Consider the following 57,671-nt stretch of genomic DNA (forward strand, 5'->3'; position numbering starts at 1 on the left):
CGCCAACAAATTGCGTCAACCGTGTCATTCTGAATGGCATAAACAGTTTTCATTTAAACCACTTTCCCCAGAAGCTAGTTCTGTTTTTTGAGCGTTTATCAATTTTGATTGGTCCAGGCACAGATCAGAACAACTGCAAATAGTCGAAACGAACATTTTTGCAGGTGCAAACGATCAAAACATAAAATACGGAATGCACATGCCACATAGCACAGCACGGCAACGATGGAAAAAATTGTTTGTGCCAATGGCGACAACATGAGTTGCATCATTTTTTATTCTCCTTTCCAAAAGTGTTGGACAGGGCAGAAAAGAACTTTGAAGTGGTGTTGAAGATTTCAGTCAATGTCGACTTGTTCACCCATTTCATGACCTTCACCAAAACAGGCAAGGCAAACATGCTGGTAAAGCAAGCAATGACAGTGTGACTGTTCACACCAGTTCGGTTTGAAATTTCAGGGGCTAAGGCATAGCCCAAAGCGACGGACAACATGAGCGAAAAAATACGTTTTCCGTAGCTCAGTGACACTTGGGTGTATGCCAAAAATGCTGCACCAATTACTGCACCAAACAGTGCATCACCATTCACGAATGGAAGGAGTGATACCAAGCCGGCAGAAGCGGTAATTGCGACAGTCGTTGATGTGGTTGGTTCAGCCATATTTTTTGTTCTCAGTCCCAAAGCTGAATGCTTTGCGTTTTATTTTGTTGTGTTTGAAGTTCTGGTAACTGAACCTTTGTCCCCATCGGGAGAAATGGACCAAATTCAGACAAGTGTGGATTGGCTTCAAGTACTGCTTCGACCACACCAGATGAGCGTCCATAGTTGCGCCAACAAATTGCGTCAACCGTGTCATTCTGAATGGCATAAACAGTTTTCATTTAAACCACTTTCCCCAGAAGCTAGTTCTGTTTTTTGAGCGTGTATCAATTTTGATTGGTCCAGGCACAGGAACAAATTCAGGTTTTTTGAGGCATGAACAAGGCTGATAGCCATTTCCATTGCGTCCATCAAAACCTTTGAAACATGAATTACATTTCTGAGTCATACCAGCTCCACATTCAAACGACGAATTTTTTTTAAATCACGAATGGCAAAGCGCAGATCTCGACGGTAATCATCAATCGTTGGTGTCAGATCATCTGCTTTTTGGCCACCATTGTTGTTGGTGTCATAAGCACGATACTTTTCAGTCAGTTCAGCACCAACAGCTGCTGCAACGGCACGAAAATACAGAACTTCAGTGATGGGTTTTTCCACACCTTTTGTGGTGATGGTTTTTGGACTGATTTCAGCAAGTGATGCTGCTTTTGATGTCAGGGATTCGAGCTGATCATTGACTTCAATGATGGCTGATTCAATTGCAGGAATTAAACGCTGATCAGTGATACTTCCATCAAAGCGCAATGCTTCACGAATCGCTTTGCTCGATATGCCAGGGAAAAATGAATCACTGGTGATGACAACTTCTTCATTGTTGCGGTTGCCGTTTGCAATTAGTCCGGTCATTGTCATTCTCTAATAGTTGAGGGGTGGAGAATTGAGTTTGTAATTACGCATAAAAATTTCATTACAGCGTCAATTCTGCCCCTCGGTTGGTGCGGGGCACTCGTTACGTCGGATGAAACATCAAGTTGCCTTGATCATCGACGACCTGTGAACCATCAGCATTCAGCATCGGTTCAGGTGAATTTTTTAATTGTTCTTTGTAAAGCTTTTCAGCCTTTTTCAGATCAGTTTTACCGCCACAGTTTTCATTTTTTGCAATCGCCATTTTGAGGAATGCAACGGCTTCAGATCCACGATCTAACTGCAGGAAAGTACGACCAATACCTAAATATAATTTGGCGCGAATCTGGTCATGCATATCGTAATCAGCAGTTAATTGAGTGGCTTTTTCAAGAACATCAAGTTTAAAGACTTGGCCATCTTGATAAGCTTTGTGTGCAGCATTACCAATTTCTTCAGCAACAATACTTGCAGTACTGCGACTAAACGAATCAGGCATTTTTAGGTTTTGCTCTAAAGCATATTCAGCAAGACTTAAACCTTGATTGAATAGACCACAGTCAAAGCACCACAGCATGATGGTGGTAATGACTTCATCCTGTTCAACTTTTGCGCCTGACTGAACAATACCCAACACATAAGGCATGTGCTTTGGAATAAGTTCTTTTTTCGCTTCAGCACGTTTTTCTTGCGACTGAATTGAACGTAAAACATGAATATCGTTTTTGAGTTCGGTCAGTTGTAATTGGTAGACGCTTGCGTCTGGACGTACACCACCAAATTCATCAGCCTTGGCAGCTTCAATCGCTGCCTTGGCTTTCAGTAGGTGTCGTCGAGCTGGACTCAACATAATTCACCTATTTATAGAATTTCGATATTTTCCACGAAACCTACTTTTTCGTAGTTTTCGATGACATACGCATCATTTGAAGATTGATATTCTTCAACTTGATCCAGTGATGAGTTATCAACAATTTGACGACGCTTGCCAGTTTCTTGGAAGTAAATTGACAAGTTGTCTAGTGATGTCACCAGTAGTGCATCATCTGGGAAGAATGGAACACGAACTGCTGGTAAACCACCAATTTGTTTTTGGCTTAATAGCACTTGACCTGCCAATACATTGGTATTGTCAGATGCATCATTCACCAATGGGAAGTTTTTATCATTCAGCAATTGACGACCACAGATCACCACCAGATCGGTATCATCTTGATGGATCTCACCAATCAAGTTGCTGACAACATCGACAACCAGTGCATCTAAGTTTTTATAATCACCTGCTGCACCGATTTGTACTTTTCCTGATGCTTCAACCACTTCAGGCATATAGCGTTCAGGTGCATTGGTACGGATTTTTTGCAACCAGCCAATATTCACATCTTGAAGCAGTGGATTCGCTTGGCGGTCAGTCTGTGCAGCAGCACTTGTACCATTCCAGCCGATCATGATCATGTCTAGAGCAATCGCACGGTCAACAAATTTTTTCCAGCGCGCATAGAAATCTGGGAATTTTGCCCACGCATCTAATTTTTCGTAACGAATAGCCACGTCAAAATCGGTTTTATGGCATTTGTATGGATTAGACTTTAATCCAGTTGGATCTACTGGTGTACGTTTAGTTCCACCTTTAGTGTTTGAACGACCTGCGATGGTTGAACCTTGAGTCAAGCCAATTGCTTCACCTTCCAGATCATCAACTGGCTGCATATTAATTTGTTGAAGAAAGGCTGAAGACTCTTGAAGTGCATCTACCATCTTCTGAGCAATAGAAGGATCGACATTAAATTTGTCAGACGCAACAGCAACACCGTTGGCAGTTGCGATACTTAGCATAAGTGCTGAGTACTTTAAACGAGTTGTATTTTTCATCTTTAATTTCCAGTTATTTTAAGTATTTGACTTAAAAGTTTTGAATTTTAGTAATCAACTTTTTCAGAGAAGTTGCCAGTGTTTTCAGGTGCAGGTGGTGTACCTGGATTTTCTTCGCCTTCTAATTTAGCTTTAAGATCAGTGAAGTCTTTTTCCAATTTAGAATGCTTGGTTTTAAGTTCCGAAAACTCAGTTTCGACCTTTTGCAACTTGGTCTGACTTTCACCAAAGGTTTTTGCAATCGCTTCTAGCGAGTCAGATACTTCTTTGAATTGGTCTTTATTTTTATTGTCTTGTTGTTCTTGTTGTGGCTTCAACCAATCCAAAACTTTAGAAAACAGACCCTTTGCTGGGGCTTCTTGGCCGTCTTCAAATTCGATTGATGCTTCTTCAGCTGCAGTAAATAAATTGGCTGCATCTTGTTTACGCCCCACAAATGGGTTCGCTTCAGGCTGTTTAGCAGCAAATTCCATGATTTGCGTACCTAATGAAGCTGGGGTGTCAGTAAATGCTAAACCGACCAAATATGCCTTGCCGGTATCTGCAAAATTTGGATTGACTTCAATGGACGTAAATAATTTCTGACCAGCATTGTGAAGTTCGATTAATTGATCGAAAGCATCAACTTGGGCAAATAAAGCAAGTTTTTTGGTACCGTTGATTTCTACTTCTTCAGCTTTTAGGGCAGTGACCTTTGCATACGTGCCAAATTCAGAACTTGGTGAAAAGCCACGGTAGTGCTCAAGATTGCCTAAGGCTGTGTATGTATTTGGATCGTAGCTGTCAGCCATTTGTTGAATCCATGTCGCTTCGATCACGCGACCGTCAGTCGTGGATCCAGCAACAGCAACACGGAAAAATTTGGATTTCTTCATTTCTGAATCCTGTGTCTATGTCGATAGATAAAATCTATTTAAAGTAGTTAGCAGAATCGGAAGAACGGCATAAACATTCAATGCAAAAGGCTTGTATTAAGTGGGTTTTACAAAGTAGCCACAATGAATAAATGTTATAGCGTTGGCTTAATGAGCCAATGGATAAAGCACTTGATACACCGAAAAATCTAAACTTCGACAAACGCCTTCTAGCAAAATTTTTGTATTGGATGGGGTGGCGAATCAGCTCGATTGCAGATTACATCGACGAGCCTGATAAAAATGTTCACGCTTGGAAAACACGCGATGAATGGGACAAAGATGCACCTGCAGGTCGAGTCGGTGAAGCTTTAACTGCTCAATTGATCAAACTGATTATTCTTGAGAAAAAAACACCTGGTGATTACAAGGAAATTGATTTGCTCATGCGCCAGCTGGAACGCATGGCACGCATTGATAAATATTCTGATGGTGGCAATGAAACCGACCTGAATCCAAAATTAAAAAATAGAAATGCCGGTCCGCGTAAGCCAAAACAGCCAAATGCACTGACTGAAGAACAAGTCGAAAAACTTCTTGAAGACTTTGATGAAGGTTTATTTGAGTATCAAAAGGTGTGGTACCGTGCGCGTGAACAGCGAAATCGTGCCTTATTAAAATCACGTCAGGTTGGTGCGACTTTCTATTTTGCACGTGAAGCATTGATCAAAGCTGTAACCACAGGTCGAAATCAAATTTTCTTGTCTGCATCCAAAGCCCAGGCACATGGTTTTAAAACTTATATTAAAAACTTTGTCATGCAGTCTATTGAAGTGGATCTGCAAGGCGATCCGATTTCAATCACATTGCCATGCGGCAATACTGTTCAGCTGATTTTCTTGGGTACCAATGCCAAAACAGCACAGTCATACCATGGCGACTTATATTTTGATGAATTCTTTTGGGTACATGGCTTTGCCACACTGAAAAAAGTGGCATCGGCAATGGCTGCCCAAAAGCAGTATAAAAAAACTTATTTTTCTACACCTTCAAGTAAAACGCATGAAGCGTATGCCTTTTGGACAGGGGATGCTTTCAATAAAGGTCGTACCAAAGAAAATCGAGTTGAGATTGACACCAGTCATGCAAATTTAAGAGACGGTGCTTTATGTGGCGACAAAATGTGGCGACATATTGTCAATATTCAAGATGCTGAACGCCAAGGCTGTGATCTATTCGATATTGATGAATTGATTGCCGAAAACAGTCCTGAAGAATTCGCAAATTTATATATGTGTGAATTCGTTGATGATGGTCACAGTGTATTTCCACTGTCCATCATTCAGCCATGTATGGTCGACTCTTGGGAAGTATGGTCCAAAGATTTTAAGCCATTGGCACTTCGTCCATTTGGTAATAAACCAGTTTGGATTGGATACGATCCAGCAGAAAGTGGCGACAGTGCAGGGCTTGTGGTCATTGCACCACCTGAACCTGATTATCCAAAATTCCGTTTACTTGAACATCATCAGTTCAAAGGCATGGACTTTGCCAGCCAAGCGCAATACATCAAAAAATTAACAACCAAATACAACGTCAAATATATCGGCTTAGACAAGTCAGGTATGGGTACTGGTGTGGCGCAATTGGTCCTTGAATTCTTCCCAAATTTAACGACCTTCAATTATAGCGTCGATGTCAAAACACAATTGGTCATGAAAGCAATGGATGTGATCAACAAAGGACGTTTTGAATTTGATGCCGGATCCACTGACGTGGCCATGTCAATTATGGCAATTCGAAAAACACTGACTGCTTCCCAAAGACAAATGACATTTGAAGCATCACGTGCAGAAAACATCGGTCATGCAGATTTGGCTTTTGCCATTTTCCATGCGTTCGCAAATGAACCTTTAACCCTTGATGACCAAACAAAATCTAAAAAATCCTCTATGGAGATTTACTAATGTCCGACAGCAAAGTGCAGGCATTTACGTTCGGTGATGCAGAACCGGTGATGAATGGCCGTGATTTATCACAGTTCTATGAAACATGGCTGTGTGGCAATTATTACGAACCCCACATCAGTATGAATGCTTTGGCAAAATCCTTTAAGGCAATGCCTTATTTGTCGACTGCAGTTTTTTATAAAAAGAATCAACTGGTGTCGTCATTCACGCCCAATAAATTGATCAGTTCATCTGAGTTTGAACGCATTGCTTTTGACTATTTGGTTTTTGGTAATGGCTATTTACAGCGGATCGATAATCGATTGAATGAGCCACACCACTATGATGGACTCATGGCCAAGTACACCAGACGCATGAAAGATCCAACGGAATTTTTACAGCTACTGAATGGTTTTGAAGAACATATTTTTAAACCTGGTACCGTTTGCCACATTAAAGGCATTGATGTCGATCAAGAAATCTATGGTACCCCTGAATATATCGCTGCACTTCAATCCGTTTGGCTAAATGAATCAGCAACTTTATTCCGTCGCAAGTACTACAACAACGGATCTCATGCTGGCTTCATCTTATACATGACCGATTCAGGGATTGATGATGATGACGTGGAAGGTCTGAAACAAGCCATGAAAGATTCACGTGGTCCAGGTAACTTCCGCAATTTATTCCTTCATGCACCTGGTGGGAAAAAGGATGGCTTACAACTGATTCCGATCAGTGAATTGGCTGCCAAAGATGAATTCTTAAATATTAAAAACGTCACACGTGATGACGTTCTTGCATCCCAACGTACACCACCGCAATTGCTCGGAATCATTCCATCAAATGCAGGTGGCTTCGGATCAATCAGTGAAGCACGTGAAGCCTATTGGTATTCCGAAATTGTCCCACTTCAAAATTTATTCGCTAACACAGTGAACGAATGGGCAGGTGATCAGATCATCCGCTTCAAAGAGTTTCATCAACTTCAATTCAAACAGGAAAAACAATAATGAATATTGCTTTGGCAATTAAAAATTGGAAACTCATCGTGATGGCTGCCTTGGCCATCGCTTTGGCATTTTCAGTCACCAGCTGCACAAGTAAGTCACATCAAATTGATTTACTCGAATCACAAAAAACTTTAGCTGAAACACAACGTGATTTGCTTGCATCGCAACGTGCCAATGAAGTGCATGAAGTAGAGCAGGCATGGTCGCAAGAACTTTTGGAGTCAGAACGAAATGCAAATAAAAACTTACAAGTTGCGTTGGCTGCTGCCAGTGACAGTGCTTTGGCTGTTGACCGGTTGTCAAAGCAGATCAGTGATACAAACAAACGTTTGTCCTCAGGTACCCATGAAGCCATCGTTGAATATGGAAAGACCTGCAACTTCGTACTCAAAACAATGGCAGACCGTGGTGGAGCAATCGCAGCAGCAGCTGATGGACACGCAATTGATGCAGAACGATTAGACCAGGCATGGCCACAGGTGAAGCCAGATAAACAAAGCTAATCACAGTATTTACACGAAAATAAAAGTCCTCCATGTGTGAGGGCTTTTTTTTGGCCAAAGTTTCCAAAACCACAGAATCCGGTTCAAGCCGGGCGGTTGACCCCCCACCTCACCTGCACAGTAAATATGTCGAATATTCAACAGATTTGTGATCCCAACCGATGACCCTCTAAGCCACAGCAGTACTGGTGCATGACACAGCCGAATGCTCAAATTTCAGTTCTACATAATTCAACAGGGATTCTATGAATGCCTACAACTTGCGATTTATCAAAAGTTCCGTCAACTCAATCAATAGTGCTTAAAAAAAGTTAGAAACAGTAAAATGAAAGGTTTTTAATATTTAAGTATCTGATATTTAATAATTAAATTTCTAACCATATAAAGGTTAGAAGCGGTTAGAAAAAAGTTATAAAAGTCAAAATATGTATATAAAACAATAATATAAAAGGTTAGAACTTCTAACCAAAATTAGAGGTTAGAACTAACCATAATCTAACCATTTTCTAACCTTTTTAAAATTGTAATTAATCTTTATAAATCATATATTTGAATACTATTTTATAAATTTCTAACTTTTCTAACCTCTTTTTTTTCTCACCTGAAATTTTCAAAATCTTTAAAATCACATTAAAAAAGCCTTTTCCAACCTTTGGCCATTGCTGTCATATATATGTGTGTGATCTCTACATCTGTTATATTTTCTATATGTCTAACGGAGCCAATAAAATGAGTAGTAATATTTATAAAGAGGTATATGGCGCTGACTTTTATCTAAATGGTCGTTACTTTAAGAAAATTCACGGAGAAACATATATTTTGGAAGGTTCTAAATGGGAAATTTATAAATGGGTATTTACACATGAAGATATGATTAGTGCTGAATATCTTTAGTTGCTTTGCACCGTATTTGCACCGTGTTTTTTATTATTTAATTAAATGGCTGTGCGGAATAATGTGTGGATTTTAAATCCAGAATTCACTTGGTCGCATTTCAAATGTGACCAAGCAATAGGATACCAGTACCTGAGTTCAAATCCTGAATCGGAAATAGAACTCATATTTGGCGTGAAATTTTTAATTTGTTATACAGATGTTATACATAAGTGATTTTTTTGAATAATTTACCTTTTAAATTATGTATTTGTTTAATTAATTAGGTAGCCGCCACCTCCACCATATACCTTCCAAAACATGGCAAAATATGCCAAGTTTTAAAAGATAAAGGCTTGATTCTAAAAGGATCAAGCCTTTTTTCTTGCCTGAACATACCCAAACATAACTAGCTATAGTGTACATACGCCGTGTACACTGTCATGTACATTGCAATATTTATTGAACTCGCTGGTGTACAAGCTCATGAAAAGAACAGATATCAAACGCCGTCCTTTGTCAGATACCGTACTCGCTAACCTTGAACCTGAATTAAAAGAATATCGGGAGTTAGACGGCGATGACTTATATTTCCGTGTAAAGCCTGATGGTAAGAAAGCATGGTTATTTAGGTATAAAAAGGCTGATGGTAAGTGGTCATGGCTTGGTATCGGTACTTACCCTGAATTGTCAGGTAAAGGTGCAAGAAAGAAAGCATCTGAGATTATTCTAGATATATCCCACGGCGATAATCCAATCATTACTAAGCAGGAACGCAAGCGCCAAGAGCTGGACCATAATAACGCTACCTTTGAGGTGTTGGCGCGTGAGTGGTTAGAAACCAAAGTAAATACTTGGGTGCATGACACTATGACCCGAAATAAAGGCGCATTGGAAAAGCATATATTCCCTATTTTTGGCAAACGCTTGTACACCAGCATTAAACCTATTGAGTGGATGAATCATTTAAAAGGTATTCAGCAGAAGCAGGGTATCTATGAACAGGTAAGCCGAGTTCGGGCTATGTGCCGTGATATTTATGATTATGCAAAGGTAACAGGGCGAATTGATTACAACCTATTAGAGGGCATTCAAAAGTTTCTACAGCAGGGGAAAAAAGAAAATATGGCCCATGTGAGTGAAGCTGAGTTACCAACTTTAATCCGAGCTATTAATAATTACCCGAGGCTTTGTTGCACAAAGGTTTGAAAGGCAATACTACCCTAATTGAGCTAAATTCAAGTGACAACTTGGGTATGAGGTCGACCTAATTCTGTGAATTTATTCAAAACTGCTACACGCGCATGAATCTCATTCACCTGACTAGGAAAACTCCTTGCTGTTAATTTATCGCCTAATAATTTGATGCAATGCATTTTGGTTTCCACTAAACTTCGACGATGATAACCAGACCATTTTTTCCAAAGTGACCGACCTAGCCGTTTGACTGTTTTTAATAATTCATTCCTCTCTAAAGATCTCAATTTCTTATCTTTCCAAAGCTTTGCATTCTTCCTCGGTGGAATGACTGCATGAGCATCTCGATCTAAAATGACTTGTCGGCAGTGCTTTGTGTCATAAGCACCATCTGTATAGACTGAATCAATTCGTTCATCCAACGGAATTTGATCAAGCAAATCACCAAGCACCTGTGAATCACTCACATTGTTTGTTGTGAGCTGAACTGCTCTTATTTGAAGGGTCTTAGCATCTATACCAATATGAAGTTTGCGCCATTGGCGACGATATTCAGGCTGATGTTTCTTACGCTTCCATTCGCCTTCACCTAAAAATTTTAACCCTGTAGAGTCGACGAGTAGGTGTAACCCATCACGACTTTTCTGATAGCTTATCGCAATATCAATATGCTTTTGTCGTCTACAGAGGGTGGAGTAATCTGGTGCTGTCCAATTCAAACCACAGAGTTTAATCAGGCTTTGAGCAAAGCCTGTGACCATACGTAAAGAAAGACGGAATAGAGATTTGATCATTAAACAGCATTGAATCGCTGTATCGGAATAAGTTTGATTTCGTCCATGCTTGCCTTGTGGCTGTGCATACCATTGGGTCTTGGGATCAAACCAAATTGAAATATTTCCTCGCTTGATTAAAGCTTGGTTATACGAGGACCAATTGGTGGTACGGTAGATTTTAGGGACAGGCTTCTTCATCTGGAAATTATATTGCTGAAGAAACCTTCAAGAATAGCTTTGTGCAACAAAGCCAAGCCTAGTTAAGGCTTTTAATCTTTATTTTCTCCATCTAAATCGACACATGACTATTAATATGTTTATACCATCGACACATACCAAAACTCATGTTCGACTTTTTAGTTTTTATCGACATATTTGTCTAGTCATGTTTATTGCATCGACATAATTACAACTTCATGTCGATTTTTATTAAATATATCGACATGAAGGTCGTCTTATGTTTATCCTATCGACATAAACTAAAAATCATGTCGATTTTTCTTATTGTAATCGATACAAAGTGAGATAACAGTAATGAGCCAATGGCAAGCAGATCAACCATATAATGCCTTACCACATTTGCCACCAGCCCAAGATGTAGAGGATAAGGCAGTCTTAAAATTATGTATTGAGGCTAGATCAGCGTTAGCCGAATTAAAGCAGGCTGGTGAGTTGATACCAAATCAAACGATTCTAATAAATATTATTCCACTATTAGAAGCCAAAGACAGCTCAGAAATTGAAAATATTGTCACAACCACAGACAAACTATTTCAGCATGCACAGGGCAATGATGAACATGCGGATCATGCAACTAAAGAAGCTTTAAGGTATAGAACTGCATTGTATAAAGGGGTTCAATCAATTAAAGAAAGACCGCTATGCACAGGCACAACTATTGAGATATGCCAAACTATTAAAGGCGTGGATTTAGGTATCAGAGCAACCACAGGTACAGCATTAAAGAATAGTTATACAGGAGAAATTATTTATACCCCTCCAGCAGGTGAGGATGTAATTCGGACATTATTATCAGATTGGGAAAAATTTATTCATTACGATGAAGAACTAGACCCCTTAGTTAAAATGGCTATAGCTCATTATCAATTCGAGGCAATCCACCCTTTTATTGATGGGAATGGTCGTACAGGAAGAATTTTAAATATTCTCTACCTTATGGATTGCAACTTATTAAGCTTACCTATTCTTTATCTAAGTCGATTCATTATTCAAAATAAATCACAATATTACGAGTTGCTACTCAATGTGACCAAAGAAGGTGATTGGCGCTCTTGGGTAATGTTTATGCTGCAAGCAGTAAAGAACACTAGTGAATGGACTATATCTAAAATTACAGCCATTAAAAGCCTACATGAGCATACAATTGAATATATAAGAACTCATGCAGATAAAATTTATACTCGTGAGCTAGTTGATACTATTTTTGAGCAACCATACAGTCGTATATCGAACCTAGTTGACAAAAATATAGCTAAGCGTCAAGCAGCATCAACATACTTAAAAAAACTTGTAGAAATTGGGGTATTACATGAACTGCAACTAGGCAAAGAAAAGCTTTTTATTCACCCTAAGCTATTACGATTGTTGCAAGATGATAGTAACCAATTCATACCATACGAATAAACGGCAGCCTCCTTCACAGGGGGCTTTTTATTGGCTGACTGAACACAGAAAATTACTTTCTAGTTCGACAGAACCTTTGACATTTAACTGTGCTCATATAGCCATAACACACTAAAAAACAAATCAATTGTTTTGACATTTTGACCGACAAAAACGCCGTGAATTTAGCTATACAAAGTATCTGTAATTTAGGTTGACGAAACGCACTTAAAATAAGCATTAAATCCTATTCAAACCTATATACAGAAAGGCTTTAGCCTTTTTGGTAACCTCCCATTCTGTCAACCTAAATAAATTGATTTCGTAAAACTACGTAAAACAAAATGGATTTAAATCACTGGCCCAGTACGGCGCTTTGGTGAATATCATTTACCCTTACAGCCTGATGTTTAGAAGTGGATTAAATAGGGTTTAAAGTCATACCAATTGGGCTTTACATCACTTTTGACGATAAGGTGTTTTGTAAGACTACGTAAGGGTAAATTCACCCAATACGCCTTATGGGGCAACTTGATAATTTTCCTTGATGGGTTACCAGTAGTAAGACCATTAAAATGACAGCTAACCGATACGGAATAAGGCTTTTAGCTATTTGATGGTTATTTGATTCCATCAAGGTACATCAAGGAAAGGAAGGGGGCTTATCGGATAATCAGAATCGTTTAGGAAGCTTAGACATGCGCCTATGGCTGGTCACCACTCATTTTTGTTTAATGGCTATACGGATTCTATACATTATTCCGTATAGGCGACCTATTAGGCCTTTCCCAATTCTGAATGCATAAGGTTGACATATCCATCATTCCATTAGAGTACATCTAAGTAAAAGTTGAAAAGTACGGCGTTTCATCCAAGTAAAAGAGTAAGACATTGTAAAATAAAGCCCCATCGTTATTGATAGAGCTACTGTGTGGGGTAATGTGTTGCGGTTCGTTGGGTGATTAATTGTCCAGATTTAAATTGTAAGTTATTTTCTTTTTATATAAGGCGTATTCAAGTAATTCTGTTTTAAGATGCTTGTAACTACCCAGTGAAAAAGTCTTAATATCACCTAAATCAAGAAAACTCTTATTGTATCCGGTTAGAGTTCTTTCAAGTTTTTTTACAACATCTAATACCTCATCTAAATATTGAGTTAATTCTTGGTCTTTTAGTGCATGGCTTAATAACATTATTGAATTTTCAAGGGAATCTTTCACTTGCTTAAATTCTTGAAATGCCCTCTCATCTACCACCCCATTATTTAATGTAAACCAAAATAATATATCTTCTTGAATTAAGAATAGTTTCTCTAAATTAATTAAAGTATTCTTAGCCTCCAAGGCAATTACCTCTTTTTCTTTCTGTTGACTCCACCCCTTGAAAACAAGCCAAGCAACTAGTGAAGGTATTCCAGCTCCATTGCTTCTCCATTTTCTAATTTAATTTTTATATCACAACTGATTACCCAGCTGCCCAACAACATCGTCCAACTCATCCTAAAATAAATTCAGTAGCCATATGTGCTACTGATAAGCATGCTCACCTGCAGGTAGGTAACGCCCTATGCCAATCTCAATTTGCCACTTAAAATGGAGAATTGAACAAACAGGGTTGGATTCCTAATCTATATTGTTAAGGTCTTGGTAGGTTCAGCAGGGTGGCATTTGAAATGCGGGCCATGATATTTGGTGGCCAGTTGTACTCCCGATATGACAATCAAACTGAATAAAATAATCCTAGCAACAGATAATTTGTACACTGTGGTGTACACTGGTATTTTAATGTAAAAAATAGTTATTAAATAACATGTGCTTATTAATTTAGTTCAATTGACGCCATCTCCACCAAAATTCTCTATATAAAAAAGCCACTTATCATAAGTGGCTTTTTTATTGCCACATTTTCTTACTTAACCCAATAGGGATGTTCTCGTTTCCCATCTCTGGGTAAAAATTGGGAAAATTTTACTTACGACAGCGGTATTGGTCATTTCAATTTATTGTAGTTGGTCAACAAAGCAAATCTAACCCATCAAAAAAGTTATTTTAAATCCGCAAGAATTCAGATTCATTTAAGCTTAGCTAATTAGTCTATGCATAGGTTAAAGCCGTATCAGTATGAAAAACCCTTCGCCACATTCCTCAGATGTGGCTTTTTTTATGCCCAAACGCAATTTTTATGATTTTATTGTAGTACTTATATATTAATCTTCTTTATTTCTTCTGAAACATAGACAGGGGACATTTGTCTTGCATTAAGTTCTTCACCGCAGCAGTCACATGTAAGTGTGGGCTTGGTGACATTGCCACAGCTTTTATGTAGATAGCGAAGTTCTGGGAATTCTTTATTTTCATTTTGCCAAAGATTTCCCCAACCACTCATGGTGACAAGGATGGGGTAAAGTGCCAGTCCTTTTTCTGTCAGCCTATATTCATACCGTTTTGGTGCTTCATGATAGAGCACTTTCTCAAAAATATTGTTGTCTACCAAACGATTAATTCGTTCAGTTAATAAATGACGAGTGATACCCAACTGCTTTTGAAAGTCATCAAAACGTCGAGTTTTCATAAAGGCATTACGAATAATAAGTAAGGTCCAACGATCCCCAAAGATAGACAACGTCCTTGCAATTGGGCAGTTCATTTCACCGAGTTCATGCCATTTCATTGAATACCCCCATCTATTTATCTTTACAGGAACAAGACTGTCATTTTAGGACAACTTGAGCCATTAAGACATCAGCTTTATTGACAATATATCTTAGCATCGTTATTTTGATTGTGTAAGTACTTTTTTGGAACTTACTATTTTGAGATAAACTTTTTGAGGTGAGTCATGTCTGTATCCGTGTTGAAAGAAAAAACAAAGCAAAAAACACCTGCATCATTCCCAGTACGCCGTATGGATTATGAGTTTGAGGATATGCCAAAGTACTGGTGTAATAATGAGCCTACTTTTACTCATTACTTCACAGGCTTATCCACGTTATTTCCTGAGGGCGAATCCTACTTTGTGCGATCAGTTCGTGCTTTGCGTGGACAGGTAAAAGAGAATGAGCAATTAGACCGTGATATTGGTGCATTTATCGGTCAAGAAGCCATGCATTCCAAAGAGCACCACGCATTTCACCTTAGTGCTCAACAATATGGTTTAGACCCTGAATCATTAGAAAAGATCACAGGCACTATGCTCAAAGCGATTGAAAAAACTTTCCCAAAAAAATGGAATTTATTAGTCACAGTCGGATTAGAACATTACACCGCTGTACTGGTAGTGGAAATGATGAAAAACGTCAATGAATTAATGACAGATGAAACCATTCGTAACCTTTGGTTATGGCATAGTGTTGAGGAGACAGAACATAAAGCTGTTGCTTACGATATGTATCAATATTTGTATGGTAAAGGGCTATCTGCGTATATCCCTAGAGTTGCGATTTTTACGTTTAGCATTGCTTTGATCACGCTTATGTCAAATGTTTATCAAGTGATGTTAATGTCTAGAGATAAACAAATGTTGAATCTGAAATCTTGGGTAAAATTTGCTGGGTTTACGGTACAAGCATATCGAAAGTTAGTACCGCAGTTTTTCTCTTATTATCGTTTTAACTTTCATCCAAATGATACGGATGAATCTGAAATCGTGGCGCAAACCAAAATAAAAATTGGTTTGTCTCCAGAACAATCGACCTTTATTCATTAAAAAAATATTTTTAGTTTTTTCATCAGATAGGTAACAGGTATGAATCCATCAAATATGACTGGTTTAGAACTCATGCAAGCATTTCAGCAAGGCTTAGTACCAGCTCCCGGTATTGCAAAAACCATGGGAATGGAAGGTGTCGGAGAGGTTGAATATGGTCGTATCGTATTTATTGCGGTTGCAGATGAGCGTCATACCAATCCACTAGGCGGCGTGCATGGCGGTTTCGCAGCGACAGTTTTGGACTCAGTGACAGGTTGTGCAACACATACTGTGCTTGCGGCAGGTGAGGGATACGGAACAACCGATTTAGCCATTAAAATGTGTCGTCCAATGCCCTTTAATAAAAAGTTAATTGCTGAAGGCAAGGTCATCAATGTTGGAAAGAATTTGGTGATTTCGGAAGGTTATCTTCGTGATGAAGAAGGCAAATTGTATGCCCATGCCACTGCCACCAATATGATTATTCGTGCTTAGTTGAAGTGTAAGGTGTATAGCCTCTAAGTGATATGCTTCATTGGGAGCATATTACTTTTATTGGTGTCTCCTACAAATCTCATTCAGTACAAGCAACATAATAATTTTATAGGGAAAACAATGAAAAAATCAGCGGTGTTACATCAATGGGAAATTTCACCTTTCTGCCAGAAAGTAGCCAGAATGTTGAGGTTCAAAGAAATTGCATTTGAAACTGTAAACTACAATGGTGTTTTGGGTGCAAAAGTTCCCATGCTCAGTAAGGTCGGTAAAGTACCTGTATTAGATATTAATGATCAACGTCTTCAGGATAGTACGCGAATCGCCCGTTATCTCGATGAAGCATACCCAGATTCCCCAAGACTTTATCCAACTGATCCATTACAAAAGGCTTACGTCGAACTTTGGGAAGACTGGGCAGACGAATTATTGTATTTCTATGAGGTTCATTTTCGAGTCAGTGATGTTGATGCCTTAAACCACGCTGTTGCAATTAGTGCCGAAGGTCGTCCTAAGCATGAAGCATTTTTGATGAAACCTTTGTTGAGATCGGCTTTGAATTTCCAGCTCAAAATGCAGGGCACAGGTCGTATGTCAAAGTCAGATATCGAAGCTGAGTTTATTCGCCATTTAGAACGTATTGAACTGGTGCTAGGTGCTACAGGTTGGTTGGTTGGTGATCGTAAAACAGTTGCAGATATTGCAGTGGGTTCTCAGCTTTTAGAAATTATACGCACCAGTAAAATTTGGGGACCGAAAATTAACAGTTATCCAAACATCGCGGCTTGGATCGCATTGATATGAGTATGCGAGTCGCTGTCGTCATTGGAGTGGGGGCAGAGCAAGGCATCGGCGCAGCTATATCACGGCGTTTTGCTCAAGTCGGTTTAAAAGTTTATGTGGTTGGTCGAACCCTCAATAAGTTGCAAGCAGTAACTCAAACCATTACTCAGCACGGTGGAAATGCTGTTGCTTATAAACTAGATGCAGAAGATCCTGAACAGATTCAGTCTTTATTTAAGAAGATTATTTCTCAGAATGAACAGCTTGAAGTGGTTGCACATAATGTCGGTGGCAATATTCCATCCCTGTTTTTAAAAAACAAGCTTTCATTCTTTTCAAACATGTGGCGGTCTACCTTTCTATCTGCTTATTTAGTTTCACAATCGTGCCTCAAGATTTTTGAGCAGCAACAAAAAGGAACCTTGATTTTCACAGGTGCAAGTGCATCCATACGTGGCAAACCTTTTTTCGCAGCATTTACCATGGGCAAATCGGCGCTACGTGCTTATGCGCTCAATTTAGCAAGTTTGTATAAGCCGAAAAATATACATATTGCGCATGTTGTGGTTGATGGCATGGTCGATGGAGATCGGGTCAATCATGCATTGTTTGGTCTTGGACGCTTAGCGAGATTGACGCGCGGTACAGGTGGTTTAAATATTGAGGCAATTGCAGACAATTATTTAATGCTATATCAACAAAGCAATGATTTGTGGACACATGAATTAGATTTACGTCCTTTTAGGGAGCGGTTTTAAGATGAAAAGGATCTTTAATTACTTCTTTCGCCAAGACTTAGAAGCACAGGGCTGTATCGTTGTGGTTGGTGATGAAATACATCATCTTAGCCATGTTTGTGTGGAACAGTGTAAGCAAAAAAAGTTACATGTTTATCAAGTCTTGAATGATGCTAAACATACTTCAATACACATAGAATGTCAGAATCCAGAACTTACGACGATCTATGTAAATTTAGTCAATCCTGTTGCATTAAAAAACTTGATGCAGCACATTCGACAGCAAGCACATCACATTGAACTTTGTATATTTCAACCCAGTTTTAAAGTGTTAAATGAAGAAGATATGCTTTCTATTCAACAGGTTGAGTTACAGTGGAAAAACACAGGGCTAAGTGCGGTCAGTATTTCACAAATAATGATTAAGCATATGCTTGCACAGAGAAAAGGCACATTCATTTTCCTTGGTATGCAAAATAAAATAATATCAAATGCTGATCTTCTCGCTCAAAGTATGTTTGCCAGTATTCGGGCATTATCACAGTCATTATCAAGAGAGTTTCATCCTAAAGGGATTCATATTGCCTATTGTGAGCTAGAAACATGGGATCGCCAGAATCAGCCATTAATGAAATCTATTCATCAACTATGTTGGCATATTCACAAACAACCCAACTCCACTTGGAGTCAGGAAGTGAGTATAAGAGGACTTTAAATTTTATAAGTCGATAACAAAATACTGGTTTCACTATTATAGATCCCTGAAATATTTCGGATCCTTTCCAAAGCTTTATCAAAATTCTCTAAACTATCTGATTGTAATTCCACCAAAATATCCCACTTTCCATTGGTGGTATGCAGACGCTCCACCGCAGATTCTAAGCGTAATTCTCGAATGACGGCCTGCGCTTTGGTTCCTTCAACCATAATGCTCATCCATGCTCGAATGATATTTTTTTCTGCATTTGGGCGGAAACGCACCGTATATCCAGTAATAACACCAGTCGATTCCATGTATTCAATACGCTTCTGCACCGTTGCTCTGGATACGCGTGTCTTGGCAGCCAAATCTGTAATCGACATCCGTGCATTGTCTTTCAGTAATCCTAAGAGAATATGATCAATATTGTTCATTTTGCTATTTACTATGAGCAGATTGCTAAAAAATAATTCATTTTAGTCATAAAAACAAATTTTATGAATCATTTTGATTCTTAATAATAATGATTATACGAAGCCCCAAACATTTCACTCAATTTATGAAGCTGAATGTGGATCAGGGAGGATGGGGTGAAAAGGAGACCCTGAATAAAAAGGGAATCTGTAGATAACAGGGATAATTGATTAATTAAGGAACAGATGATGTCTTTATCATATACGGATCAAAATAGCGGTGCTTGGCAAACTTATCTCACTCAAATTGATCGAGTGACACCATATTTAGATGCAGACCTCAGTAATTTTGTGAATACGCTGAAACGCCCAAAACGTACTTTAATCGTGGATGTTCCAATTGTGATGGATGATGGAAGTATCCGTCATTTTGAGGGTTACCGCGTACAGCACAACTTGTCGCGTGGTCCGGGTAAAGGCGGTATCCGCTATCATCATGATGTTGAATTGAATGAAGTCATGGCATTATCTGCTTGGATGACCATCAAAACTGCCGTACTCAATCTGCCATTTGGTGGCGCCAAAGGTGGTATCCGTGTCAATCCTAAAGAACTTTCACCACGTGAATTAGAGCGTTTAACCCGTCGTTTTACCAGCGAAATCAGTCCAATTATCGGTCCTCAAATTGATATTCCTGCACCAGATGTGGGTACAAATGCCGATATTATGGGTTGGATGATGGATACCTACTCAAGTATCAAAGGTCATACTGTAACCGGCGTAGTAACAGGTAAACCTGTACATTTAGGTGGTTCGTTGGGGCGTGTTCGTGCAACAGGTCGTGGAGTATTCGTTACTGGCTTAGAAGTCGCCAAAAAAATCAATCTGGTTGTCGAAGGCAGTAAAGTTGCGGTTCAGGGTTTTGGTAATGTAGGTAACGAAGCCGCATATTTGTTTAGTCATGCAGGTGCAAAAGTGGTTTGTGTACAAGACCATACAGGCACCATTTTTAATGCTGAAGGGCTAAACGTAAAAGCATTGCAAAACCATGTTACAGAACAGGGTGGCGTGATGGGTTATGCCGATGCCACAGTGATTGCAGATGAAGCATTTTGGGATGTCGATATGGATATTCTGATTCCTGCGGCATTAGAAGGTCAGATTTCCGTTGAACGTGCACAAAAGTTAAAGGCCAAAATCGTACTTGAAGGTGCAAATGGTCCAACTTATCCAGAGGCAGATGATGTCTTTATTGATCGAAACATCGTTGTTGTCCCAGATGTAATTTGTAACGCTGGTGGTGTGACCGTCAGTTATTTTGAATGGGTTCAAGATATGGCGAGTTACTTCTGGACAGAAGATGAGATCAATGAACGTCTCGACAAATTAATGATTCAAGCGACGGCAGATGTTTGGGAAATTGCCCAGCATAAAGCATGTAGCCTGCGTACTGCTGCATATATCTTGGCGTGCGAACGTATTTTAAAAGCGCGTAAAGAACGCGGTATTTTCCCCGGTTAAGTTTAGGATCTGTTGACATTCATAGACCCTTGTACATCAGTTTAAAACTGGGCTGTTAAATATTTAAACAGCCCGACGATCAAACAGGAAGTGAGTAAATAAAATGAGCAATGTCGCGATTACACGTAGCAATTTTAATGATTGGATGGTTCCCGTTTTTGCGCCAGCAAATTTCATTTTAGTGCGTGGTGAAGGCTCTCGTCTGTGGGATCAAAATGAAAAAGAATATATTGATTTTGCAGGTGGAATTGCAGTCAATGCGCTAGGTCATGCCCATCCAGTTGCAGTTAATGCATTGACTGAACAAGCGCAAAAGCTTTGGCATATTGGTAATGGTTATACCAATGAACCTGTATTGGGTCTTGCCAAGCAATTGGTCGATAGTACTTTTGCAGACAAAGTATTTTTCTGTAACTCTGGTGCAGAAGCCAATGAAGCCGCATTAAAACTGGCACGTAAAGTGGGTTTACTCAGCGGCAACCCAAAAAAGAATCATATCGTTGCATTTAAAAATGCCTTTCATGGTCGTACTTTGTTTACCGTGACTGCTGGTGGCCAACCGAAATATTCTCAAGATTTTGCGCCACTGCCTGAAGGTATTGAACATACCGCATTCAATGATTTAGAGGCTGCAAAAGCTGTCATCACTGATGATACTTGCGCGGTGATTGTTGAACCGATCCAAGGTGAGGGTGGGGTTGTTCCTGCTGATCTTGAGTTCTTAAAAGGTTTACGCGCGCTGTGTGATGAAAAAGGCGCAGTGCTGATTTTTGATGAAGTACAAACAGGTGTTGGTCGTACAGGTTCGCTCTACGCTTATATGAATACAGGTGTTACACCAGATATTTTGACCACAGCAAAAGCACTCGGTGGTGGTTTCCCTATAGGTGCCATGATCACCACGAATAAATACGCCAACATGTTTGCGGTGGGCGATCACGGCACAACTTATGGTGGCAATCCATTGGCATCTGCGGTGGCCGCAGCGGTATTTGGATTTATCAATACACCTGAAGTTTTGGATGGGGTCAAACAGCGTCATCAGTACTTTGTCGATGCTTTAAATAAAATCAATGCTGAATTTAATCTGTTCAAAGAAATTCGTGGGCAGGGCTTACTGATTGGTTGTGTACTCAAAGATCAATATGCAGGTAAAGCCAAAAATATCGTCACTTTAGCAGGTGAAGAAGGTCTTTTAGCTTTGGTTGCAGGTACTGACGTGGTGCGTTTTACCCCTTCATTGATTATCCCACAACATGATATTGATGAAGGTCTAAACCGTTTTGCTCGTGCTTTAGCACGCCTCTAAATCTTTAGTGAGCATCTAACCATGATGATTGTTAGACATGCAGCGCATCGGGACTTAGATGATATTTATCGTTTGGCGCAACGAGCTGGGGAGTCAGGCATTGGTCTGACCTCCTTGCCGCAAAATAAAGCGATCTTGGCGGAGCGGATTACCCGCACCACGCATACTTTAGCGGGTTTAGCCGAAAAGGGTGATGCGAGCTATTTGTTTGTGCTTGAAGACACCAGCATTCACAAAATTGTAGGTGTCAGTGCGATTGAAGTTGCAGTAGGTTTAAATGAACCTTTCTATAATTTTCGTGTTGCTAAACAGGTACATGCCTCTAAAACTTTAAATGTGTATAAAACTTTAGAGACTTTATTTTTAAGTAATGATCATACCGGTTGCAGTGAGCTTTGTACCCTGTTCCTTGATCCTGATTATCGTAAAAATCAAAACGGAAAATTTTTATCTAAGGTTCGTTTTCTATTTATTGCGGCGTTTCGGTCGTATTTTGAAGAAAGATTGATTGCCGAGATGCGTGGCTTTTCAGATCAAAATGGCTATTCACCATTTTGGAATGCATTGGGCTATCACTTTTTTAATATGGATTTTGCTGCTGCTGATTATTTAAGTGGCGTTGGGCAAAAGGTTTTCATTGCTGAGTTGATGCCACGATTCCCTGTCTATGTCGATTTACTTCCACAAGAGGCGCAAACAGTGATTGCTGAAATGCATCCACATACGCTTCCTGCTGCAAAAGTATTGATGTCTGAAGGGCTTAAATATCAAGGTTATGTCGATATTTTCGATGCAGGTCCAACGCTAGAAGCCAATATTGCTGATCTACGTGCCGTCAAACATAGCCGTGTATTGACGGTCAAAATTGCCGAACAGATAGAGACGGCAGATATTCACTATTTGGTCGCAAATGACCAATACCAAGATTATTGCGTGTTGCTCATCAACAACCATGTATCTGATGACGATATTTTGTTGATGACCGCAACACAGGCGCAGGCACTCAATGTGCAACAACAAGATCAAGTGCGCGTTTTAGCATTAGAAAATATGGAGAATCAAAAATGACACAAGGTGCATTACTCATTGATGGCGCTTGGGTACAGGGACACGGTAGCACTTTGAGCAAAACAGATCCTGTTACCAATCAGCAAATTTGGGCTGGGCATGAAGCCAGCGCTGCGGATATTGAGCAAGCATGTGATGCCGCACGCCAAGCATTTCCAGCATGGGCACGTTTGGCATTAGAACAACGTATTGAGATTGTTGAACGTTTTGCAGTTTTACTTGAGCAAAATAAAAATCAATTGGCAGAAGTGATTAGCCAAGAAACCAGTAAACCACTTTGGGAAACCTTGACTGAAGTCCAAGCGATGATTGGCAAAGTGGCGATTTCAATTCGCGCCTATCATCAACGGACTGGTTTTAGCGAAACAGAAATGCCTGATGGCATTGCTTCTTTGCGCCATCGCCCGCATGGCGTTTTGGCAGTATTTGGTCCATATAACTTCCCTGGACACTTGCCGAATGGTCATATCGTTCCGGCATTGATTGCTGGGAATACAGTGGTGTTTAAACCAAGTGAACTTACACCTTGGACAGCAGAAGAAACCGCAAAATTATGGCAACAGGCGGGTCTACCAAAAGGTGTACTTAATGTTGTGCAAGGCGGACGTCACACTGGCGAAGCCTTAGCTGCTGCTGAGCAAATTGACGGTTTGCTGTTTACAGGCAGTGCCAACACTGGCTATCACCTACATAAACAAATGGCGGGTACACCTGAAAAAATTCTTGCGCTTGAAATGGGGGGCAATAATGCCCTCATTATTGATGAAGCAAGTGATATTGATGCAGTGGTAAATTTAGCGATTCAGTCTGCATTTGTCTCCGCGGGTCAACGCTGTACTTGTGCTAGACGTATCATCGTCAAGCAAGGTGCCAATGGTGATGCATTTATTCAGCGTTTTGTCGAAGTGGCGAAAAACTTGGTGGTGGGTGCATGGAATGCTGAACCGCAACCGTTCATGGGCGGTGTGATTTCTGCTCATGCCGCTGAACAAATGTTAGCAGCGCAAAGCAAATTGATGGCTCTAGGTGCAAAACCACTCTTGGAAATGACACGTCCACAAGCCGATAACTCATTACTGACTGCAGGTATTTTAGAGGTCAGCGATGTCGCTGACATTCCTGATGATGAATACTTTGGTCCGCTCACTACCATCTATCGTTATCACGATTTTGATGAGGCTTTAAACATTGCCAATAACACTCGTTTTGGTTTGGCTGTAGGTTTGGTCTCACCACAACGTCAGTTATTTGAGCGTGTATTGATTGAAGCGCGTGCAGGTATCGTGAACTGGAATAAACCATTAACAGGTGCATCGAGTGCAGCACCTTTTGGTGGTGTTGGTGCATCTGGAAACCATCGTGCCAGTGCATTCTATGCCGCTGATTATAGCGCGTGGCCAATGGCATCAATGGAAAGTGACAGCGTCACACTTCCTTCAAAATTATCACCGGGCATTGTGCTCTAAGTTAAATCGTGCCGTGACGATATGGAGAAAAAAATGTCAGGTTATGAAATCAATTTTGATGGTTTAGTTGGGCCAACTCACCACTATGCAGGCTTATCCTTTGGTAATGTTGCATCGACCAAAAACCGTAATAATGCCTCAAACCCTAAATTAGCTGCCAAGCAAGGCTTAATGAAAATGAAAGCCCTTGCTGATTTAGGGCTTAAGCAGGGGGTATTTGCGCCACAAGAACGTCCCCATGTTCCCACCTTACGCCGTCTCGGTTTTACTGGTAGCGATATTGAGGTGATTACACAGGCGATGCGCACTGCACCTGCGTTATTGTCATCCTTAAGTTCAGCATCATCGATGTGGACCGCAAATGCGTGTACGGTTTCTCCATCTGCGGATAGTGCCGATGGACGTGTACATTTTACCGCCGCTAATTTAAATAATAAGTTCCATCGATCAATTGAGCATCATACGACCACACGTATCCTTCAAGCGATGTTCAATAATGATGTATATTTCACGCATCATGAAGCATTGCCAGAAGCTGCTTTGTTTGGCGATGAGGGTGCGGCCAACCATAATCGTCTGGGTGGTGGGTATGACCAAAAGGGTGTGCAAGTTTTTGTGTATGGGCAGCAACAATTCGGTGGTGTGGTTGCACCACAAAAATTCCCTGCTCGTCAAACTCGTGAAGCCAGTGAAGCAATCGCGCGTTTACATCGTCTAGATGCAAAACGCACGGTATTCATTCAGCAGAACCCTGAAGTGATTGATAAAGGCGTGTTTCATAATGATGTCATTGCCGTGAGTAATCAACAGGTGCTATTTCATCATGAACAGGCTTTTTTAAATCAAGCCGAAGCATTGAATGCAATTCGTCAAAAAATGGCAGGGATTGAGCAAGAATTCATTTCGATTGAAGTACCCGAAAATCGTGTCACGGTTGAGGATGCTGTCGCGACTTACTTGTTCAATAGTCAAATTTTGACGCGTGCAGATGGTGGCATGAGTATCGTTGTGCCAGAGGAGTCGCGTCAGAACAAAGCAGTGTGGAGCTATTTGAATGACATGATTCAGATGGGTACGCCGATTGATGATCTTAAAGTTTTTGATTTGCGTGAAAGTATGCGCAATGGCGGTGGACCTGCATGTTTACGGTTACGTGTTGCAGTCAATGAGGCTGAGTTAGCTGCCGTGAATCCGAACTTATTTATGAATGATGCTTTGTTTAAAACCCTGAATCAGTGGGTCGATCAGCATTATCGTGATGAGTTGACTCAGGATGACTTGGCAGACCCAAGTTTATTGATCGAGAGCCGTACTGCGTTAGATGAATTGACCAAAATATTAGCATTAGGTTCGGTTTATCACTTTCAAAGATAAATAGAAGTATAGGAATAAAAATCTTTCCTTTGAGTTTTCCCCTCTTTACAAAGAGGGGTAAGGGGAGATTTAGATAAGGAAATGAAAGTACATGCTTGATTTATTGACACTGACCTTAGAACAACAAACACCTGAGCAAACTCAGGGTGAAACAGCAGGCTTTACATGGCAGTGGCTTGCTGAAGGGCTATTGCAATGTACACCAAAATCAAGCTATAGCAAGACCGTGGTGTTGTCTGCTGGGATTCATGGCAATGAAACTGCACCGATCGAGTTGCTCGCAAACATCATCAAAGACCTATTTACCCAACACCTCACTTTAGGGGCTCGGGTACTGTTTGTATTGGGCAATCCTGAAGCGATTCGCCAAGGTGTTCGTTATCTTGAAAATGATATGAATCGGATGTTTTGTGGGGCTTATCAGCATCTCACACCAGATCGAGAAACGTATCGAGCAGCACAACTAGAGCAGATCACGGCGCAGTTTTTTGCTCAAAGTCACCCAGATGCTGCGCGTTATCATTATGATTTGCATACTGCAATTCGTACCTCTTTATTGCCAGTTTTCGCCTTATTTCCCTATCAACTCCAAGCTTACGATGACTTCTTGATTCAAAGTCTCAATGCGGCTGACCTTGATGCCTTGGTCTATCACAATGCGGCAGGTAAAACCTTTACTCACTTCACCGCTGAAACTTTTCAGGCAGCCAGTAGCACTTTGGAGTTAGGCAAGGCCAAACCCTTTGGTCAAAATGATTTATCGGAATTTGCCGCGATTGATCAGGTATTACGTGCAGTGCTGTCAGGTCAGGCATTGCCTGTACGACACAAGCCAAGCATCCGCCAATTTAAAGTAGTGGATTCGATTTTAAAGCAAAGTGAAGACTTCCAACTCAAGTTAAATGCAGATGCGCCGAATTTTTCTCGGTTTGAGAAAGGCGAATTGATTGCAACTCAATACGCTGGAAATACGGTGGTTGATGACCAACAGGTGTGGATTTTATTTCCAAATCCAAATGTGAAAATTGGATTGAGAGCAGGGTTGATTTTAAAAGAAATTGAATAGGATTGAGTCCTTAGAAATCGCTTGGATGCTGTTAAGGAATGGACGTAAATGGAGTTTGAATATGCACGATCAGTGAAAACAAAATGCAGCAAAGAACATATCCGTTGGATATAGCAGTGTAAGAAATTGAAACAGCAAGGACAGGTTGTCATAAGAATATCGTTGGAGTGATCGTGTATGAGTAACAATAATGAAAAGACATTTCTATCGGGAGATGTCTTGGGTGGGCAGTATGTGCCCGAGCAAGACTCATCCAACCCATCAAATATTTCTTCATCAGAAGTCGTGGTCGGTCAGCCCTTAAAGCGTGCCATGACCAAGCGTCATATCGTCATGCTTTCATTGGGTGGTGCGATTGGAACAGGGTTATTTTTAGGTTCGGGAGATGTCATTTCTCAGGCAGGTCCAGTAGGCGCAATTTTAGCTTACTTACTTGGTGGGATGATTGCATACATGGTGATGCTGTGCCTCGGTGAGTTAGCAGTACATATGCCTGTTTCTGGTTCTTTTGGTGAATACGCGAGAACCTATATAGGACCCGGTACAGGTTACATGGTGACATGGTTGTATTGGTTGACATGGACTGCAACACTCGGCACAGAGTTTACTGCGGCTGCATTGTTGATGCAGGAGTGGTTTCCTTCGGTTTCGATGTGGACATGGACACTTTTATTTGCGGGCTTAGTTTTTACACTGAATATTAGTTCCACACGGCTTTTTGCTGAGTCAGAGTTCTGGTTGTCGTTGGTAAAAGTTATTGCGATTATCTGTTTTATTGCTGTAGGTGTTGTGGCGATTTTTGGATTTATTCCTTATCAAGGACATGAATCAGCGCCATTATTTAGCAAGCTCACTGAGCACGGTTGGTTTCCGCAAGGAATCTTCCCGATTTTTGCCACCATGTTGATTGTGAACTTTGCCTTCTCAGGCACAGAGCTGATCGGGGTTGCGGCGGGTGAAGCAGAGAATCCAGCAAAAACGGTACCTAAAGCCATTAATGCCGCCATTTGGCGCTTACTGATTTTCTTTGTCGGTACCATTGTGGTGATTTGTGCTTTACTTCCTTATGAAATGGCAGGGCTTAACGCAAGTGGCATCAGTAACAGTCCATTTGTCACGGTGTTTAATTATATTGGTATTCCATACGCTGAAGATATTATCCGTTTTGTGATCATTACTGCATTACTTTCAGCGGCTAACTCAGGGTTGTTTGCAGCCTCTCGAATGATGTGGTCGCTTTCAATCAAAAAACAGTTGCCTAAAGTATTCTCTACCTTGACTGCTTCAGGTACACCGATTATTGCAATTGTAGTGACCATGTTTGGCGCAATTCCAGGATTGTTATCTGAACATTTCGCGCCTGAAACGATTTTCAAAAATCTGTTGGGTGTTGCTGCATTTACCATGGTGGTGGTGTGGATTACGATTTGTATTAGTCAGTTTAATTTTCGTCGCCAATGGATTAAATCAGGTAAAACAGTAAAAGATCTTAAGTTTGCTGCACCATTGTTTCCATTGACACCAATTTTAGGTGGCGTATTCTGTACTATTACGTGTATCAGTATGGTGACTGATCCTTCGATGCAAGTGGGTTTTGTCTGCTGTATCTTATTTATTATCGCGTGTTATGCGAGCTACTATCTTTTTTATAAGAATCAATAATTCAAAATTACTCTAAGCCAACCAACGCAATCTGTGCATGGTTGGCTTTTTTAAGCCTGTTCTATATGTACTTTTGTTATTTCTCGAGCTGCTCTTTGCCTCCATTTTTATCTCTGCGATATATTGGATTGAATTAAAAGGAGATTGGCATCAGCAGACAACTATTTGGCGTTTGGAGTTAAGCGCTTAGATATAAATATAAATAAAGTAACAGATGAAAAGAAAAATCCAGGATGGATCAATGAATCATATGATGAATAAAAAAGCACTGGCGACCGCTATCGCTTTACTGTGTACCAGTTCACTACATGCCGCAGCTTTTGATCGGACAGGACAATCGATTGCACCATTTCTTCAAGCAGGCAATTATTATGAAGCTGGCTTTACAGTATCGGATACGTCACTGCAAGGTCAGGAAGCTGGATTAAATAAAACTCGTGACGCGATGTCTGATATTGCACATACAGATTATCGTCCATCTACCGCATTAAAATTACAGCTTTCTCCAGAATTTTCCTTTGGTTTACTGTATGACCAGCCCTTTGGTTCTGATACTGCATATTCAGGCAAAAATAGTTTTGTTGCGTCAGCGAATGATAATGTGATACCGGGCATGACCACCACCAAATTTGCTGAAGCAACGGGCGGCAAGATTCCAACGGGTAACTCTAATGCCAGATTTAATATGCAAAACTTAAGTCTTATCTTTGGTTATCAACCAAATAAAAACTGGAATTTTTATGCAGGTCCGACCTACCAAACCTTTAAAAGTCGTGTTGAGTTAAGGGGCGATGTATATAGCCTTTATAACGGTTATGACGCGCATACCGATATCATTGGTGATTGGGGCTGGCTTGCTGGTTTTGCCTATCAAATTCCAGAAAAAGCCATCAAAACTTCTTTAACCTATCGTTCTGCGATTGTTCATAAAGTCAATGCAACTGAGAATGCGCCCATCATTGATATGTTAAGTACATCCCAAGGACGGGACTTTGTTGATCAACATTTAGATCATTTGATATCCATGGGAATGATGACGCAAGAGAAAAAAGCACAATTGAATGAAGCTTTTGATGATTTGCCTGAAACCAAAAGCTCAGGCACAACCAAGTTTAGATCCCCAGATTCAGTCAATTTTGATTTCCAAACAGGCTTACGCCCGGGAACTTTGTTATTTGGTAATGTCCGTTGGGTACATTGGCGTGGTTTTAAGTACCAACCTTATCGTTTTGGAGAGATTTCTAAAGCGATTGGTGTGTTGGCAACCCCAAGTAGCCCTGAAGGTTTTGGTCTAGTGCATTATTTTGAAGATCAATGGTCTGGAAGCCTTGGCATTGGACAGCGCTTGTCTCCGAAATTGTTTGGTTCAGCTTCCGTGGGCTGGGACTCTGGGGCTGGAGAGAAAGTCTCAACAGGTGGGCCGTCTAAGGGATATTACAACATCGGGCTAGGTGCGCAATACAGCCCAACCCCACAGTATTTTATTTCTGGTGGTATGAAGTATTTTTGGTTAGGAGATGCCAAAGGTCAGCTCGGTGCACAGGCGGGCAGTGATTACTATGTTTCAGAATTTAAGGACAATCATTCGATTGGGTATGGCCTCAAGATTGGCTATAAATTTTAAATAAAATGCCTTAACTATTATTTTAATGAATGGAATTTCGCTCATGGATTCAGTATTAATTACCGTATTTTTGCCGATGGCACTTGCCATTGTGATGGTTGGTCTTGGCTTAGAACTTACACCGAATGATTTTAAACGCGTTCGTCAGCACCCGAAGGCTGTATTTATTGCTTTATTCTGCCAATTGATTGTTTTGGTGGGTATCGCATTTATGATTTGTAAAATCTTTGTTTTACCACCGATGATTTCTGTGGGGCTCATGTTGCTTGCTGCATCACCGGGTGGCCCTACAGCAAACTTGTATAGCTATTTATTTAAAGGCGATGTGGCACTCAATGTGACGTTGACTGCGGTAAATTCAATCATTGCTGCCTTTACATTGCCGTTGATTGTAAACTTTTCATTGCAACATTTTATGACCAGTTCCCAAGAGGTGGGTTTACAATTTTCCAAGATTGTTCAAGTGTTTGCATTGATCTTGGTGCCTGTCATTATTGGGATGTTTATCCGTCATCTTGCGCCAAACCTCTCAGAGAAACTGCATAAACCCGTGCGTATTTTTGCAATCGTATTTTTACTGTTTATTGTCACCTTGGCGATCGCTAAAGATTATCAAAAGCTGATGACTTATATCGGTCAAGTCGGTGGCGCAACCTTTGTTTTCTGTATTTGTAGTTTAGCAGTGGGCTATTTTGTACCACGTTTGTTTGGTATTAACCGCTTTCAAGCCAAGGCTTGTGCCTTTGAAATCGGTATTCACAACGGGACACTCGCATTAACAATTGCACTTACTGTGATGGCAAGTTCAATGGCTGCGATGCCTGCCGCAATCTATTCAATATTCATGTATATCATGGCCGCTTTATTTGGCATGTTGTTAAATAAACTAGAAAAGAGAGAATTACAACAAAGCGTCAACAACGTTGTGAATCGAGCTTAACGGTATATCTAATAAAGGAATAATTTCATGAAGCGTATAGCCAAACATTTATGTCAGTTGGTTGGGTTTTCCGCACTTGCCTTAAGCGGCGTGGTGAACGCTCAAAGTACCGCGAACGCACCACATAGTTTACCTGCTGTCTCAGTCAAAGCTGTCTCACTGATTGATGGGCAAACAGATTGGCTCAGTAAAGTCTATAAAGATATTCATCAACATCCTGAATTGGCTTTTATGGAAACGCGTACAGCAGCGATTGTCGCCAAAGAGCTTAAATCACTGGGCTTTGATGTTAAAACAGGTATTGCACAGACGGGCGTGGTTGGGGTTCTCAAAAATGGAGAAGGTCCAACTATCATGTATCGTGCTGATATGGATGCCAATACGGTAGAGGAAGCGACAGGTTTGCCATATGCCAGTAAAGTTCGCGCCAAATTGAAGGATGGAACAGAAACGCCTGTGGCACATATGTGTGGTCATGATGCCCATGTCACATGGATGTTAGGTATGGCACGTACCTTGGTGGCGCTGAAAAAAGAGTGGCGCGGTACGATTATCTTGGTTGCACAACCTGCTGAAGAGGAAGTCACCGGGGCTAAAGCAATGGTCACAGAGGGGTTATGGAGCAAATATAACCTGCCTAAACCAGACTATTTCTTTGCTGTTCATACTGTGCCTGCGCCAGTAGGGGTTGTCATCAATGCGCCGGGTCCAAGAATGGCAGGGACAGACCAAATTGATGTTTTATTTAAAGGAGTGCCGGGACATGGCTCTACTCCTCATTTGACGAAAAACCCAATTAATATGGCAGCCAATGCCATCACGCAATATCAAGGTATTACGGGTAATTTTATTGATGCACAGAAACCTGCAACCTTATCTGTGGGTTCAGTTCAAGCTGGTAGTGCCAATAATGTGGTACCGTCCTCTGCGTTGGTAAAGATGAATCTGCGCTGGTTTGATGCAAAAGTCCGCGACACGATGGTGAACCATATCCATGCCGTGAGTGATGGTGTGGCTCAAACGCAAGGCATGCCAAAAGAGCAACTTCCTCAGATTACAATGAAAGGTTCAACCACGCCCGTAGTCAACCATAAAGCGTTTTCAACACGCTTAAATGCACCCTTGAAGGCATTGCTGGGCGAGAAAAAAGTATTAACAGAATACCCCGCATTTATGGGATCGGAAGATGTGCATCATTTATTAGGTGAGCACACCGACGTTCCATTTAATTTCATGTTCGTCGGTGTAGCAGATCCAGTCGTATTTGCAAATGCAATTAAACAGGGTAAGCCTATGCCTTATGTACCGCATAGTTCAGACTATGTGGTGGACTTAAAAGCACTGCCTGTAGGGGTGAAAGTGATTACTGTTTCAATGCTGGAATTATTAAATAAGCAATAGTTGCTTCATATAAATCCAGATACATTGGATGAGATGTATCTGGGTTTTTTATCTATTTTATTTTTAGTGAATGGACGATTGATTGGAAATATTGTTATCACGATATTTTACTGGGGATAAATTGGTCCAACGTCGAAAAGCACGAGAAAAACTACTCACATCCGTAAACCCGAGAATATAAGCAATTTCAGTAATGCTATAAGCGATATTTTTAATATATGACATCGCCAACTCTTGTCGCGTGCTATCCAATAACTCACTAAATGTGGTTTTCTCCTCAGACAGTTTGCGTTGCAGACTGCGTATGCTTAAACCTAGACTTTTGGCAATTTCTTGTTGGTGTATTTCCCCAGTAGATAAACGCTCAATGAGTTTTAACTTAACCCGAGCAAGGATATTTTCTTTATCAAAACGGGCGAGATAACGCATGATAATTTCATCATATTCTTGTGTCAGCTCAGGGTTTGCACCATCTAAAGGCTGTTCGATGCTAGCTGTTTCAAATACGATCAAGTCTTTTGCTGCATTAAAAATGATAGGTGTTTTTAGAATACTTTGATAAGTCTCGAGGTCTGCGGGTTCGGAACGACGCAGTTCGATGCGTAATGGCGAGAAATCAGAGCCTTGTAACGCCCGTGAAGCCCGAATGAATACAGAAATAAAAGCGTCGATTGCTTCTGGTTGGACTTGTTCAGGCACATGGATTAAGAAATAGTGGTTGCTGCCTTTGCTAAAAAATTCGAGTTCAGGAATATTGGTCACCAAACGAAAATAACGAATGATTCGTCCAAACATTTCTTTGAGTGTCACACTGGTATTCAGTGAGTTCCCAAGAACATGAAAGGTATGGTGATTGACCTGACTGGCAACTTTAAGTCCAAAACAGGAGTCCTGCGTAGCTTCAACAGATAAACGCCATAAATGTGCAGTTTGCTCTAATGAATATCTGGCATTGGGATCATTCAGAACTTGAATATCTAAGCCCGCTTGCTTCAATAACTCTTGACTATCACAGCCTGCTTTTTCAAGGGCTTTTTGAATTGCTTTCACCCAACTGGTCAGTGCTGTTGCTGTCTGTGACATGTTATATCCTATAACGTATAAATCAGATTCCGATGACAAGTATAAAAGGTTTTACTCCAAGATTTTCTGCTTATTTTTGTGAATAACAATAAGTTGGCGTCAACAGCCAATAGTTTGGCATTTTGAGTTAAGTATATTCAAAGCGATACAAATACAGTAGGGGTATTGGAAAAACCAAGGAAAAGTTTATGAGTTACACTTACCAAGACTCATCTGGTTGGACAGATGCAGAAAAGACGGAATATATTAAAAAAGTAGTAAACGCAGAAGGTGTTGCGTTAAGAAAAAAATATTCTATTTTGAAGCATCAAAATACTATAGGTGCCCTGATTTTGGCTTTTGCTTTAGCGGGTATGGGCGTGACAGCTTACTTTTATATCGTACATCAACTCTCTGTCTGGTGGACCATTCCATTGATTGCTTTTTTTGCTTCTTTAACCCATGAGTTAGAACATGATTTGATTCACTGGATGTATTTCCGTAAAAAACCGTGGGCACATCATTTGATGATGGGATTGGTGTGGTTGGCTCGTCCAAGCACCATTAACCCATGGGCGCGCCGAGAGTTACATTTTAATCATCATAAAATGTCTGGTACCGAACATGATATTGAAGAAAGAGCTTTAGGTAATGGCGATGTCTGGGGGATCCGCCGTTTCTTTGCGACAGGTGATAATGGGCTAGCCGTGTTATTCCGAGTCATTTCTGCGAATAACTGGACGGTACGGAAAATGATTTTGAAGCGTAGTTTCAAAGCCTATTTCCCATTAGGTATCATTCACTGGTCTCTTTGGTATGTGTTTTTGGGCTACCATGCAGTTAACTTGGTCGCAATGTTGGCAGATACTTCAATTTTATGGTCAGCTACCACTTTGCAAGTAATGCATGTAGTGAATATCTTAACGGTTGTTTGGATTGCACCGAATGTATTGCGTACTTTTTGCCTACATTTTGTGACCAGTAATATGCACTATTACGGTGATGTCGAGTTGGGCAATGTGATTCAGCAAACTCAAGTCCTCAAGCCATGGTGGATGATGCCATTCCAGTTATTTTGTTTTAATTTTGGTTCTACTCATGCGATTCATCACTTTGTGGTTAAAGAACCGTTTTATCTTCGACAAATGACGGCTCCTGTTGCGCACAAAGTCATGCGTGATATGGGTGTGCGATTTAATGATCTAGGCACATTCAAACGTGCCAATCGTTGGGAAACGAAGGTCCTTTCTGAGCAAAGTTAAAGCAGTTTCGTATTGAAAAACAGATTAAAAGAGACCTGAGTTTCTCTTTTAATCTGTATCTATTTATTCGGGTCAATTCAAGCTTTCAACAAGGCTAATGATGACTTCAGTACCATATTTTGCCTGCCGTGTTTGCTTTTGTATCCTTTTTCGATCAAAGCACGATGCTATATTCCGTAGATAACAATTTTATCAAGCGATACAAACGATCTTCGCTAAGCAACCATTTAGATTCTAAATATCATATGGCTTTACATATAACCAGATAAATACAGTTTTAGGTCGCTATTGGTGTAAATTATTGACTATGCCAAAGTTCAGTTTTTCTGAACTTGAGCGAAGAAATTTTTATATTTGACGGATAGGTTGAAGAGCGCGGTATGACAGTGAACCAGATTAAAACCAAAAAACCTTTATATATCCCTTATGCTGGAAACGCACTTTTAGAATTACCTTTGTTAAATAAAGGATCTGCTTTTTCTGAAGAAGAACGAGAAAGATTTAATCTTCATGGTCTCATACCCAACAATATCGAAAATATTGAAGAACAAACCCAACGTTCTTATCAGCAATATCTTTCTTTTGGGAGTGACATGAATAAGCATATTTATTTGCGAAATATTCAAGACACCAATGAAACCCTATTCTATAGTTTATTGAGTCAGCATTTAGATGAAATGCTGCCGATTATTTATACCCCAACTGTGGGAGAGGCTTGCCAGCGCTTCTCAGACATTTATCGTCGTCATCGCGGTATCTTTATTTCTTATGGTGAGCGTGAATATATTGATCAAATCATTCACAACGTCAATAAGAAAAACGTCAAAGTGATCGTGATTACAGATGGCGAGCGCATCCTCGGTCTAGGCGATCAAGGCATTGGTGGTATGGGGATTCCAATTGGGAAATTATCCTTATATACCGCTTGTGGTGGGATTAGCCCTGCTTATACACTGCCAATTACCATTGATGTTGGGACCAATAATCAACAGTTACTCAATGACCCGATCTATATGGGCTTGAAACAGCCTCGGATAACAGGTGAAGAATACTATCAATTTGTTGAGCAGATTATTACCGCTATTCGCCAGCGTTGGCCTGATGTATTGATCCAGTTTGAGGATTTTGCTCAACATAATGCTATGCCTTTACTGACTCAATACCGTGACAAAATTTGCTGTTTTAATGATGATATCCAAGGCACGGCAGCGGTCACTGTTGCGACTTTGATCGCGGCATCACGTGCGCAGGGCAAACAACTCAAAGATCAAACCATTACCTTTGTTGGTGCAGGTTCGGCTGGTTGTGGTATCGCTGAGCATATCGTGAGACAGATGATTGATGAAGGCTTGAGTGATCATGAGGCACGTTCACGTATCTTTATGGTGGATCGCTTTGGTTTAATGACAGACCAACAAGAAAACTTGTTGGATTTTCAGCAAAAATTGGCAACGCCAGTTGCTGCGATTCAGTCATGGGAAGGACAGGGTAAAAACATTGCCTTGTTAGATGTGGTGCAAAACGCCAAACCGAGTATTTTGATTGGCGTGTCAGGGCAGGCGGGATTGTTTAGTGAAGAAGTGATTAAAAGCTTAGCCAAATATTATAAACATCCGATTGTTTTACCATTGTCGAATCCAACTTCTCAAGTCGAAGCACAGCCAAAAGATATTATCGAATGGACACAAGGTGCGGCGATTGTCGCGACTGGCAGTCCTTTTGCCCCTGTATTTTTCCAAGGCAAAGCGTATCCGATTGCGCAGTGTAATAATTCTTATATTTTTCCGGGTATTGGCTTGGGTGTGATTGCTTGTGGCGCGACACATATCAGTGATTCAATGCTGATGGCGGCAAGCACCGCTTTAGCCGATTGCTCACCGCGCTTGAAAAATGCAACAGCGGACTTATTGCCAAATATCAATGATATTCAACAGGTATCTAAGTTTATTGCGTTTAAAGTTGCGAAAGCAGCAATGGCAGATGGCTTAGCGATGCCAATGAGTAATGATCTGCTTAAAACTGTGATTGATGATAATTTCTGGACACCAGCCTATCGTCAATATTCGCGGGTAACGTTTTAGTATACTTTAAGTGTTAAAAATCTTTTGATGAAGTGGTTCTTTAATGAAATGTCAGGAACAATGAGTTTTTGTTAGAGAACCACGAAGACGCTGTCACAGCAATAAGTTTAAATAGGTTTTTATTCACAAAAAATGAATAATACTAAGAATCTTATTTATTCAAATATATCTACATTTTCAATACTATACTTATACATGCTAGCCAAATCAAAGTAAGCTCCTATATGTAAAAATTATAAGCAATAGTCGCGCATTCAAATTCAAGCGAAGGCATTTTATTGACTTCAACTAAGATGTTATCTTTATGGATATTGGTTGGGGGCTATGGGGATGCTGCTACTTTGAAACTCAATTGAGAAGCACTTTCATTTTATGTGAACAAGCATAACCAACATACGATTCATGATATGAAGTAACTATTGAGCTTCACCGTGATCAAGGGGATTAAATTTATGATTAAAACCTTAGATAATCAAATTGTAAGTTTACAGATTCACATGTTGGCTAGAGGCTAATTTTACCTTAACAAAAGCTCGTTAGTAGGAAATAAATTCTAGCATGTGCTGTAAACAGATCCTTAATAGATAGCTTATTTCATTCTCAAATTAATTTTCAAAGAACATCCATAGTGATGTGCACGAGTATTTTATGTTTTCTTCTTATGTTCATGCTTTTGCGTTGTTTTTCGCATTGTTAAATCCCTTCCTTATGAGTGTCTATATGGTTGGGATTATCCGAAATACTGATGTAACGGTATTTAATAAAGCCCTTATTCAAGGGAGCTTGATTGCCTTTATTGTGTTTGTTTTATTTGCTTGGGGCGGCGAGAATATTTTCAGTAAATATTTAAATGTCCGTTTTGAGTCTTTTCAAATTTTTGGTGGCTTAATTTTCTTAGTGATTGGCTATCGTTATGTGTTCCAAGGGGCCGATACCATCGGTGAAATGCGTGGTGCACCTGAGCATTTAGCTGGAACGATTGCGATGCCATTTATGATTGGGCCGGGAACGATTAGTGCGGCAGTGGTCACGGGAGTGACCTTACCTTTTACAGCTGCGGTTGCTGTGATCGCTGTTACCTTGTTCTTGACCTGTAGTATTTTGATTTTAATGAAATATGGGCATGATCATTTACGCTATAAACATGCAAAATACATTGACCGTTATTTTGATATCGTGGGGCGCTTAGCTGCATTGCTCATCGGGACCATTGCGGTTGATATGATCGTCAATGGGGTATTTGGTCTCATGAATTCCGCAAATTTAAGTTAGAAATACGTTCTCGTGATAGGTAAAACAATCGCTCCTCGAGCAAGCGACAGTGTTTGATTGATTTAGATATATGTTTGCGATCATGAATGAGTGATAATAGTGGTGCTGTTTTCCGCTATGAGTCCCAAACATGGATCAACTAGATCAATTCCATCAGACGCCTGATGATCAATCAGAGCTTACAATGTCGGTTTTGATGACACCAGATATGGCAAACTTTTCTGGTAATGTACATGGTGGCGCTATTTTAAAACTGCTTGACCAAGTCGCTTATGCTTGCGCTAGTCGTTATTCAGGCAGTTACGTGGTGACGCTATCTGTTGATAAAGTCAATTTTAAAGAACCCATTTATGTTGGTGAATTGGTGACATTCTTAGCGAGTGTAAACCATGTTGGCCGTACTTCAATGGAAATAGGGATTCGCGTCGAAGCTCAAAATATTCAAAAACGTAGTATCAGACATACGAACACCTGTTATTTCACCATGGTTGCTGTTGATGAACAGCGCCAACCGAAACAAGTTCCATCTTTAAAATTAGATACTGATTGGAAGCGTTGTCGTTTCGAAGCAGCAGAGCAACGGAAAGAAAGGCGCCTACAAGAAGTTCATCAACCCTCATGCAGTATGTTTAAGTCTTCGCCTTAATTTTTATTTAGCCCATAAAAAAGATCGAACCGCAGCATGGTTCGATCTTTTTTTATTTATTATGAAATAGGATCAAATCATAATAAATCGATTTAAAAAAGCAGAGGTAGCTTTTAAAATCTATATTAGTTTGCTACTGGTTCAGATGCAGGAGCAGCTTCGCTTGTTGCATCAGTCGCTGGTTGTTCTTGAGTTGAAACAACAACACGGTCTTCAGTTTGTGCTTCAGTTTGAACTTCGTTAGCTGACGCAGCAAATGTAGTCGCAGCAGCAAGAGTAAGCGTCGTAGCAAGAAGTGTTTTGATAAGTTTCATTGTTGGCATCCTTTAATTTCAGTTTCATTAAAAACAGCCTGATTTGTAGATAAGCCACAAATCAAGACATGTGCTCATGCTATGTGCCAAATCTATTTACGGCAATAACCTTAACAATCTATTACGCCAAGCTTAACAATTTGAAATATTGAAGGACTTTATGTGGTTACTCTGTAAATGAATAGCCAATTATTGCGTGCTAAAATGTATGGAAATATGTTTTTTTGGATAAAAAATAAACTAACTGTTTACGCAGATTAAACATTGCTAGTGAGTTCATTAGAATTACTTAATTGAATAAACCATTCATATTTGTATTTTGAATAAGGTTATTAGATTAACTATGTGATGGTGGTCTCATTAATATATTTAAGTGAGCCTTTATTAAGGTTTGGTTGTTTGATCGCTGATTATTTCTTTTCCTGTTTTTTTCGCATTACAATGCAATAAATCTTTGTTCCTGAGTATGTCGTGAAATTCATTTCGCCCAAAGCAGTTCCAACACATATTATTTCTGGCTTTTTAGGTGCAGGGAAGACCACATTATTACAGCATTTATTAGCACAAAAACCTGAGCATGAAGTTTGGGCGATTTTGATGAACGAGTTCGGGCAGATAGGGGTCGATCAACAACTAATCAGCCAACAGGATGGTTATACCGTCAAAGAATTGTTGGGCGGTTGTTTGTGTTGTAGCAGTCAATTGCCGATGCAAATTGCGTTGGCGCGGTTATTAAGTGAAAGCAAACCCGATCGGTTATTCATTGAACCAACGGGCTTGGGGCATCCAGCACAATTACTCGATCAGCTAACAGAGCCACATTGGCAGAGTAGTCTAGAAATGCGTGCACTGGTGATCGTGATTGATGGCAGTCGTTTGCATGACCATGATTGGGTACAGCAGAATCTGTATACCGACCAGCTCAAAGCGGCACAAATTGTTGTATTGTCCCATATTGATTGTATGACCGAAGCCGACCAACAAGCATATTTAGCTCTAAAACAAGAATATCAGACTTATGTTCAGCATTGGATCGAAGCGGAGCATGGACGGGTAGAGCTGGGGCAGCTTGATCTTGTTCAGCAACCTTTGCAACGAAAAATCCAACCTTTACTCCGATTGCAAAAAATACAGCTCGGTGATGCTGCGGAACAAGAAATCAAACAGTTGCCCTACCATTATATTGAAACTGCGCAAGGATTTACGGTCGCTGGTTGGAAGTTTTCCAAACGTTGGCAATTCAACTTTTATGATTTATTGGATCTATTGTGCGCACAGCAGGATTGGGTTCGGATCAAAGGAATATTTAATACCGATCAAGGCTGGAAAAGTTTTAATTTCAATCCGCAACAGTTTAACTATAAGTCGGTAGAAGCAAGTATTGATAATCGAATAGAAATCATTTGTCAGGTGCAACAGGACTGGTTTGAGTTTGAAAAACAACTCTTGGCGTGTCGCCTAGATGAGTCGAGTTGATTCACAAATCGCATCATTTTCTAGCAAAAATAGAGTATGCTTAGCGCCAAATTTGAGGACATGAAGCAATGGCGTTAAAAGCAACGATATATAAGGCAGACCTAAATATTGCCAATATGGATCAGCATATTTATGCAGATTATCAACTGACCCTTGCTCAACACCCATCAGAAACGATTGAGCGATTAATGGTGCGTATCCTTGCTTATGCGCGTTATGCAGATGAGCATTTGGATTTCACCAAAGATCTATTTGAAACAGATGAGCCTGCTTTATGGCAAAAAGATCTGACGGGCTTGTTAGAAAAATGGATTGAAGTGGGTTGTCCATCTGAAGATAAAGTGAAAAAAGCCAGTGCGCGATGTAAAAGTGTTGCCGTGGTGACCTACGGTGCACAAGCGAATGATTGGTGGCAGAAAAGTACCAAAATCAAAACACTGAGTAATGTTGAAGTTTGGCAGCTTTCTCCTCAAACCACCCAAGCACTTGAGCAATTATGTGAGCGTACCATGCAGTTGCAGTTAAACATCATGGATGGTGAATGGACATTGTTGAGTGACAAAGGTCAAGTCGACATTCAGTGGCAACAATTGCAATAATAGTGAATACACCCTGAATTGAGCTGAGTTTGGAGAGACAAAAATGAGCGCAGAGTTACAGATTATTGATTTAAAAGTAGGTGAAGGTAAAGAAGCGGTAAAAGGTGCTTTAATCACCACACATTATACGGGTTGGTTAGAAGACGGAACCCAGTTCGATTCTTCACTTGATCGTGGAAATTACTTTGAAACTGTGATTGGCACAGGACGTGTAATTAAAGGATGGGATCAAGGCATTATGGGCATGCGTGTAGGCGGAAAGCGTAAACTGATCGTACCTGCACATTTGGCCTATGGTGAACGTAAGATGGGGAAAATTATTCCTGCAAATTCAAATCTAACTTTTGAAATTGAACTTTTTGATGTAAAAACACGCGACCAATAGCAATCGTTGTCTGTATCATAAATAAAGTGATTTAGCCCAGTTTTAGCTAAATCACTTTAAAATCATGTGGATATATTTTTTTTAATTATAATTAAGTTTGTATAAACACCTGATTTGGCATAAATTTCTTTTTATCTGATTTTCATGACAGCCTAAGAAAAAAATATTGATTCTCTAAATCGCCCTATATATCTTTGAGATAAAAGAGCAATTTTCTTTAAATGACAATAACTTGAATAAAATAATCATTTTTTGATCTTTTAAAAACTTGCTCATGACGTTGCTATCTGGCTGGGATGAACCACGAAAATAGTGACATTAATTATAAAAATTTAAATGAGTAGAGGTCGATATGAATGATTATTTGGATATCACTGCATCTGAGTTATTAAAAGAGTTACATCATTTTTTCTTGATTGATACATATGATGGCGCGGAAACGGGATTTTGGGTGAATGAAAAGGCATTGGTTGATAAACAATATTGGCTTGATGGTGAGCATAAAGTTGAAATCGTCAGAGAACTTAGTGCCTCTCATTTACATGCACCACATAGTTATCGAATTACGCTCTTGAACCAAGAGGGTGGTGATATTGTTTTGTTGAGCTACGATGGTGTCAATAAAAAAGTACTCACTTTTCGACGTGGTGAGTGGGTCAATCGGATGTACAAATATTTTTATCAAAAAGAACGTTATTATTTACAGCAACTCGCAGACCATCCAAATTTTCAGTTGATCCAGTATTAAGCTGACCGAATTTTAGGCATAAAAAAACCAGCTTAGGCTGGATTTTTTTACGCACCAAATTTCATTGTTGAAAAATGGTGCCCGAGGCCAGACTCGAACTGGCACGCTTTGTGGGCGGGGGATTTTAAATCCCCTGTGTCTACCGATTTCACCACTCGGGCATGTGCGCAATAATAGAGGACACTTTAAAACTTGGCAAGAGTAAAAAGGATTATTTGCTTTCTTTTCAATCAACTTATGTCTTTCTCGAATAAAAAATAGATTAAATGAACTGACTTTCATAAATTTTTCATTAAATTGAGATCAAACCTTCATCAACGCACCTTAGTTTTATTTGTTTAAAGTAATAAAAACCAAGGTAGCCATCAAATGACAGCAAAAATTTCACGACGGGAACTGATTCAAAAGAGTTTATTCGGTTTTGGGGCTTTGTCTTTATCCTCAGGTTTTACAGGGTGTAATAATAGTTCAGATAAAGAAAGCAATGCGCTGAAAGTCAGTTTTGATCATGGTGTAGCGAGCGGTGATCCACTACAAGATCGCGTCATTTTGTGGACACGTCTTAGCCCAAATGATGCAAGTGCACGTTTGCAAGTCACTTGGGAAATCGCATTAGATGATCAATTTAAGCAGATTGTTAAGACGGATAAGGTGACAACGGCAGCAGCACAAGATTTTACGGTTAAGGTCGATGCAACAGGTTTGACACCGAATCAAAACTATTACTATCGCTTTATTTTTGGTGATAAAAAGTCTCCTGTTGGACAAACCAAAACACTGCCGACCAGTGCCTCAAAAGTGAGTTTTGCAGTCTGTTCTTGTTCGAATTATCCCGCTGGCTATTTCTATGTGTATCGTGAAATGGCAAAGCAGAATGTCGATGTGGTGATTCATTTAGGCGACTATATTTATGAATATGGTGCGGATGGTTATGCCTCAGAAGATGCAGCCAAACTCGGAAGAAGCTTGGCAGCTGATAATAGCCAAGAAATTATTAAATTAGATGATTATCGTAAGCGCTATGCGCTGTATCGTAACGATAAAGATCTACAAGCACTGCATCAACGTCATCCTTTTATTGTCGTTTGGGATGATCATGAGTTGGCCAATGATACTTGGAAAGAGGGGGCGGAGAATCATCAAGAAAACGAAGGTAGTTTCCTTGAGCGTAAACTGGCAGCATTACAAGCCTATTTTGAATGGATGCCGATTCGTCCAGTATCTGAGACAGATCATTTAAATATTTATCGTCAGTTTGATTTTGGCAATCTGGTACAACTGACCATGCTGGATACCCGAATTTTAGCACGAGATAAACAACTTGATTATGCAGACTATTTGACTGCTTCAGGTTTGGATATTCAAAAGTTTCAACAAGATTTAACCAATCCTGCACGCACTTTGATGGGCTATACCCAACGTGATTGGTTGCTGGGGAAATTACAACAATCCACCGCAACATGGAATGTATTGGGTCAGCAGATTCTTATGACCAAAATGCTAATTCCCGCTGAATTATTATTGTCGCTTGCAGAAATTACGTCAGGCAATCCAAGTGCAGCAACATTGAATCAAATGACGACTCAGATTACTGAATTAGTGACGCTGAAAATGCGTCTTAAACAAGGTGATCCAAGCCTCACTGAGCAAGAAAAAGCGCGTGTGCTGACGGTTGCTCCTTATAACCTAGATGCTTGGGATGGCTATTTTGCTGAACGTGAGATTCTATATGGCACTTTGGCGCAGTTAAAAAAGAAAGTCGTGGTCTTTGCAGGGGATACGCATAATGCGTGGTCGTCTAATTTATATAGCAAAGATGGTGCTTTTGTCGGCGTTGAGTTGGCAACCAGTTCTGTATCTTCGCCGGGGATGGAAAAATATCTTAATATTCCTACGGCACAGCTTCAACAATTCGAGTTCGCATTTACCGCGCTGATTGATGAATTAAATTATTGCAATTTGAATCAACGAGGTTATTTGATGGTTCAACTTGATGAAACACAAGTTCAATCACAATGGATTTATGTCGATTCGATTAAAACAGCAGAATATACGGTGGATGCAAGCCGACAGCATCAATTGGTCTTAGATGTGAATTTATTGCCGATGCAGACTGCACAGCAAGTCGCATAAGTCTAAGAACAAAAAAGCCAAGTCAGTGTACTTGGCTTTTTTTATACTTCGCTAAATTTCAGGCATAAAAAAACCAGCTTACGCTGGAATTTTTTGCACCATATTTCATTAGCTGAAAATGGTGCCCGAGGCCAGACTCGAACTGGCACGCTTTGTGGGCGGGGGATTTTAAATCCCCTGTGTCTACCGATTTCACCACTCGGGCTTTACCAATGGAGGCGGAGGTCGGAATCGAACCGGCGTACACGGAGTTGCAGTCCGCTGCATGACCACTCTGCCACCCCGCCATCTCTTGGTGATGCACATATTAGCAATCTTTAGAAAAAAAACAATAGTGTTTGTCGCGAATATGCACATAAAAACAACATCTAAAAGAATATTGCTCAAATTATCATGTATTATTTACGCAATTGATTCATACCCATTTTGGAGATGCGCTGTGGCATTGGTTTTAGACGGTCGTGCATTGGCAACACAAATCGAAGCAGATTTGTTGGTACGTGTAGAAGCATTAAAAGCAAAATCGGGGCGTACCCCAATTTTGGCAACAATCTTAGTTGGTGATGATGGTGCATCGGCAACTTATGTGCGTATGAAAGGTAATGCTTGCCGTCGTGTAGGAATGGATTCGCTTAAAGTTGAGCTTCCGAAAGAGACGACAACTGAACAATTGCTTGCAGAAATTGAAAAATTGAATGCAAATCCTGATGTACACGGGATTTTGTTGCAACACCCAGTGCCAGAACAAATTGATGAAAGAGCTTGTTTTGATGCAATTTCATTGGCAAAAGATGTCGATGGTGTGACTTGCTTAGGTTTTGGCCGTATGGCGATGGGTGAGTCTGCTTATGGTTCAGCGACCCCAGCAGGCATCATGACCATTTTGCAAGAAAACAAGATTGAAATTGCAGGTAAACATGCCGTTGTGGTTGGTCGCTCTGCGATTTTAGGTAAACCAATGGCAATGATGCTATTGCAAGCCAATGCAACCGTTACGATCTGTCATTCACGCACACAAAATCTTGCAGAGTTGGTTAAGCAAGCTGACATTATCGTGGGTGCAGTGGGTAAAGCGGAATTGATTCAAAAAGATTGGATCAAGCAAGGCGCTGTTGTGGTTGATGCTGGTTTCCATCCACGTGATGGCGGTGGTGTAGGTGATATCCAATTAGTCGGTATTGAAGAGATTGCGTCTGCTTATACACCTGTTCCGGGTGGAGTAGGGCCTATGACGATTACCACTTTGATTCGTCAAACTGTTGAAGCTGCTGAAAAAGCATTAGGCTAAATCTCCCCCTAACCCCCTCTTTATAAAAGAGGGGGACTTAAAAGAATTAAAGAAACGATATGAGCTGTACTTTTCAATTTGCTAAAGCGCCTGAACAGTTACTTAAAGCATTGCATGATGTGATTCCAAATACTGACTTATTGGCACAACAACTACCTGAAACGCCGATTTCTTTATGGCTGATACCACCAGTATTTCCTACAGATCGTTTGGATGATGAAGTCATTCGACGTATTTGGAATGAAACGCCGTATTGGATTTTTTGTTGGGCATCTGGCTTAGCGATGGCACAATGGTTATTGGCAGAACCCCATCATGTTAAAGATAAAGTTGTTCTGGACTTCGGTGCAGGCTCAGGTGTAGTTGCAGTTGCTGCAAAAATGGCAGGTGCGAAACGCGTTATTTGTTGTGATATTGACCCCATTAGTCTTGAATCATGCCGTGAAAATGCACACTTAAATGAAGTAGAGCTTGAATATCTCGATGATCTCTATAAATCAGAACAAGTAGATGTCTTGCTTGCTGCTGATGTACTTTATGATCAGTGCAATCGTTTCTTTTTAGATGAGTTTTTGAAATTCGCACCTGAGGTTTGGGTTGCTGACAGTCGAGTTAAAAATTTTAGCCACCCAAAATATATAAAGATTGATGAGCGAAGTGCAACAACTTGGCCTGATTTGGATGAAGCCAAAGAGTTTAAAAATGTGAGTTTCTATCGCACCAAATAAGCCGCTAGCTTATCTAAAACAATATTTATCGTAGCTTGATAAGATATAAAATCGCAACATAGCACCGCGCAACATCATGTTAAAACATTGAATGAAATAATGAGATGACCGATTTAAGTTTCATCCAATAACATTTATTGATAAAAGAGACATAGTATGAATATTCAACAAGTTGATGATGGTAAACATGGCGTATTTAAGCTTGTCGATGGTGATGTATTGGCAGGTGAGATGGCTTATACATGGGCGGGCGATGAGATGCTGATTATTGACCATACTGATGTCAGTGATCAATTTCGTGGGAAAGGCGTTGGTCGCCAATTATTAGATGGATTGGTCGAATTTGTAAGAGAACGCCACGTCAAAGTGATTCCTTTGTGTCCTTTTGCAAAATCTGTGTTCGATAAAGATTCATCTATTCATGATGTGCTAAAAAAATAAGCTTGGTTGGATGTATTCATCATCAATATCTGCATACATCCATTTTATATCTATGTGATTAAGAACAGGTATAACGAACGACAGTAAGTGTGGTTGGTCGAGTCTCAAGTGCTTGACGAGTGGCATAACCTTCACTGTTATTTAAATCAGGGGAGTTGGATAGACCAAAAGTTGTGCGACTGGTACCAAGCTGAACACCATACTTTTCTTGTGCGGCGGGGTTCATGATTTCATTGGTGCTTAGAATTGAAATTTTATAATTTTTTTCTACACCGAGCACTTGTTTACAGGCATGCTGCAATTTTTTCTCATCCACATTTGCATTGCCACGCGCAGAAAGTGTATAGGCAATCGTCGCCGAAGTTGCTGTTTTATCTTCAATTTGATAACCCTTTGCACCATTATATTGATGTGAGCTTGTCTGACATGCAGCAATCAAAAGTGTACCGCTTACAATAAAGAATAAATTGGTTTTTTTCATATCAATGATCCTGTTATTTATGTTTTTAGTATCGCATAAAATGATTTTTGAATTGTGAGTAATCTTTAAAAACTGGTCTTTTCGTCACTTTTGTATTCAAAAATAAAGAAAGAATTTTCGTTTGCGAACAATTTTGCATATAATCGCCCAAGTTTTTAATTTAATACAGAAGTCGTTGCTTTATTGCAGTATTACGCTCCGTTTTTTTTCGGGTGTGTAATTCATTGCTCTAATACATCAGGCCAGTCTGGATAGGTATGTCATGATCTCTACAGATAGTTAAAAAAAATATGTGGTTGCATTTGATCAAGGTACAACGAGTTCACGTGCGATCGTATTGGATCACGATGCGAATGTCATCACCATAGCTCAACGCGAATTTACCCAAATTTACCCACAACCAGGTTGGGTTGAGCATGATCCAATGGAAATCTGGGCGACCCAAAGTGCAGTCTGGGTTGAAGCGTTAGCGCAAGCGAGTATTTCTAGTGATCAAATTGCTGCGATTGGGATTACCAACCAACGCGAAACGACGGTGATTTGGGATAAAAAAACAGGTAAACCTATTTACAATGCCATTGTTTGGCAAAGTCGCCAAAGCAATGAAATTTGTAATCAGCTTCGTCAAGATGGTTGGCAAGACTATGTACGAAAAGTCACGGGCTTAGTGATTGATCCTTATTTTTCAGCGACTAAAATTAAGTGGATCCTTGATCGGGTCGATGGTAGTCGTGAGCGTGCTGAACGTGGCGAGCTTCTATTCGGTACAATTGATACATGGCTTATTTGGAAACTCACCAACGGTCAAGCCCATGTGACGGATTATACCAATGCCTCACGTACCATGTTATTCAATATTGAAACGCTTGAATGGGACGATAAGCTACTTGAAGCTTTAAACATCCCTAAAGCGATGTTGCCTGAAGTGCGTAGTTCTTCCGAAGTTTATGGATACACGCATACCATCAGTGGCCAAGAAATTGGAATCCCAATTGCGGGTATCGCAGGGGATCAACAAGCGGCATTATTTGGTCAAATGTGTGTTGAAGTCGGGCAAGCAAAAAATACCTACGGCACAGGCTGTTTCTTGTTAATGAATACAGGAAAGCGCATTGTTCAGTCGGACCATGGCTTGTTGACCACCATCGCATGTGGTGCGAACGGCGAAGTGAACTATGCACTTGAGGGTGCTGTGTTTAATGGTGGCTCGTGTGTGCAATGGTTACGTGATGAAATGAAAGCGATTAATGATTCGCATGATTCTGAATATTACGCAACCAAAGTCAAAGATAGTAATGGCGTCTATGTCGTTCCAGCCTTTACTGGACTTGGTGCTCCTTATTGGGATCCGACCGCACGTGGTGCAATCTTGGGGATTACAAGAGGGGTTAGTATCGAGCATATTATTCGTGCGACGCTGGAATCCATTGCCTATCAAACGCGTGATGTTTTAGATGCGATGCAGCAAGATTCAGGTGAGAAGCTGCGTACACTCCGTGTTGATGGTGGTGTCACCGCCAATAATTTTCTGATGCAGTTCCAAGCTGATATCTTAGGTACTTCAGTTGAACGTCCTGCAATGAAAGAAACCACAGGTATGGGTGCAGCATTTCTCGCAGGTTTGGCTGTCGGTTTTTGGTCGGATCTGAATGAATTGAAGAGTAGAATGACGATCGAGCGCACTTTTACACCTGAGAGTAGTCGTGATAGAACTGAGAAACTCTACAAAGGTTGGTTAAAAGCGGTTGGTCGCACCCGAGATTGGGATGAGGATTAAGCTCAACTGAGAGTATCGGATGAGTTGAAATAACAACATAGGATGGAATTGAGCATGAGTTTGATATTACGCCAACAAAAAACCCTCGAATTAGTACGCGAGCGTGGCTATATCAGTATTGAAGAGCTTGCCCAATATTTTGATGTTACACCTCAGACGATTCGACGTGATATTAATCAGTTGGCAGATGAAGGCTTGTTGCGTCGCTACCATGGTGGCGCGGCACATGATTCGAGTGTTGAAAACACTGAGTACACCATGCGTGTCGGGCACATGCTTGAACAAAAGCGTTCTATTGCGGAAGCTGTTGCCGCTGCTGTGCCTGATCATGCTTCATTGTTCATCAATATCGGTACTTCAACTGAAGCTATCGCGCATGCCTTGTTAAATCATACGGGGCTGAAAATTATTACCAATAATTTAAATGTTGCTAAAATTTTGAGTACCAAAGAAGATTTTGAAGTACTGATCGCCAGTGGACGCGTCCGCCCTGATGGTGGGGTGATCGGGCAGGCAACGGCTGATTTCTTTAAGCAATTTAAAGCAGATTATGCGTTGGTTGGGATTAGTGGTATCGACGAAGATGGCACGTTATTGGATTTCGATTTTCAAGAAGTCTGTGTTTCCCAAGAAATTATTTCTAGTGCACGTCAGGTTTTTTTAGCGGCGGATAGCAGTAAGTTTGGGCGTAATGCGATGATTCGTTTAGGTTCGCTTAAACAAGTGGATTGTATTTTTACCGACCAACAACCCAATGATCAATATATGAAAACCATTCGAGATTTGGATATTGGATTGATTGTTGCAAAATAAATATTCATTTTCGAAAAAATGTTACTTTTTTTGAATGAGCTGTTTTTTACTTCGTTCACTTTATATAAAATTATTTTTTATTCCTTATAAATATTATATTTAATAAGCTTATCATCATTTTCCCCTTTCTTTCAATTTTTTACCATCAGTCTAAAAATGTCGATAAATTGACATTTTTGTCGCGTGTTTTTATTGTCTATTTTCATTTTATATGTTTAAATTTTCATTATTGAACAATATCGAAAATTTGCGGTGATTTATGCAAAACGCTCCCCAGTTAACAGATAAAATTTATGATCTCGCGATCATCGGTGGTGGTATCAACGGTGTTGGTATTGCAGTTGATGCTGCAGGGCGTGGATTGTCGGTGTTTTTATGTGAAAAGGACGACTTAGCGAGCCATACTTCTTCCGCAAGTAGTAAGTTGATTCATGGTGGTTTGCGCTATTTAGAGCATAAAGAATTTCGCTTAGTGCGAGAGGCGTTGGCTGAACGTGAAGTGTTATTGAATAAAGCGCCACATATTATTCGTCCGATGCGCTTCATCATGCCGCATCGTCCCCATTTACGCCCAGCTTGGTTGATTCGTACAGGTTTATTTTTCTATGATCACCTAGGTAAACGCGAGAAATTACTGGGTTCAAATAACGTTTATTTTAAAGAAGATAGCCCATTAAACTCGGCGATTACCCGTGGTTTTGAGTATTCTGATTGTGCGGTAGATGACTCACGTTTAGTGGTGCTGAATGCGATGCATGCGCGTGAAAAAGGTGCTGACATTTTGACACGTACTCGTTGTTTATCCGCCAAGCGTGACGGCGAGTACTGGATTGTTGATTTGGAAAATGCACAGGGAGCATTTCAAATCAAAGCCAAGGCTTTGGTCAATGCAGCTGGTCCATGGGTTGCTCAGTTTATTAAACAAGATTTACAGCTTAAATCACCGTATGGGATTCGTTTAATTCAAGGCAGCCATATTGTTGTGCCGAAGCTTTATGAAGGTGATAAAGCCTTTATTATGCAAAATGATGACCGTCGTATCGTGTTTGCGATTCCTTATTTGGATCAATACACCATGATTGGAACAACGGATCATGAATACAAAGGTGATCCAGCTCAGGTGAAAATTACTCAAGCTGAAATTGACTATTTGGTTAAGGTCAGTAATGAGCATTTTAAAAAGCAATTAACCCAAGATCAAATTATTTCGACTTTTGCTGGGGTACGTCCTTTGTGTGATGACGAGTCGGATAATCCTTCTGCGGTGACACGTGATTATACCTTGGCATTGTCAAAGCAAGCAGTAGGACAAGCACCATTGCTTTCTGTATTTGGTGGAAAATTAACAACTTACCGTAAGTTGGCTGAATCTGCGATGCAGCAGCTTAAGGCGTTCTTCCCTGAAATGCAGGGTCGCTGGACCGCAAAAGAGGTTTTACCGGGTGGGGAGAAGATGGATTCTGTTGAGCAATTAGTTCAAGAAATTCTTCTACAAGTGACCGATGCACCTCAGTCTTTAGCAAAACGCTGGGCTTCCGCTTATGGTACACGCGTTTGGAATATTCTGGGTGAGGCAACTTCAGTCGCGCAGCTTGGGCAGCATTTTGGTCAGGGCTTATATGTGAGAGAGGTCGACTATTTATGGCGTTTCGAATGGGTAACGACCAGTGAGGATCTGCTTTGGAGGCGCTCTAAGCTTGGTTTAAGCATGAATAATGATGAGGTTGCATTATTGGATACTTACTTAGACTCAAAAAGACAGACACCTACCGCCGCATAAAAGTCATAACCCCTTATCCTTATATTTGGATAAGGGGTTAAATTTATTAATATTTAAATTTAAGCGCAACGCTATAGTTCGCAGGTTCGCCATAGAACGCTTGACTATAAGTGAAGCTATTTAAGTATTTTTTATCGGTCACATTATTTGCATTGGCTTGAACAGTGAAGTGTTGGTTTACTTCATAGCTTGCCATTAGATTAAGCAAAGCATAATCACTTTGTTTCAAATAAGCTGATTGTACGCTGTCAAAAATAGAGGTTTTCCCTTGCCATTGCAGTCCTGCGCCAACTTTTAGTTTTGGTAGTTGAACAGGTGTATAGGTGGTCAGTAGATTAAAGGTTTGAGTTGGATTATAAGTTCTCGCAGCACCACCATTTTTTAGATCTTGTAAACTAAACTGGGCATAACCAAGAGAGACATTGACCTGATCAGTGAGTTGTCCTGCCAAACCAACTTCTACACCTTGTGAACGTAAATCACTAATGCCGACTTTACGATTTAAAGGATGTCCGTCACTTGAGCGCAGTGGGTAATTGTTTTGTTCAGTTCTAAAGATTGCTAAAGTTCCTGTGAGTTTGTCATCTAACCATGCACTTTTAATCCCAACCTCATAGCTTTTACCTTCGATTGGATCGGCAACTTTTCCTGTGGCTTCATTCACAGAAGTTTGAGGGCGAAAGATCGAGGTGTAACTCATATAACCTATATATTCAGGGCTAAAGTTATAGGTAATCCCTGCATAAGGCGAAACTTTACTTTCATCGTAATTCATTGGCGAAGTGTAGCTATAACCCTTACTTTTTGCTTTAACGTAGTTGGCGCCAAGTGTTACTTTGAGATCATCATTGAGGTGAAGGCGTGTGGCTGCATAAATAGATTCATTACGCTGGCTGTAGTCAGCTTGTTTGACGAAATCTGACCAAGTGACATGCTTTGGTGTCCAGCTTGCCCAATTGGTTGTATAAGGTGTAACTGAGATTTGTCCGTTGTATTCAGAGCTTACATGATTGATATTGCTGTCATGTAGCGTACCTTGCTTTTGGTGATCAACTTGATCACTTTTAGAAAAGGTATAACCAATGATTGCTTCATGCTCTCGATTAAATAGGTCAAATTTGCCTTGAAGATTAAAATCAGCAGTGTGTAGTTTATTATTCTCTAAATAACCATTTGGTGTTAATGAAACTCCTGAACCGTCTGCGTTTGGATAGCCGTAATAGTATAAAAGCTGGCTTTCACGATCTTTTTCATTGTAGTTATAGCTTAGATTAGCAGACCATGTATCTAGAAATTTTTGTTTTAGTTCGATAAATGCATTTCTAGAAGTGTTGTCCCAATATGCCCAATCTGGATTGGGGTTAAATGAGCGATCATAACTGAGTTGTTTGCCAGAACCATCCATCAGTGGAATCGCACCCCAGTTGTTGGCATTTGGTTTATGCTTTTCTTGACTTGCGCCAATGGTGAGAAGGGTAGAGTCCGTAATATCGGCTTCAACAATACCTGCAATTCCATTTTTTTCTGATGAATAACGATCACGATATGAGTCACCTGTTTGTTGAAAGCCAGACAGTCGTCCACGTATACGATCATTTAAACTGCCAGAGGCATCTGCTTCATAGCGTTGAGTATCCCATGAGCCATAACTTAGACCAGTATTGGCTTGAAATTCTTTGGTCGGGCGTTTGCGAATGTAGCTAATGGTTGCACTAGGATCACCAAAAGCATTGGTTAATGCATTTGCCCCTTTAACGACTTCGATACGATCATAAAAGTAACTATCGGGATTGGTGTCATTATAGTTCCAGCCTGTTGAGGGGAAACCTACGCCATCAACAAAAATATTTGAAATCTCGAATCCGCGAGCCATATATACGGCGCGTTCCGTTTCAAGCGCGTTGACTGTCACGCCAGGGGTATTATTTAAAATGTCTCGTGTTGAGGTTAAACCAAAGTCTTCGATCTGTTGGCGAGTGATGACATTGATGGTTTGAGGGGTTTCTTTGGCTTCGATATTGAGCTTAGTCGCACTTGAGCTATTTTTAATCGTATAGGCTTTGGTGCTTTCAGAATCTGAAATTTCATTCTGAGTCGCTTTGACTTGAATCGTTGGGAGTTGTTGCGATACTTCATTTGCTGCAAAGCTATAGGGGCTAATGCTGACTAAGCTTGATAGTGCAAGAAAAAGTGAGTTTCGTTTGAAGGAGAGGGTCGAGCTCATATTTACAACCATGTAAATGAGAAATATTATTATTACAATTATTGTTAATATTAGTGAATTTTGCAATTCATTTCGTTCAATTTTTGATGGGAATAAAAGAAGAGATTTAGATGGTTGATTGGAATTTTTGGGGACTAAGCACTTTTAAGGAATCATTCAATTTTGGATAGCAATATAATAAATCCTGTGTTACATCACTCTGAGATAAAGGAGGGGAATGATGAGTGAAAAGCATGTGATTGATGTCCGACAAGGGCTATTACAGCTTGAGCAGCAAGAATGTAATCATAACTTCGATGAATTAAATACTGAAAATAAAGTAAAAGTTCTACAGTATGCATTGAGTGAAAGCGTCAGTGCGTATTGGCCGAATTTAGCGCTTAATTGGATTGAGAAAAACCCAGAGGGTTTTATTGATGTATTGAAGAATGTTCTATTTAAATCAATGGACAAACATTGGGCTGATCAGCACTATAAACACAGGGTGAAGCGGATTTTAAAATAGTTTTAATCTCTATATTTATTTTACACTCTAGTTTTATCTGTAAAATGTTTTATATCAATTAGAGATTTTATATCTCTTAGTATTCTAATTAAATTTATATATGTGCAATTAATATAAAAACTAGAGAAGAAAGGTTTGACAGCTTTCAATATTGGTTAATGGACATGCGTGATGCTTTATCACGTATGCATGACACCCTTCCAAAAGAAATTAGTGAGAAGCTATATTACTCGATAGAATCATTGGATATCTTGGAACATTGGATATTGGAGCAGTATCCGACGACTCAAGCGATCTTAGCTCAACAAGAATCTCGTAAAGTTGATGGTTATGCTAGATATGTAGGAGAGACATTTAAAATATTTGGGGAGGGCGTGGGTTATCGAATTAGATGATCCTAAAATGGCTTTTTATAATGTGCCGAAAATAGAAGCAAATAATTATTATGGTTGTCCTTTATCATTAGTAACTGCGAGTACAGATCGTCGAACAGGGCATTTTATTTCTGGTGTTTTAACGTATTGTCTAAAGAATAATTAATACTACTACTTAGTGGCTACTTCTTAAAACCTATTCTTCTTATGGAATAGGTTTTTTATATTAAAAACCAAATCACCAGGCAACAAAAAAGGTCGCCGAAGCGACCTTTTTATGTCATTTAATTATTATGCAGATTTAACCGCATTTAATAATTCATTTTGACGATCTTTAAGTGCTTGAGGTAAACGATCACCAAGTTTAGTAAATAACTCAGTGTGGCTCTCAAGCTCTTTGATCCATTGATCTTTATCTTGCGCAGTAACAGTATTGAATTGTTCTTTAGAGAAATCAATACCTTCCCAGTTCAATTGCTCATAAGTTGGAACTAGACCGATTGGTGTTTCAGTCGCTTCAGCACGACCTTCACAACGATCAATGATCCACTCAAGAACACGCATGTTTTGACCGAAACCAGGCCATACGAAGTTGCCTTCAGCATCACGACGGAACCAGTTTACATTGAAGATTTTTGGTAATTTGTTACCAGCAGCTTCTGCTTTAGCGCCCACTTCTTGACCAAGTTGTAACCAGTGACCGAAGTAATCAGCCATGTTATAACCAGCGAAAGGAAGCATCGCAAATGGATCACGACGAACGATACCTTGTTGACCAACAGCCGCAGCAGTCGTTTCAGAACCCATAGTTGCAGCTTTATACACGCCATCAACCCAATCAAAAGCTTCTGATACTAAAGGCACTGTGTCCGCACGGCGACCACCGAAGATGAATGCTGAGATTGGAACACCTGCTGGATTTTCCCAGTCAGCGTCAATCGAAGGGCATTGACCAGCAGAAACTGTGAAACGTGCATTTGGATGAGCAGCTTTATCTTCGCCAGTATGCGGTTGACCTTTCCAGTTGGTAAGGTTCGCTGGAACTTCTTTAGAAAGACCTTCCCACCATACTTCACCATTATCTGTAACAGCAACGTTGGTGTAGATGACATCTTTGTGCATAGTTGCCATGCAGTTCGGGTTGGTTTTGGTATTTGTACCAGGTGCAACACCGAAGAAACCAGCTTCTGGGTTGATTGCATATAAGCGACCATCTTCACCTGGTTTGATCCAAGCAATATCATCACCTACAGTTTCAATCTTCCAACCTTCATAGCCTGCTGGTGGAATCAACATTGCAAAGTTAGTTTTACCACATGCAGAAGGGAATGCCGCTGCGATGTAATGTTTTTCACCTTGTGGATTGGTCACACCTAAAATCAGCATGTGTTCAGCTAACCAACCTTGTTCACGACCCATTGCAGAAGCAATACGTAATGCTAAGCATTTTTTACCCAGTAACGCGTTACCACCGTAACCAGAACCGTAAGACCAGATTTCACGAGTTTCTGGATAATGCACGATATATTTTTCATTGTTGCATGGCCATGCAACATCTTTTGCACCAGCGGCAAGAGGAGCTGCAACAGTGTGTACGCAAGGTACATATTCACCGTCTGTACCAAGTACATCATAAACCGCTTTGCCCATACGTGCCATTTTCTTCATCGAAACAGCAACGTAAGGTGAATCTGTAAGTTCGATACCAATGTGTGCAATGTGGCTACCTAACGGACCCATTGAGAAAGGAACCACATACATGGTACGGCCTTCCATTGCACCATCAAATAATCCATTTAATTTTGTGCGCATTTCCGCAGGTGCAACCCAGTTATTCGTCGCGCCAGCATCTTCTTGGTTTGCAGAGCAAATATAAGTGCGGTCTTCAACACGAGCAACATCAGAAGGATCAGAATTTGCAAGATATGAACCAGGATGTTTTTCTTGGTTAAGTTTTTGCATGGTGCCGTTAGCGATCATCAAGTCGATCAGACGTTGATATTCTTCTTCGCTTCCGTCACACCATTCAATTTTTGCTGGTTTGGTTAATTTTGCAATCTCTTCCACCCATGCAATAAGCTTAGGGTGACGAACGAATTCTGGTGCGTTCACTTGGGTCATGGTGATGCCTTTTTAAAGTGTGTACGACGTACAGTTCTATTCATTGGGATACAATGAAAATAGATGAAGTAAAAAAAGTGGCTGTATTAAAGCATAAAATCGAAAAAAAAATAAGAGCCAAGAATGTTATCTACTGTTAATGAAACGCTGTTTATATCTATCTAAGTGGTTGTTTTTGATCGTTTGAATGTTTTTTTAACACAGTATACGATATATTTATAGGTGTTATTTTTATTAAAAATATCAATAAATAACAATAATTTAGTGTTTATGCATTTCTTGAGAATTATTATTGATAAAATGAATTATGCTCATTCAAAATTTACATAAACAAGCTTTCATTTGTTGCTTTTGTACACAAAAATACAGCTATTAACAGCCTTAAGTTTGATCTTTATGCATCCAAATTTACGTCCACTCTCTATTATATATAATCAAAAATCTGGATTTCATGCCGCACAACAAGATGAAGAATATGAGCGTCTCATGACATTTTGGACTCAATATGGTTTTGAAATTCAGGTCTTTGAGCTAAATCAAACAGTTGATTTTGATGAAATGATGGCAGCTATTTTAGTGAGACATCAACAGGCTGATGATTGCGGAGTGGTGATTGCCGCAGGCGGAGACGGGACTTTAAATGCGGTTGCAAAGCGCTTGATGCATACTGACATCCCAATGGGAATCATACCGCTAGGTACGTTTAACTACGTTGCTCGAGCGTTAAATATTCCGATTGATGTTC

54 protein-coding genes, 3 tRNA genes and 1 pseudogene (1 of these 58 only partly in view) are annotated in these 57,671 nt (G+C 40.2%); 39 read left to right on the forward strand and 19 right to left on the reverse strand.

Annotated elements, in window-relative coordinates; genetic code table 11:
• Window positions 1-98: 98 nt before the first annotated feature.
• From F991_RS17450 to F991_RS07215, 7 genes are all read right to left on the reverse strand, one after another.
• On the reverse strand, window positions 99-272 hold the full coding sequence (locus F991_RS17450; RefSeq protein WP_004670235.1) for a hypothetical protein: 174 nt from the start codon (window positions 270-272) through the stop codon (window positions 99-101).
• Window positions 269-661: a putative holin gene (locus F991_RS07190; protein WP_002060577.1), complete on the reverse strand. Its 393-nt coding sequence runs from the start codon at window positions 659-661 to the stop codon at window positions 269-271. Before F991_RS07190 ends, F991_RS17450 begins: the two co-directional genes overlap by 4 nt.
• An 11-nt stretch (window positions 662-672) precedes the next feature.
• Complete coding sequence (locus F991_RS07195) at window positions 673-882, reverse strand: tail protein X (RefSeq protein WP_004670236.1); 210 nt, start codon at window positions 880-882, stop codon at window positions 673-675.
• A 163-nt stretch (window positions 883-1,045) separates the two neighbouring features.
• The gene (locus F991_RS07200) at window positions 1,046-1,510 is read right to left on the reverse strand and encodes a head completion/stabilization protein (RefSeq protein WP_004670238.1); all 465 of its coding nucleotides are present in this window, start codon (window positions 1,508-1,510) and stop codon (window positions 1,046-1,048) included.
• A gap of 103 nt (window positions 1,511-1,613) precedes the next feature.
• Window positions 1,614-2,360 (reverse strand): phage terminase small subunit, encoded by a 747-nt coding sequence (gene gpM, locus F991_RS07205; RefSeq protein WP_004670239.1) that lies wholly within the window; start codon window positions 2,358-2,360, stop codon window positions 1,614-1,616.
• A gap of 11 nt (window positions 2,361-2,371) precedes the next feature.
• Entirely contained in the window at window positions 2,372-3,382 is a 1,011-nt protein-coding gene (locus F991_RS07210) for a phage major capsid protein, P2 family (protein ID WP_004670240.1), read from the reverse strand.
• A gap of 47 nt (window positions 3,383-3,429) precedes the next feature.
• Window positions 3,430-4,257, reverse strand: coding sequence for a GPO family capsid scaffolding protein (locus tag F991_RS07215; protein ID WP_004670241.1), 828 nt, complete (start codon window positions 4,255-4,257; stop codon window positions 3,430-3,432).
• Window positions 4,258-4,415: 158 nt separating this feature from the next.
• Between F991_RS07215 and F991_RS07220 the strand changes: the two genes are divergently transcribed.
• The 5 genes and pseudogenes from F991_RS07220 to F991_RS07235 all read left to right on the forward strand — a co-directional run.
• Complete coding sequence (locus F991_RS07220; protein ID WP_004670242.1) at window positions 4,416-6,203, forward strand: terminase large subunit domain-containing protein; 1,788 nt, start codon at window positions 4,416-4,418, stop codon at window positions 6,201-6,203.
• Window positions 6,203-7,198 (forward strand): phage portal protein, encoded by a 996-nt coding sequence (locus F991_RS07225; RefSeq protein ID WP_004670243.1) that lies wholly within the window; start codon window positions 6,203-6,205, stop codon window positions 7,196-7,198. The genes F991_RS07220 and F991_RS07225 overlap by 1 nt, the downstream gene beginning before the upstream one ends.
• Window positions 7,198-7,701 (forward strand): hypothetical protein, encoded by a 504-nt coding sequence (locus F991_RS07230; RefSeq protein ID WP_004670244.1) that lies wholly within the window; start codon window positions 7,198-7,200, stop codon window positions 7,699-7,701. Before F991_RS07225 ends, F991_RS07230 begins: the two co-directional genes overlap by 1 nt.
• Window positions 7,702-8,430: 729 nt before the next feature.
• Window positions 8,431-8,595: a hypothetical protein gene (locus F991_RS17455; RefSeq protein ID WP_004670245.1), complete on the forward strand. Its 165-nt coding sequence runs from the start codon at window positions 8,431-8,433 to the stop codon at window positions 8,593-8,595.
• 465 nt (window positions 8,596-9,060) lie between these two features.
• Window positions 9,061-9,765, forward strand: a pseudogene (locus F991_RS07235) (tyrosine-type recombinase/integrase); the annotation flags it as partial.
• Between the two features lie 47 nt (window positions 9,766-9,812).
• Here F991_RS07235 and F991_RS07240 read toward each other — a convergent pair.
• Window positions 9,813-10,745 (reverse strand): IS5 family transposase, encoded by a 933-nt coding sequence (locus F991_RS07240; RefSeq protein ID WP_004670248.1) that lies wholly within the window; start codon window positions 10,743-10,745, stop codon window positions 9,813-9,815.
• Between the two features lie 336 nt (window positions 10,746-11,081).
• On the opposite strand from F991_RS07240, the gene fic reads away from it, so the two are divergent.
• Window positions 11,082-12,191: a protein adenylyltransferase Fic gene (fic, locus tag F991_RS07245; protein ID WP_004670251.1), complete on the forward strand. Its 1,110-nt coding sequence runs from the start codon at window positions 11,082-11,084 to the stop codon at window positions 12,189-12,191.
• 941 nt (window positions 12,192-13,132) lie between these two features.
• On the opposite strand, the gene F991_RS07250 is transcribed toward fic, so the two are convergent.
• Together F991_RS07250 and F991_RS07255 are read right to left on the reverse strand one after the other, a co-directional pair.
• On the reverse strand, window positions 13,133-13,513 hold the full coding sequence (locus F991_RS07250; RefSeq protein WP_004670252.1) for a hypothetical protein: 381 nt from the start codon (window positions 13,511-13,513) through the stop codon (window positions 13,133-13,135).
• 856 nt (window positions 13,514-14,369) lie between these two features.
• Window positions 14,370-14,840 (reverse strand): winged helix-turn-helix transcriptional regulator, encoded by a 471-nt coding sequence (locus F991_RS07255; RefSeq protein WP_004670255.1) that lies wholly within the window; start codon window positions 14,838-14,840, stop codon window positions 14,370-14,372.
• 168 nt (window positions 14,841-15,008) lie between these two features.
• Here F991_RS07255 and F991_RS07260 point away from each other — a divergent pair, with 168 nt between their 5' ends.
• From F991_RS07260 to F991_RS07280, 5 genes are all read left to right on the forward strand, one after another.
• Window positions 15,009-15,875 (forward strand): metal-dependent hydrolase, encoded by an 867-nt coding sequence (locus F991_RS07260; RefSeq protein ID WP_004670256.1) that lies wholly within the window; start codon window positions 15,009-15,011, stop codon window positions 15,873-15,875.
• A 39-nt stretch (window positions 15,876-15,914) separates the two neighbouring features.
• Window positions 15,915-16,352, forward strand: coding sequence for a PaaI family thioesterase (locus tag F991_RS07265; RefSeq protein ID WP_004670259.1), 438 nt, complete (start codon window positions 15,915-15,917; stop codon window positions 16,350-16,352).
• 120 nt (window positions 16,353-16,472) lie between these two features.
• Complete coding sequence (locus tag F991_RS07270) at window positions 16,473-17,156, forward strand: glutathione S-transferase family protein (RefSeq protein WP_004670261.1); 684 nt, start codon at window positions 16,473-16,475, stop codon at window positions 17,154-17,156.
• The gene (locus F991_RS07275; RefSeq protein WP_004670262.1) at window positions 17,153-17,893 is read left to right on the forward strand and encodes an SDR family NAD(P)-dependent oxidoreductase; all 741 of its coding nucleotides are present in this window, start codon (window positions 17,153-17,155) and stop codon (window positions 17,891-17,893) included. Before F991_RS07270 ends, F991_RS07275 begins: the two co-directional genes overlap by 4 nt.
• A gap of 1 nt (window position 17,894) precedes the next feature.
• Entirely contained in the window at window positions 17,895-18,587 is a 693-nt protein-coding gene (locus tag F991_RS07280) for a Rossmann-fold NAD(P)-binding domain-containing protein (RefSeq protein ID WP_004670264.1), read from the forward strand.
• Here F991_RS07280 and F991_RS07285 read toward each other — a convergent pair.
• Window positions 18,584-19,006 (reverse strand): Lrp/AsnC family transcriptional regulator, encoded by a 423-nt coding sequence (locus F991_RS07285; RefSeq protein WP_004670267.1) that lies wholly within the window; start codon window positions 19,004-19,006, stop codon window positions 18,584-18,586. The two genes, F991_RS07280 and F991_RS07285, sit on opposite strands and share 4 nt — an antisense overlap.
• A gap of 225 nt (window positions 19,007-19,231) precedes the next feature.
• On the opposite strand from F991_RS07285, the gene F991_RS07290 reads away from it, so the two are divergent.
• The 10 genes from F991_RS07290 to F991_RS07335 all read left to right on the forward strand — a co-directional run bounded on the left by F991_RS07290 (window position 19,232) and on the right by F991_RS07335 (window position 32,416).
• Window positions 19,232-20,506, forward strand: coding sequence for a Glu/Leu/Phe/Val family dehydrogenase (locus F991_RS07290; protein WP_171063423.1), 1,275 nt, complete (start codon window positions 19,232-19,234; stop codon window positions 20,504-20,506).
• A 103-nt stretch (window positions 20,507-20,609) separates the two neighbouring features.
• Window positions 20,610-21,815 (forward strand): aspartate aminotransferase family protein, encoded by a 1,206-nt coding sequence (locus F991_RS07295; RefSeq protein ID WP_004670271.1) that lies wholly within the window; start codon window positions 20,610-20,612, stop codon window positions 21,813-21,815.
• Between the two features lie 21 nt (window positions 21,816-21,836).
• Window positions 21,837-22,883, forward strand: a complete 1,047-nt coding sequence (gene astA, locus F991_RS07300) for an arginine N-succinyltransferase (protein WP_004670273.1) — start codon at window positions 21,837-21,839, stop codon at window positions 22,881-22,883.
• On the forward strand, window positions 22,880-24,349 hold the full coding sequence (gene astD / locus F991_RS07305; RefSeq protein ID WP_004670275.1) for a succinylglutamate-semialdehyde dehydrogenase: 1,470 nt from the start codon (window positions 22,880-22,882) through the stop codon (window positions 24,347-24,349). Before astA ends, astD begins: the two co-directional genes overlap by 4 nt.
• A gap of 33 nt (window positions 24,350-24,382) precedes the next feature.
• On the forward strand, window positions 24,383-25,723 hold the full coding sequence (astB, locus tag F991_RS07310) for an N-succinylarginine dihydrolase (RefSeq protein ID WP_004670277.1): 1,341 nt from the start codon (window positions 24,383-24,385) through the stop codon (window positions 25,721-25,723).
• A gap of 91 nt (window positions 25,724-25,814) precedes the next feature.
• Entirely contained in the window at window positions 25,815-26,789 is a 975-nt protein-coding gene (astE, locus tag F991_RS07315; protein ID WP_004670279.1) for a succinylglutamate desuccinylase, read from the forward strand.
• Between the two features lie 177 nt (window positions 26,790-26,966).
• Window positions 26,967-28,451 carry an amino acid permease gene (locus F991_RS07320; RefSeq protein ID WP_004670281.1) on the forward strand — a complete coding sequence of 495 codons (1,485 nt, stop codon included), beginning with the start codon at window positions 26,967-26,969 and terminating at the stop codon, window positions 28,449-28,451.
• 241 nt (window positions 28,452-28,692) lie between these two features.
• Window positions 28,693-30,075 (forward strand): hypothetical protein, encoded by a 1,383-nt coding sequence (locus F991_RS07325; protein ID WP_004670283.1) that lies wholly within the window; start codon window positions 28,693-28,695, stop codon window positions 30,073-30,075.
• A 43-nt stretch (window positions 30,076-30,118) separates the two neighbouring features.
• A complete protein-coding gene (locus F991_RS07330; RefSeq protein WP_004670286.1) occupies window positions 30,119-31,015 on the forward strand; it encodes a bile acid:sodium symporter family protein in 897 nt (298 codons plus the stop codon).
• Between the two features lie 27 nt (window positions 31,016-31,042).
• On the forward strand, window positions 31,043-32,416 hold the full coding sequence (locus tag F991_RS07335) for an amidohydrolase (RefSeq protein ID WP_004670288.1): 1,374 nt from the start codon (window positions 31,043-31,045) through the stop codon (window positions 32,414-32,416).
• A gap of 63 nt (window positions 32,417-32,479) precedes the next feature.
• Here F991_RS07335 and F991_RS07340 read toward each other — a convergent pair whose 3' ends face one another.
• Window positions 32,480-33,499, reverse strand: a complete 1,020-nt coding sequence (locus tag F991_RS07340) for an AraC family transcriptional regulator (protein WP_004670290.1) — start codon at window positions 33,497-33,499, stop codon at window positions 32,480-32,482.
• Between the two features lie 188 nt (window positions 33,500-33,687).
• On the opposite strand from F991_RS07340, the gene F991_RS07345 reads away from it, so the two are divergent.
• From F991_RS07345 to F991_RS07360, 4 genes are all read left to right on the forward strand, one after another.
• A complete protein-coding gene (locus F991_RS07345; RefSeq protein ID WP_004670292.1) occupies window positions 33,688-34,740 on the forward strand; it encodes a fatty acid desaturase in 1,053 nt (350 codons plus the stop codon).
• A gap of 380 nt (window positions 34,741-35,120) precedes the next feature.
• The gene (locus tag F991_RS07350) at window positions 35,121-36,821 is read left to right on the forward strand and encodes an NAD-dependent malic enzyme (RefSeq protein WP_004670293.1); all 1,701 of its coding nucleotides are present in this window, start codon (window positions 35,121-35,123) and stop codon (window positions 36,819-36,821) included.
• Between the two features lie 648 nt (window positions 36,822-37,469).
• Window positions 37,470-38,093 (forward strand): MarC family protein, encoded by a 624-nt coding sequence (locus tag F991_RS07355; RefSeq protein WP_004670295.1) that lies wholly within the window; start codon window positions 37,470-37,472, stop codon window positions 38,091-38,093.
• A 130-nt stretch (window positions 38,094-38,223) separates the two neighbouring features.
• Window positions 38,224-38,739: an acyl-CoA thioesterase gene (locus F991_RS07360; RefSeq protein ID WP_004670298.1), complete on the forward strand. Its 516-nt coding sequence runs from the start codon at window positions 38,224-38,226 to the stop codon at window positions 38,737-38,739.
• 125 nt (window positions 38,740-38,864) lie between these two features.
• On the opposite strand, the gene F991_RS07365 is transcribed toward F991_RS07360, so the two are convergent.
• Window positions 38,865-39,053 carry a hypothetical protein gene (locus F991_RS07365; protein ID WP_004670299.1) on the reverse strand — a complete coding sequence of 63 codons (189 nt, stop codon included), beginning with the start codon at window positions 39,051-39,053 and terminating at the stop codon, window positions 38,865-38,867.
• Between the two features lie 471 nt (window positions 39,054-39,524).
• On the opposite strand from F991_RS07365, the gene F991_RS07370 reads away from it, so the two are divergent.
• The 4 genes from F991_RS07370 (at window position 39,525) to F991_RS07385 (ending at window position 42,261) form a co-directional block, all read left to right on the forward strand.
• Window positions 39,525-40,529: a CobW family GTP-binding protein gene (locus F991_RS07370; RefSeq protein ID WP_004670301.1), complete on the forward strand. Its 1,005-nt coding sequence runs from the start codon at window positions 39,525-39,527 to the stop codon at window positions 40,527-40,529.
• A gap of 68 nt (window positions 40,530-40,597) precedes the next feature.
• Window positions 40,598-41,128 (forward strand): YaeQ family protein, encoded by a 531-nt coding sequence (locus F991_RS07375; RefSeq protein ID WP_004670303.1) that lies wholly within the window; start codon window positions 40,598-40,600, stop codon window positions 41,126-41,128.
• Window positions 41,129-41,171: 43 nt separating this feature from the next.
• Window positions 41,172-41,513, forward strand: coding sequence for an FKBP-type peptidyl-prolyl cis-trans isomerase (locus F991_RS07380; protein WP_004670305.1), 342 nt, complete (start codon window positions 41,172-41,174; stop codon window positions 41,511-41,513).
• A 352-nt stretch (window positions 41,514-41,865) separates the two neighbouring features.
• Window positions 41,866-42,261, forward strand: coding sequence for a hypothetical protein (locus F991_RS07385; RefSeq protein ID WP_004670307.1), 396 nt, complete (start codon window positions 41,866-41,868; stop codon window positions 42,259-42,261).
• A gap of 75 nt (window positions 42,262-42,336) precedes the next feature.
• Here F991_RS07385 and F991_RS07390 read toward each other — a convergent pair.
• Window positions 42,337-42,422: transfer RNA gene (locus F991_RS07390), tRNA-Leu, on the reverse strand.
• Between the two features lie 208 nt (window positions 42,423-42,630).
• Here F991_RS07390 and F991_RS07395 point away from each other — a divergent pair.
• Complete coding sequence (locus F991_RS07395; RefSeq protein ID WP_004670308.1) at window positions 42,631-44,394, forward strand: alkaline phosphatase D family protein; 1,764 nt, start codon at window positions 42,631-42,633, stop codon at window positions 44,392-44,394.
• Window positions 44,395-44,513: 119 nt separating this feature from the next.
• On the opposite strand, the gene F991_RS07400 is transcribed toward F991_RS07395, so the two are convergent.
• Window positions 44,514-44,599: transfer RNA gene (locus tag F991_RS07400), tRNA-Leu, on the reverse strand.
• Between the two features lie 8 nt (window positions 44,600-44,607).
• Window positions 44,608-44,681: transfer RNA gene (locus F991_RS07405), tRNA-Cys, on the reverse strand.
• 152 nt (window positions 44,682-44,833) lie between these two features.
• Between F991_RS07405 and folD the strand changes: the two genes are divergently transcribed.
• The 3 genes from folD to F991_RS07420 all read left to right on the forward strand — a co-directional run bounded on the left by folD (window position 44,834) and on the right by F991_RS07420 (window position 46,851).
• Window positions 44,834-45,682, forward strand: coding sequence for a bifunctional methylenetetrahydrofolate dehydrogenase/methenyltetrahydrofolate cyclohydrolase FolD (folD, locus tag F991_RS07410; protein ID WP_004670310.1), 849 nt, complete (start codon window positions 44,834-44,836; stop codon window positions 45,680-45,682).
• 59 nt (window positions 45,683-45,741) lie between these two features.
• Window positions 45,742-46,410: a class I SAM-dependent methyltransferase gene (locus tag F991_RS07415; RefSeq protein ID WP_004670314.1), complete on the forward strand. Its 669-nt coding sequence runs from the start codon at window positions 45,742-45,744 to the stop codon at window positions 46,408-46,410.
• A gap of 156 nt (window positions 46,411-46,566) precedes the next feature.
• A complete protein-coding gene (locus F991_RS07420) occupies window positions 46,567-46,851 on the forward strand; it encodes a GNAT family N-acetyltransferase (protein WP_004670317.1) in 285 nt (94 codons plus the stop codon).
• A gap of 58 nt (window positions 46,852-46,909) precedes the next feature.
• Here F991_RS07420 and F991_RS07425 read toward each other — a convergent pair whose 3' ends face one another.
• Window positions 46,910-47,332, reverse strand: coding sequence for a hypothetical protein (locus tag F991_RS07425; RefSeq protein ID WP_004670318.1), 423 nt, complete (start codon window positions 47,330-47,332; stop codon window positions 46,910-46,912).
• A 292-nt stretch (window positions 47,333-47,624) separates the two neighbouring features.
• Here F991_RS07425 and glpK point away from each other — a divergent pair, with 292 nt between their 5' ends.
• The 3 genes from glpK (at window position 47,625) to glpD (ending at window position 51,702) form a co-directional block, all read left to right on the forward strand.
• Window positions 47,625-49,109, forward strand: a complete 1,485-nt coding sequence (gene glpK / locus F991_RS07430) for a glycerol kinase GlpK (RefSeq protein WP_004670320.1) — start codon at window positions 47,625-47,627, stop codon at window positions 49,107-49,109.
• A 54-nt stretch (window positions 49,110-49,163) separates the two neighbouring features.
• Window positions 49,164-49,922 carry a DeoR/GlpR family DNA-binding transcription regulator gene (locus tag F991_RS07435; RefSeq protein WP_004670322.1) on the forward strand — a complete coding sequence of 253 codons (759 nt, stop codon included), beginning with the start codon at window positions 49,164-49,166 and terminating at the stop codon, window positions 49,920-49,922.
• Window positions 49,923-50,181: 259 nt separating this feature from the next.
• Window positions 50,182-51,702: a glycerol-3-phosphate dehydrogenase gene (gene glpD, locus F991_RS07440; protein WP_004670324.1), complete on the forward strand. Its 1,521-nt coding sequence runs from the start codon at window positions 50,182-50,184 to the stop codon at window positions 51,700-51,702.
• 46 nt (window positions 51,703-51,748) lie between these two features.
• Here glpD and F991_RS07445 read toward each other — a convergent pair whose 3' ends face one another.
• Entirely contained in the window at window positions 51,749-53,938 is a 2,190-nt protein-coding gene (locus F991_RS07445) for a TonB-dependent siderophore receptor (protein ID WP_004670326.1), read from the reverse strand.
• Between the two features lie 208 nt (window positions 53,939-54,146).
• Here F991_RS07445 and F991_RS07450 point away from each other — a divergent pair, with 208 nt between their 5' ends.
• Window positions 54,147-54,431: a hypothetical protein gene (locus F991_RS07450; protein ID WP_004670329.1), complete on the forward strand. Its 285-nt coding sequence runs from the start codon at window positions 54,147-54,149 to the stop codon at window positions 54,429-54,431.
• 164 nt (window positions 54,432-54,595) lie between these two features.
• A complete protein-coding gene (locus F991_RS16850; protein ID WP_051064202.1) occupies window positions 54,596-54,826 on the forward strand; it encodes a hypothetical protein in 231 nt (76 codons plus the stop codon).
• Window positions 54,827-55,096: 270 nt separating this feature from the next.
• Here the strand turns inward: F991_RS16850 and F991_RS07460 are convergent, their stop codons facing one another.
• On the reverse strand, window positions 55,097-56,926 hold the full coding sequence (locus F991_RS07460) for a phosphoenolpyruvate carboxykinase (GTP) (RefSeq protein WP_004670333.1): 1,830 nt from the start codon (window positions 56,924-56,926) through the stop codon (window positions 55,097-55,099).
• Window positions 56,927-57,322: 396 nt separating this feature from the next.
• Here F991_RS07460 and F991_RS07465 point away from each other — a divergent pair, with 396 nt between their 5' ends.
• On the forward strand, window positions 57,323-57,671 hold the 5' portion of the coding sequence (locus F991_RS07465; protein ID WP_004670334.1) for a diacylglycerol/lipid kinase family protein. 590 nt of this gene lie beyond the right edge of the window; the window shows 349 of its 939 coding nt (coding positions 1-349); it begins with the start codon at window positions 57,323-57,325; its stop codon lies off the right edge, out of view.

It is taken from the genome of Acinetobacter sp. CIP-A165, assembly GCF_000367985.1.
GTDB lineage: Bacteria > Pseudomonadota > Gammaproteobacteria > Pseudomonadales > Moraxellaceae > Acinetobacter.

Coding starts and splice junctions, on each gene's coding strand:
- F991_RS07260 (WP_004670256.1), top strand. CDS start 15,009: ATGTCTGTATCCGTGTTGAAAGAAAAAACAAAGCAAAAAACACCTGCA.
- astE (WP_004670279.1), top strand. CDS start 25,815: ATGCTTGATTTATTGACACTGACCTTAGAACAACAAACACCTGAGCAA.
- F991_RS07395 (WP_004670308.1), top strand. CDS start 42,631: ATGACAGCAAAAATTTCACGACGGGAACTGATTCAAAAGAGTTTATTC.
- F991_RS07420 (WP_004670317.1), top strand. CDS start 46,567: ATGAATATTCAACAAGTTGATGATGGTAAACATGGCGTATTTAAGCTT.
- F991_RS07195 (WP_004670236.1), bottom strand. CDS start 882: ATGAAAACTGTTTATGCCATTCAGAATGACACGGTTGACGCAATTTGT.
- F991_RS07280 (WP_004670264.1), top strand. CDS start 17,895: ATGAAAAGGATCTTTAATTACTTCTTTCGCCAAGACTTAGAAGCACAG.
- astA (WP_004670273.1), top strand. CDS start 21,837: ATGATGATTGTTAGACATGCAGCGCATCGGGACTTAGATGATATTTAT.
- F991_RS07445 (WP_004670326.1), bottom strand. CDS start 53,938: ATGGTTGTAAATATGAGCTCGACCCTCTCCTTCAAACGAAACTCACTT.
- F991_RS07210 (WP_004670240.1), bottom strand. CDS start 3,382: ATGAAAAATACAACTCGTTTAAAGTACTCAGCACTTATGCTAAGTATC.
- astD (WP_004670275.1), top strand. CDS start 22,880: ATGACACAAGGTGCATTACTCATTGATGGCGCTTGGGTACAGGGACAC.
- F991_RS07275 (WP_004670262.1), top strand. CDS start 17,153: ATGAGTATGCGAGTCGCTGTCGTCATTGGAGTGGGGGCAGAGCAAGGC.
- F991_RS07220 (WP_004670242.1), top strand. CDS start 4,416: ATGGATAAAGCACTTGATACACCGAAAAATCTAAACTTCGACAAACGC.
- F991_RS17455 (WP_004670245.1), top strand. CDS start 8,431: ATGAGTAGTAATATTTATAAAGAGGTATATGGCGCTGACTTTTATCTA.
- glpD (WP_004670324.1), top strand. CDS start 50,182: ATGCAAAACGCTCCCCAGTTAACAGATAAAATTTATGATCTCGCGATC.
- F991_RS07270 (WP_004670261.1), top strand. CDS start 16,473: ATGAAAAAATCAGCGGTGTTACATCAATGGGAAATTTCACCTTTCTGC.
- F991_RS07190 (WP_002060577.1), bottom strand. CDS start 661: ATGGCTGAACCAACCACATCAACGACTGTCGCAATTACCGCTTCTGCC.
- F991_RS07360 (WP_004670298.1), top strand. CDS start 38,224: ATGGATCAACTAGATCAATTCCATCAGACGCCTGATGATCAATCAGAG.
- F991_RS07215 (WP_004670241.1), bottom strand. CDS start 4,257: ATGAAGAAATCCAAATTTTTCCGTGTTGCTGTTGCTGGATCCACGACT.
- F991_RS07290 (WP_171063423.1), top strand. CDS start 19,232: ATGATGTCTTTATCATATACGGATCAAAATAGCGGTGCTTGGCAAACT.
- F991_RS07415 (WP_004670314.1), top strand. CDS start 45,742: ATGAGCTGTACTTTTCAATTTGCTAAAGCGCCTGAACAGTTACTTAAA.
- F991_RS07380 (WP_004670305.1), top strand. CDS start 41,172: ATGAGCGCAGAGTTACAGATTATTGATTTAAAAGTAGGTGAAGGTAAA.
- fic (WP_004670251.1), top strand. CDS start 11,082: ATGAGCCAATGGCAAGCAGATCAACCATATAATGCCTTACCACATTTG.
- F991_RS07345 (WP_004670292.1), top strand. CDS start 33,688: ATGAGTTACACTTACCAAGACTCATCTGGTTGGACAGATGCAGAAAAG.
- F991_RS07340 (WP_004670290.1), bottom strand. CDS start 33,499: ATGTCACAGACAGCAACAGCACTGACCAGTTGGGTGAAAGCAATTCAA.
- F991_RS07295 (WP_004670271.1), top strand. CDS start 20,610: ATGAGCAATGTCGCGATTACACGTAGCAATTTTAATGATTGGATGGTT.
- F991_RS07320 (WP_004670281.1), top strand. CDS start 26,967: ATGAGTAACAATAATGAAAAGACATTTCTATCGGGAGATGTCTTGGGT.
- F991_RS07365 (WP_004670299.1), bottom strand. CDS start 39,053: ATGAAACTTATCAAAACACTTCTTGCTACGACGCTTACTCTTGCTGCT.
- gpM (WP_004670239.1), bottom strand. CDS start 2,360: ATGTTGAGTCCAGCTCGACGACACCTACTGAAAGCCAAGGCAGCGATT.
- F991_RS07450 (WP_004670329.1), top strand. CDS start 54,147: ATGAGTGAAAAGCATGTGATTGATGTCCGACAAGGGCTATTACAGCTT.
- F991_RS07335 (WP_004670288.1), top strand. CDS start 31,043: ATGAAGCGTATAGCCAAACATTTATGTCAGTTGGTTGGGTTTTCCGCA.
- F991_RS07435 (WP_004670322.1), top strand. CDS start 49,164: ATGAGTTTGATATTACGCCAACAAAAAACCCTCGAATTAGTACGCGAG.
- F991_RS07225 (WP_004670243.1), top strand. CDS start 6,203: ATGTCCGACAGCAAAGTGCAGGCATTTACGTTCGGTGATGCAGAACCG.
- F991_RS07285 (WP_004670267.1), bottom strand. CDS start 19,006: ATGAACAATATTGATCATATTCTCTTAGGATTACTGAAAGACAATGCA.
- astB (WP_004670277.1), top strand. CDS start 24,383: ATGTCAGGTTATGAAATCAATTTTGATGGTTTAGTTGGGCCAACTCAC.
- F991_RS16850 (WP_051064202.1), top strand. CDS start 54,596: ATGCGTGATGCTTTATCACGTATGCATGACACCCTTCCAAAAGAAATT.
- F991_RS07460 (WP_004670333.1), bottom strand. CDS start 56,926: ATGACCCAAGTGAACGCACCAGAATTCGTTCGTCACCCTAAGCTTATT.
- F991_RS17450 (WP_004670235.1), bottom strand. CDS start 272: ATGATGCAACTCATGTTGTCGCCATTGGCACAAACAATTTTTTCCATC.
- F991_RS07200 (WP_004670238.1), bottom strand. CDS start 1,510: ATGACCGGACTAATTGCAAACGGCAACCGCAACAATGAAGAAGTTGTC.
- F991_RS07230 (WP_004670244.1), top strand. CDS start 7,198: ATGAATATTGCTTTGGCAATTAAAAATTGGAAACTCATCGTGATGGCT.
- F991_RS07375 (WP_004670303.1), top strand. CDS start 40,598: ATGGCGTTAAAAGCAACGATATATAAGGCAGACCTAAATATTGCCAAT.
- F991_RS07325 (WP_004670283.1), top strand. CDS start 28,693: ATGAATCATATGATGAATAAAAAAGCACTGGCGACCGCTATCGCTTTA.
- F991_RS07385 (WP_004670307.1), top strand. CDS start 41,866: ATGAATGATTATTTGGATATCACTGCATCTGAGTTATTAAAAGAGTTA.
- F991_RS07240 (WP_004670248.1), bottom strand. CDS start 10,745: ATGAAGAAGCCTGTCCCTAAAATCTACCGTACCACCAATTGGTCCTCG.
- F991_RS07330 (WP_004670286.1), top strand. CDS start 30,119: ATGGATTCAGTATTAATTACCGTATTTTTGCCGATGGCACTTGCCATT.
- F991_RS07425 (WP_004670318.1), bottom strand. CDS start 47,332: ATGAAAAAAACCAATTTATTCTTTATTGTAAGCGGTACACTTTTGATT.
- F991_RS07255 (WP_004670255.1), bottom strand. CDS start 14,840: ATGAAATGGCATGAACTCGGTGAAATGAACTGCCCAATTGCAAGGACG.
- F991_RS07355 (WP_004670295.1), top strand. CDS start 37,470: ATGTTTTCTTCTTATGTTCATGCTTTTGCGTTGTTTTTCGCATTGTTA.
- F991_RS07265 (WP_004670259.1), top strand. CDS start 15,915: ATGAATCCATCAAATATGACTGGTTTAGAACTCATGCAAGCATTTCAG.
- F991_RS07350 (WP_004670293.1), top strand. CDS start 35,121: ATGACAGTGAACCAGATTAAAACCAAAAAACCTTTATATATCCCTTAT.